The sequence below is a fragment of the Allobosea sp. AK1 genome, assembly GCF_006714945.1.
Lineage (GTDB): Bacteria > Pseudomonadota > Alphaproteobacteria > Rhizobiales > Beijerinckiaceae > Allobosea > Allobosea robiniae.
This window is the reverse complement of record NZ_VFMG01000001.1, coordinates 4,471,291-4,525,346: the sequence shown is the minus strand read 5'-3', so window position 1 is coordinate 4,525,346 and position 54,056 is coordinate 4,471,291. Positions and strand designations below refer to the sequence as shown.

At 66.4% G+C, this 54,056-nt stretch carries 59 protein-coding genes and 2 tRNA genes (1 of these 61 running past the window's edge); 29 read left to right on the top strand and 32 right to left on the bottom strand.

Annotation, left to right across the window (positions count from 1 at the left end):
* From dapA to FHT98_RS21755, 6 genes are all read left to right on the top strand, one after another.
* Window positions 1-909 carry a 4-hydroxy-tetrahydrodipicolinate synthase gene (dapA, locus tag FHT98_RS21780; protein WP_142115268.1) on the top strand — a complete coding sequence of 303 codons (909 nt, stop codon included), beginning with the start codon at window positions 1-3 and terminating at the stop codon, window positions 907-909.
* Between the two features lie 125 nt (window positions 910-1,034).
* The gene (locus FHT98_RS21775; protein WP_142115267.1) at window positions 1,035-1,862 is read left to right on the top strand and encodes a transporter substrate-binding domain-containing protein; all 828 of its coding nucleotides are present in this window, start codon (window positions 1,035-1,037) and stop codon (window positions 1,860-1,862) included.
* 161 nt (window positions 1,863-2,023) lie between these two features.
* Window positions 2,024-2,686: an amino acid ABC transporter permease gene (locus FHT98_RS21770; protein ID WP_113585640.1), complete on the top strand. Its 663-nt coding sequence runs from the start codon at window positions 2,024-2,026 to the stop codon at window positions 2,684-2,686.
* A gap of 14 nt (window positions 2,687-2,700) precedes the next feature.
* Window positions 2,701-3,480 carry an amino acid ABC transporter ATP-binding protein gene (locus FHT98_RS21765; protein WP_113585631.1) on the top strand — a complete coding sequence of 260 codons (780 nt, stop codon included), beginning with the start codon at window positions 2,701-2,703 and terminating at the stop codon, window positions 3,478-3,480.
* Window positions 3,473-4,621, top strand: coding sequence for a saccharopine dehydrogenase family protein (locus FHT98_RS21760; RefSeq protein ID WP_162766273.1), 1,149 nt, complete (start codon window positions 3,473-3,475; stop codon window positions 4,619-4,621). The genes FHT98_RS21765 and FHT98_RS21760 overlap by 8 nt, the downstream gene beginning before the upstream one ends.
* Window positions 4,618-5,343 (top strand): aspartate/glutamate racemase family protein, encoded by a 726-nt coding sequence (locus FHT98_RS21755; protein WP_061963932.1) that lies wholly within the window; start codon window positions 4,618-4,620, stop codon window positions 5,341-5,343. The genes FHT98_RS21760 and FHT98_RS21755 overlap by 4 nt, the downstream gene beginning before the upstream one ends.
* An 82-nt stretch (window positions 5,344-5,425) precedes the next feature.
* On the opposite strand, the gene FHT98_RS21750 is transcribed toward FHT98_RS21755, so the two are convergent.
* The 8 genes from FHT98_RS21750 to FHT98_RS21715 all read right to left on the bottom strand — a co-directional run bounded on the left by FHT98_RS21750 (window position 5,426) and on the right by FHT98_RS21715 (window position 13,367).
* A tRNA-Glu gene (locus tag FHT98_RS21750) sits at window positions 5,426-5,500 on the bottom strand.
* 102 nt (window positions 5,501-5,602) lie between these two features.
* Window positions 5,603-7,405, bottom strand: coding sequence for a single-stranded-DNA-specific exonuclease RecJ (gene recJ, locus FHT98_RS21745; protein ID WP_082617013.1), 1,803 nt, complete (start codon window positions 7,403-7,405; stop codon window positions 5,603-5,605).
* A 229-nt stretch (window positions 7,406-7,634) separates the two neighbouring features.
* Window positions 7,635-8,633 (bottom strand): class II fructose-bisphosphatase, encoded by a 999-nt coding sequence (gene glpX, locus FHT98_RS21740; RefSeq protein ID WP_061963934.1) that lies wholly within the window; start codon window positions 8,631-8,633, stop codon window positions 7,635-7,637.
* A 106-nt stretch (window positions 8,634-8,739) separates the two neighbouring features.
* Entirely contained in the window at window positions 8,740-10,092 is a 1,353-nt protein-coding gene (locus tag FHT98_RS21735; RefSeq protein ID WP_061963936.1) for a homoserine dehydrogenase, read from the bottom strand.
* 69 nt (window positions 10,093-10,161) lie between these two features.
* On the bottom strand, window positions 10,162-10,980 hold the full coding sequence (locus tag FHT98_RS21730; protein WP_142115266.1) for a class I SAM-dependent methyltransferase: 819 nt from the start codon (window positions 10,978-10,980) through the stop codon (window positions 10,162-10,164).
* Between the two features lie 83 nt (window positions 10,981-11,063).
* Window positions 11,064-11,495 carry a hypothetical protein gene (locus FHT98_RS21725; protein WP_061963940.1) on the bottom strand — a complete coding sequence of 144 codons (432 nt, stop codon included), beginning with the start codon at window positions 11,493-11,495 and terminating at the stop codon, window positions 11,064-11,066.
* A gap of 105 nt (window positions 11,496-11,600) precedes the next feature.
* Window positions 11,601-12,821 carry an LL-diaminopimelate aminotransferase gene (locus tag FHT98_RS21720; protein ID WP_113585628.1) on the bottom strand — a complete coding sequence of 407 codons (1,221 nt, stop codon included), beginning with the start codon at window positions 12,819-12,821 and terminating at the stop codon, window positions 11,601-11,603.
* Window positions 12,822-13,004: 183 nt separating this feature from the next.
* Window positions 13,005-13,367, bottom strand: coding sequence for a hypothetical protein (locus tag FHT98_RS21715; RefSeq protein ID WP_061963944.1), 363 nt, complete (start codon window positions 13,365-13,367; stop codon window positions 13,005-13,007).
* A gap of 115 nt (window positions 13,368-13,482) precedes the next feature.
* Between FHT98_RS21715 and phaC the strand changes: the two genes are divergently transcribed.
* The 3 genes from phaC (at window position 13,483) to FHT98_RS21705 (ending at window position 16,225) form a co-directional block, all read left to right on the top strand.
* Window positions 13,483-15,300, top strand: a complete 1,818-nt coding sequence (gene phaC, locus FHT98_RS21710; RefSeq protein ID WP_061963946.1) for a class I poly(R)-hydroxyalkanoic acid synthase — start codon at window positions 13,483-13,485, stop codon at window positions 15,298-15,300.
* A 64-nt stretch (window positions 15,301-15,364) separates the two neighbouring features.
* Window positions 15,365-15,496, top strand: a complete 132-nt coding sequence (locus tag FHT98_RS26670; RefSeq protein WP_282568657.1) for a hypothetical protein — start codon at window positions 15,365-15,367, stop codon at window positions 15,494-15,496.
* A 3-nt stretch (window positions 15,497-15,499) separates the two neighbouring features.
* Window positions 15,500-16,225, top strand: coding sequence for a DUF1028 domain-containing protein (locus FHT98_RS21705; protein ID WP_061963947.1), 726 nt, complete (start codon window positions 15,500-15,502; stop codon window positions 16,223-16,225).
* Window positions 16,226-16,331: 106 nt separating this feature from the next.
* Here FHT98_RS21705 and FHT98_RS21700 read toward each other — a convergent pair whose 3' ends face one another.
* A complete protein-coding gene (locus FHT98_RS21700; RefSeq protein ID WP_162766272.1) occupies window positions 16,332-17,675 on the bottom strand; it encodes an OmpP1/FadL family transporter in 1,344 nt (447 codons plus the stop codon).
* 429 nt (window positions 17,676-18,104) lie between these two features.
* Between FHT98_RS21700 and FHT98_RS21695 the strand changes: the two genes are divergently transcribed.
* A complete protein-coding gene (locus tag FHT98_RS21695) occupies window positions 18,105-18,953 on the top strand; it encodes a fumarylacetoacetate hydrolase family protein (RefSeq protein ID WP_091855506.1) in 849 nt (282 codons plus the stop codon).
* A gap of 303 nt (window positions 18,954-19,256) precedes the next feature.
* Here the strand turns inward: FHT98_RS21695 and FHT98_RS26290 are convergent, their stop codons facing one another.
* The 6 genes from FHT98_RS26290 to rplM all read right to left on the bottom strand — a co-directional run bounded on the left by FHT98_RS26290 (window position 19,257) and on the right by rplM (window position 23,896).
* The gene (locus FHT98_RS26290; RefSeq protein WP_156406949.1) at window positions 19,257-20,357 is read right to left on the bottom strand and encodes a helix-turn-helix transcriptional regulator; all 1,101 of its coding nucleotides are present in this window, start codon (window positions 20,355-20,357) and stop codon (window positions 19,257-19,259) included.
* 105 nt (window positions 20,358-20,462) lie between these two features.
* Window positions 20,463-21,398, bottom strand: coding sequence for an N-acetyl-gamma-glutamyl-phosphate reductase (gene argC, locus FHT98_RS21680; RefSeq protein ID WP_113585624.1), 936 nt, complete (start codon window positions 21,396-21,398; stop codon window positions 20,463-20,465).
* Window positions 21,399-21,773: 375 nt separating this feature from the next.
* Window positions 21,774-22,052 (bottom strand): hypothetical protein, encoded by a 279-nt coding sequence (locus FHT98_RS21675; RefSeq protein WP_091855508.1) that lies wholly within the window; start codon window positions 22,050-22,052, stop codon window positions 21,774-21,776.
* A 50-nt stretch (window positions 22,053-22,102) separates the two neighbouring features.
* On the bottom strand, window positions 22,103-22,855 hold the full coding sequence (locus tag FHT98_RS21670) for an SDR family oxidoreductase (RefSeq protein ID WP_113585622.1): 753 nt from the start codon (window positions 22,853-22,855) through the stop codon (window positions 22,103-22,105).
* 97 nt (window positions 22,856-22,952) lie between these two features.
* The gene (gene rpsI / locus FHT98_RS21665; RefSeq protein WP_061963959.1) at window positions 22,953-23,432 is read right to left on the bottom strand and encodes a 30S ribosomal protein S9; all 480 of its coding nucleotides are present in this window, start codon (window positions 23,430-23,432) and stop codon (window positions 22,953-22,955) included.
* Window positions 23,433-23,434: 2 nt separating this feature from the next.
* The gene (gene rplM, locus FHT98_RS21660; protein ID WP_061963961.1) at window positions 23,435-23,896 is read right to left on the bottom strand and encodes a 50S ribosomal protein L13; all 462 of its coding nucleotides are present in this window, start codon (window positions 23,894-23,896) and stop codon (window positions 23,435-23,437) included.
* Between the two features lie 336 nt (window positions 23,897-24,232).
* Here rplM and FHT98_RS21655 point away from each other — a divergent pair, with 336 nt between their 5' ends.
* Window positions 24,233-24,664: a MerR family transcriptional regulator gene (locus tag FHT98_RS21655; RefSeq protein WP_091855517.1), complete on the top strand. Its 432-nt coding sequence runs from the start codon at window positions 24,233-24,235 to the stop codon at window positions 24,662-24,664.
* Window positions 24,567-25,004 (top strand): carboxymuconolactone decarboxylase family protein, encoded by a 438-nt coding sequence (locus FHT98_RS21650; protein WP_248309271.1) that lies wholly within the window; start codon window positions 24,567-24,569, stop codon window positions 25,002-25,004. The genes FHT98_RS21655 and FHT98_RS21650 overlap by 98 nt, the downstream gene beginning before the upstream one ends.
* Before the next feature lie 23 nt (window positions 25,005-25,027).
* Here the strand turns inward: FHT98_RS21650 and FHT98_RS21645 are convergent, their stop codons facing one another.
* Window positions 25,028-25,456, bottom strand: a complete 429-nt coding sequence (locus FHT98_RS21645) for a PaaI family thioesterase (RefSeq protein ID WP_142115264.1) — start codon at window positions 25,454-25,456, stop codon at window positions 25,028-25,030.
* A 90-nt stretch (window positions 25,457-25,546) separates the two neighbouring features.
* On the opposite strand from FHT98_RS21645, the gene FHT98_RS21640 reads away from it, so the two are divergent.
* The 3 genes from FHT98_RS21640 to FHT98_RS21630 all read left to right on the top strand — a co-directional run bounded on the left by FHT98_RS21640 (window position 25,547) and on the right by FHT98_RS21630 (window position 28,448).
* Window positions 25,547-26,362, top strand: a complete 816-nt coding sequence (locus FHT98_RS21640; RefSeq protein WP_142115263.1) for an enoyl-CoA hydratase — start codon at window positions 25,547-25,549, stop codon at window positions 26,360-26,362.
* A 190-nt stretch (window positions 26,363-26,552) separates the two neighbouring features.
* Complete coding sequence (locus FHT98_RS21635) at window positions 26,553-27,083, top strand: CoA-binding protein (protein ID WP_091855520.1); 531 nt, start codon at window positions 26,553-26,555, stop codon at window positions 27,081-27,083.
* An 87-nt stretch (window positions 27,084-27,170) separates the two neighbouring features.
* A complete protein-coding gene (locus FHT98_RS21630; protein ID WP_061963973.1) occupies window positions 27,171-28,448 on the top strand; it encodes an O-acetylhomoserine aminocarboxypropyltransferase in 1,278 nt (425 codons plus the stop codon).
* A gap of 67 nt (window positions 28,449-28,515) precedes the next feature.
* Here FHT98_RS21630 and FHT98_RS21625 read toward each other — a convergent pair whose 3' ends face one another.
* A complete protein-coding gene (locus FHT98_RS21625; protein ID WP_142115262.1) occupies window positions 28,516-29,601 on the bottom strand; it encodes a COX15/CtaA family protein in 1,086 nt (361 codons plus the stop codon).
* A 116-nt stretch (window positions 29,602-29,717) separates the two neighbouring features.
* Between FHT98_RS21625 and FHT98_RS21620 the strand changes: the two genes are divergently transcribed.
* Window positions 29,718-29,927: a DUF2842 domain-containing protein gene (locus FHT98_RS21620; protein WP_061963975.1), complete on the top strand. Its 210-nt coding sequence runs from the start codon at window positions 29,718-29,720 to the stop codon at window positions 29,925-29,927.
* Window positions 29,928-29,933: 6 nt separating this feature from the next.
* Here FHT98_RS21620 and FHT98_RS21615 read toward each other — a convergent pair whose 3' ends face one another.
* Entirely contained in the window at window positions 29,934-30,995 is a 1,062-nt protein-coding gene (locus FHT98_RS21615; protein ID WP_465246921.1) for a polysaccharide deacetylase family protein, read from the bottom strand.
* Window positions 30,996-31,132: 137 nt separating this feature from the next.
* On the opposite strand from FHT98_RS21615, the gene FHT98_RS21610 reads away from it, so the two are divergent.
* Window positions 31,133-32,359 (top strand): GNAT family N-acetyltransferase, encoded by a 1,227-nt coding sequence (locus FHT98_RS21610; RefSeq protein WP_142115260.1) that lies wholly within the window; start codon window positions 31,133-31,135, stop codon window positions 32,357-32,359.
* A gap of 14 nt (window positions 32,360-32,373) precedes the next feature.
* Here the strand turns inward: FHT98_RS21610 and FHT98_RS21605 are convergent, their stop codons facing one another.
* Window positions 32,374-34,536: a GumC family protein gene (locus FHT98_RS21605; RefSeq protein ID WP_185745241.1), complete on the bottom strand. Its 2,163-nt coding sequence runs from the start codon at window positions 34,534-34,536 to the stop codon at window positions 32,374-32,376.
* A 181-nt stretch (window positions 34,537-34,717) separates the two neighbouring features.
* On the opposite strand from FHT98_RS21605, the gene FHT98_RS21600 reads away from it, so the two are divergent.
* Genes FHT98_RS21600 through FHT98_RS21590 form a run of 3 tightly spaced genes read left to right on the top strand, consistent with a single transcriptional unit; the run spans window position 34,718 to window position 36,652 of the window.
* Window positions 34,718-34,909 carry a hypothetical protein gene (locus FHT98_RS21600; protein WP_142115258.1) on the top strand — a complete coding sequence of 64 codons (192 nt, stop codon included), beginning with the start codon at window positions 34,718-34,720 and terminating at the stop codon, window positions 34,907-34,909.
* Window positions 34,909-35,469 carry a polysaccharide biosynthesis/export family protein gene (locus FHT98_RS21595; protein WP_142115257.1) on the top strand — a complete coding sequence of 187 codons (561 nt, stop codon included), beginning with the start codon at window positions 34,909-34,911 and terminating at the stop codon, window positions 35,467-35,469. Before FHT98_RS21600 ends, FHT98_RS21595 begins: the two co-directional genes overlap by 1 nt.
* 16 nt (window positions 35,470-35,485) lie before the next feature.
* Window positions 35,486-36,652, top strand: a complete 1,167-nt coding sequence (locus FHT98_RS21590) for a glycosyltransferase family 4 protein (protein ID WP_142115256.1) — start codon at window positions 35,486-35,488, stop codon at window positions 36,650-36,652.
* A gap of 9 nt (window positions 36,653-36,661) precedes the next feature.
* On the opposite strand, the gene FHT98_RS21585 is transcribed toward FHT98_RS21590, so the two are convergent.
* Window positions 36,662-36,997 carry an SMR family transporter gene (locus FHT98_RS21585; RefSeq protein WP_142115255.1) on the bottom strand — a complete coding sequence of 112 codons (336 nt, stop codon included), beginning with the start codon at window positions 36,995-36,997 and terminating at the stop codon, window positions 36,662-36,664.
* Entirely contained in the window at window positions 36,994-37,347 is a 354-nt protein-coding gene (locus tag FHT98_RS21580) for a DMT family transporter (RefSeq protein ID WP_082617017.1), read from the bottom strand. The genes FHT98_RS21585 and FHT98_RS21580 overlap by 4 nt, the downstream gene beginning before the upstream one ends.
* Window positions 37,348-37,870: 523 nt before the next feature.
* On the opposite strand from FHT98_RS21580, the gene FHT98_RS21575 reads away from it, so the two are divergent.
* From FHT98_RS21575 to FHT98_RS21565, 3 genes are read left to right on the top strand one after another with little or no spacing between them, the layout of a single operon-like run.
* Window positions 37,871-39,424, top strand: coding sequence for an undecaprenyl-phosphate glucose phosphotransferase (locus FHT98_RS21575; RefSeq protein ID WP_113585612.1), 1,554 nt, complete (start codon window positions 37,871-37,873; stop codon window positions 39,422-39,424).
* Entirely contained in the window at window positions 39,421-40,665 is a 1,245-nt protein-coding gene (locus FHT98_RS21570) for an O-antigen ligase family protein (RefSeq protein WP_113585611.1), read from the top strand. The genes FHT98_RS21575 and FHT98_RS21570 overlap by 4 nt, the downstream gene beginning before the upstream one ends.
* Window positions 40,662-41,822: an acyltransferase family protein gene (locus tag FHT98_RS21565; RefSeq protein ID WP_185745240.1), complete on the top strand. Its 1,161-nt coding sequence runs from the start codon at window positions 40,662-40,664 to the stop codon at window positions 41,820-41,822. Before FHT98_RS21570 ends, FHT98_RS21565 begins: the two co-directional genes overlap by 4 nt.
* A 52-nt stretch (window positions 41,823-41,874) precedes the next feature.
* Here FHT98_RS21565 and FHT98_RS21560 read toward each other — a convergent pair whose 3' ends face one another.
* Together FHT98_RS21560 and FHT98_RS21555 are read right to left on the bottom strand one after the other, a co-directional pair.
* Window positions 41,875-42,693 (bottom strand): class I SAM-dependent methyltransferase, encoded by an 819-nt coding sequence (locus FHT98_RS21560; protein ID WP_142115253.1) that lies wholly within the window; start codon window positions 42,691-42,693, stop codon window positions 41,875-41,877.
* 231 nt (window positions 42,694-42,924) lie between these two features.
* A tRNA-Pro gene (locus FHT98_RS21555) sits at window positions 42,925-43,002 on the bottom strand.
* Window positions 43,003-43,590: 588 nt separating this feature from the next.
* Between FHT98_RS21555 and FHT98_RS21550 the strand changes: the two genes are divergently transcribed.
* The gene (locus FHT98_RS21550) at window positions 43,591-43,833 is read left to right on the top strand and encodes a hypothetical protein (protein ID WP_142115252.1); all 243 of its coding nucleotides are present in this window, start codon (window positions 43,591-43,593) and stop codon (window positions 43,831-43,833) included.
* A gap of 52 nt (window positions 43,834-43,885) precedes the next feature.
* On the opposite strand, the gene FHT98_RS21545 is transcribed toward FHT98_RS21550, so the two are convergent.
* Both FHT98_RS21545 and FHT98_RS21540 read right to left on the bottom strand, forming a co-directional pair.
* On the bottom strand, window positions 43,886-44,509 hold the full coding sequence (locus FHT98_RS21545) for an alpha/beta hydrolase (protein ID WP_142115251.1): 624 nt from the start codon (window positions 44,507-44,509) through the stop codon (window positions 43,886-43,888).
* A 106-nt stretch (window positions 44,510-44,615) separates the two neighbouring features.
* Complete coding sequence (locus tag FHT98_RS21540) at window positions 44,616-45,548, bottom strand: ring-cleaving dioxygenase (RefSeq protein ID WP_142115250.1); 933 nt, start codon at window positions 45,546-45,548, stop codon at window positions 44,616-44,618.
* 202 nt (window positions 45,549-45,750) lie between these two features.
* Here FHT98_RS21540 and FHT98_RS21535 point away from each other — a divergent pair, with 202 nt between their 5' ends.
* The 4 genes from FHT98_RS21535 to FHT98_RS26285 all read left to right on the top strand — a co-directional run bounded on the left by FHT98_RS21535 (window position 45,751) and on the right by FHT98_RS26285 (window position 48,651).
* Window positions 45,751-46,176, top strand: coding sequence for a DoxX family protein (locus FHT98_RS21535; RefSeq protein ID WP_142115249.1), 426 nt, complete (start codon window positions 45,751-45,753; stop codon window positions 46,174-46,176).
* Between the two features lie 47 nt (window positions 46,177-46,223).
* A complete protein-coding gene (locus tag FHT98_RS21530) occupies window positions 46,224-47,189 on the top strand; it encodes a LysR family transcriptional regulator (RefSeq protein WP_061964007.1) in 966 nt (321 codons plus the stop codon).
* Between the two features lie 54 nt (window positions 47,190-47,243).
* Entirely contained in the window at window positions 47,244-48,392 is a 1,149-nt protein-coding gene (locus FHT98_RS21525) for a peptidoglycan-binding domain-containing protein (RefSeq protein WP_142115248.1), read from the top strand.
* An 88-nt stretch (window positions 48,393-48,480) separates the two neighbouring features.
* Window positions 48,481-48,651 carry a hypothetical protein gene (locus tag FHT98_RS26285; protein ID WP_185745239.1) on the top strand — a complete coding sequence of 57 codons (171 nt, stop codon included), beginning with the start codon at window positions 48,481-48,483 and terminating at the stop codon, window positions 48,649-48,651.
* Window positions 48,652-48,661: 10 nt separating this feature from the next.
* On the opposite strand, the gene sugE is transcribed toward FHT98_RS26285, so the two are convergent.
* The 7 genes from sugE to FHT98_RS21490 all read right to left on the bottom strand — a co-directional run bounded on the left by sugE (window position 48,662) and on the right by FHT98_RS21490 (window position 53,430).
* Complete coding sequence (sugE, locus tag FHT98_RS21520) at window positions 48,662-48,979, bottom strand: quaternary ammonium compound efflux SMR transporter SugE (RefSeq protein ID WP_113585605.1); 318 nt, start codon at window positions 48,977-48,979, stop codon at window positions 48,662-48,664.
* A gap of 154 nt (window positions 48,980-49,133) precedes the next feature.
* Window positions 49,134-49,673: a MerR family transcriptional regulator gene (locus FHT98_RS21515; protein ID WP_465246920.1), complete on the bottom strand. Its 540-nt coding sequence runs from the start codon at window positions 49,671-49,673 to the stop codon at window positions 49,134-49,136.
* Entirely contained in the window at window positions 49,670-49,984 is a 315-nt protein-coding gene (locus FHT98_RS21510; RefSeq protein ID WP_047573001.1) for an integration host factor subunit alpha, read from the bottom strand. Before FHT98_RS21510 ends, FHT98_RS21515 begins: the two co-directional genes overlap by 4 nt.
* Window positions 49,985-50,174: 190 nt before the next feature.
* Window positions 50,175-51,152: a beta-ketoacyl-ACP synthase III gene (locus FHT98_RS21505; RefSeq protein WP_091855537.1), complete on the bottom strand. Its 978-nt coding sequence runs from the start codon at window positions 51,150-51,152 to the stop codon at window positions 50,175-50,177.
* Between the two features lie 12 nt (window positions 51,153-51,164).
* A complete protein-coding gene (gene plsX / locus FHT98_RS21500; protein WP_061964015.1) occupies window positions 51,165-52,223 on the bottom strand; it encodes a phosphate acyltransferase PlsX in 1,059 nt (352 codons plus the stop codon).
* 114 nt (window positions 52,224-52,337) lie between these two features.
* A complete protein-coding gene (locus FHT98_RS21495) occupies window positions 52,338-52,895 on the bottom strand; it encodes a YceD family protein (protein WP_082617019.1) in 558 nt (185 codons plus the stop codon).
* Window positions 52,885-53,430: a ubiquinol-cytochrome C chaperone family protein gene (locus FHT98_RS21490; protein WP_142115247.1), complete on the bottom strand. Its 546-nt coding sequence runs from the start codon at window positions 53,428-53,430 to the stop codon at window positions 52,885-52,887. Before FHT98_RS21490 ends, FHT98_RS21495 begins: the two co-directional genes overlap by 11 nt.
* A 137-nt stretch (window positions 53,431-53,567) precedes the next feature.
* On the opposite strand from FHT98_RS21490, the gene FHT98_RS21485 reads away from it, so the two are divergent.
* Window positions 53,568-54,056, top strand: partial view of an outer membrane protein assembly factor BamE gene (locus FHT98_RS21485; RefSeq protein WP_170843276.1) — the 5' portion only. It continues 6 nt past the right edge of the window; the window shows 489 of its 495 coding nt (coding positions 1-489); it begins with the start codon at window positions 53,568-53,570; its stop codon lies off the right edge, out of view.

The following is a 54,056-nucleotide window of genomic DNA, read 5'->3' as shown; positions in this document are numbered from 1 at the left end:
ATGATCGATCCAGAACTGCGCCGCCGCCTCACCGGTGTCTTCACTGCGCTGGTCACGCCGTTCCGCGACGGGGGGCTCGATATTCCCGCGCTCGAGAATCTCATCGAGGCGCAGATCGCCGCCGGTATCGCCGGGCTGGTGCCCGTCGGCACGACCGGCGAGGCCGCGACGCTGAGCGACGAGGAAGCCGACACCGTCATCCGCACCACGGTCAAGGCGGCGCGCGGGCGGGCCTTCGTCATGGCCGGCGCAGGCTCGAACGCGACGCAGCTCGCGATCGGCAAGGCGGTACGCGCCGAGGCGGCGGGCGCGGACGGCCTCCTGCTGGTGACGCCCTACTACAACAAGCCCTCGCAGGACGGGCTGTTTGATCACTTCTCGGCCATCGCCAGCGCGGTCGGCCTGCCGATCATGCTCTACAGCGTGCCGGGACGCACCGGCGTCGAGATCGCTCCCGCGACCGCGGCCCGGCTCGCAGCAGCTCATTCCAACATCGTCGGCATCAAGGAAGCGGGCGGCAAGGCGGAGCGCATCACGGAACTCAGGCTGGCGCTCGGGCAGGATTTCGTGATCCATTCGGGCGATGACGGGCTGACCCTGCCTTTCCTGGCGCTCGGCGCCGACGGCGTGACAAGCGTGGCCTCGAACCTGCGCCCGGCCGAGATCGTGGCTTTGTGCCGGGCCTGGTTCGAGGGCGGCCCGCACGAGGCCCGCCGCATCCACGAGGCGCTGTTCGACCTGATCGGCGACCTCTTCATCGAGAGCAACCCGGTGCCGGTGAAGACTGCGCTGGCGAGAACCGGCCTGATCGGCAACGAACTGCGTGCCCCCCTTGCGCCCCTGCGCCCGGAGAACCTCAAGGTGCTGGAAGCAAGCCTGAAGGCCTTCGCGAGCCACCCGAACATATAAGAAAACCGGTAGGAGGGTGTCCTACTCTCGCATTGTCCGCTCAAGTGTGTCGCATAGGCTTTTGCCGTCCTAGCAACCAGCACAAGACCGAAAAACATCGGCAAAGGGAACGGAGTGGAAATCTCATGAAGTCGATCATTCGCGCCATCTGCGCCGCCGGCCTTGGATTGCTGGCACTTCAATCCTCGGCCCGGGCCGAGGACACCATCGAGGCGATCCGCGCGCGCGGCGTGCTGCGCATTCCCGGGATCATCAACGAGGACCCCTACTTCAACAAGGATCCGCGCACCGGCGAATGGCGCGGTTTCGCCATCGAGATGGCCCGCGACATCGCCAACACCCTCGGCGTCAAGCTGGAGGTCGTCGAGTCGAGCTGGCCGAACTCCATCCTCGATGTTCAGAGCGGCAAGGCCGATCTCGCGCTCGGCGTCACAGCCACGCCGCAGCGCTCGCTTTCGGTCGCCTTCTCGAACCCGACCTATTTCAACAGCTTCATCATCGTCTCGCCCAAGGCGGAGCTCTCGAAGCTGAGCTGGGCCGAGCTCAACGACCCGAAATACACCTTCGCGGTCGATCTGGGTTCGTCGCAGGATCTCATCTCCCAGCAGTACCTGCCCAAGGCGAAGATGCTGCGCTTCAAGTCGCGCGACGAGGCCATCGTGGCCGTGATCAGCGGCAAGGCCGATGGCCTCGTCAACACGATGCTGAACGGCCTCGTCATGAGCAAGAAGGCGAGCGGCATCGGCAAGGTGATGGTGCCGTCGCCGGTTCTCTCGACTCCGTCCGTGGTCGCGATGAACTGGAAGGCCGACGAGAAGTCGCGCGCCTTCGTCTCCGCCTGGGCCGAGTACAATCGGCGCATCGGCAACAACCAGACCTGGATCGTGAAGAGCCTGGCGCCCTTCGGCATCACGCTCGACGACATGCCCGAAGGCTTCGGCTTCGGCGGCTGAACAAGGCCCGGTCAGGCTGCATGATTTCAGGCGGAATCACCGTGATCCGCCTGAAACCCGAACCGGACTCCCGTCGCGAATGAGGGCAGGATAACCGCGAAAACGGCTTGCCGACCTTCGCATCCTGCTTTCGGGCCGTTTCCAACAAAGATTGGCATGACATGTACACGTGGAGCTTCGCCCCAATCTTCCAGGCGAGCGACCTGTTCCTTTGGGGCGCCTGGATCACCATCGTCTACACGGTGAGTTCCATCGCCATCGGGCTGGTCCTCGGGCTGCTCCTCTGCTTCGCGCGGCTCTCGGGCATCCGTCTGCTGAGCTGGCTGGCGCAGGGCTTTCAGGAACTGTTCCGGTGCACGCCGCTGCTCGTGCAACTGCTCTGGATCTATTACGCCCTGCCGCTGCTGCTCGGCTTCGACTTGGCCAACTGGGCGGCAGCGCTGATCACGCTCTCGCTCTATGCGGCGGCGTTCTATGCCGAGGTCTTCCGCGGCGGCATCGTCTCGATCGACAAGGGGCAGTCCGAAGCGGGCGCTGCGATCGGCATGTCCGGCTGGCAGGTCATGCGGCGCATCGTGCTGCCGCAGGCAATCCGCCGGATGATGCCGGCCTTCATCAACCAGTCGGTGACGCAGTTCAAGAACACCTCGCTGATCTCGGTGATCTCGGTGGCCGAGCTCACCTATATGGCCAGCATCGTCAACGGGCAGACCTACCGCCCGCTGGAATCCTACACCGTCCTCGCGGTGCTCTATTTCGTCATCCTGTTCCCGATCACGAAGTTCGCCGACATCGTCGAGAGCCGGACGCGCGGCAGCCATTGAGCGAGAACCATCCCATGAGCACCCTTCCCACATCCGGCGCCCGCGAAACCGTCCTCGAAGCCCGCGCCATCACCAAGAGCTTCGGCGCGTTTCCCGTCCTTCACGGCATCGATCTGTCCCTGACGAGCGGCGAGGTCGTCGCGATCATCGGCCCGTCGGGCTCCGGCAAGTCGACCTTCATTCGCTGCATGAACATGCTCGAGGTGCCGGACAGCGGAGAGATCCTCTATCGCGGCCGCCGCGTCGTCCCGAAGTTCCGCGGCGACGGCCAGCTCCTCGGCCTCGGCGAATTGAGGCGCCATGTCGGCATGGTGTTCCAGCACTTCAACCTGTTTCCGCATATGAGCGTGCTGGAGAACGTGATCGAAGGCCCCGTCACCGTGCAGCGCAAGCCGCGCGGAGAGGCGGTCGACATCGCGATGGACTATATCGCCAAGGTCGGGCTCGCCGAGAAGCGCGATGCACGACCGGACCAGCTTTCGGGCGGGCAGAAGCAACGCGTGGCCATCGCCCGGGCACTTGCCATGCAGCCGGACGCGCTCCTGCTCGACGAGATCACCAGTGCGCTCGATCCCGAGCTCGTCGGCGAGGTGCTGGGCGTCGTGCGCAGCCTCGCCGAACAGGGCATGACGATGGTCCTCGTCACGCACGAGATCTCCTTCGCCGCCGATGTCTCCGACCGCGTCGTCTTCATGGAAGATGGGCGCATCGCCGAACAGGGCAGCCCGGATCACGTTCTGCACGCCCCCGACAACGAACGTCTCAAGTCGTTCCTCGCCCGCTTCCATGCCTGACCGGCAGGAAAACGGCAGGCGGCGCTTCAAGGTCGTCATCATCGGCGCCGGCCGCATCGGCACGGCGCTGGCGCTGCTCCTGCGTGAGAAGCCGGAATTCGACGTCCTCATGGCCGATCCGACGGAACCTGGACGCCGAAGGGTCAAAGAGCTTGGGCTCCCGCTCGCCGACGCCGATCCCAGCCACCCGGCCCGGCTCGATCAGCTCCTGACCGGCGCCGATGCCGTCGTCGCAGCGCTGCCATCCTCGGCGACACCGATGGTGGCTGCGGCGGCCCGGCGCCACGGCACGCATTATCTCGACCTCGGCGACGACGGGACTGCACTGGAGGCTATCCGGCGCGAGGCCGAGGTCGCCTCCAGCTGCTTCGTCGCGCAATGCGGCATCTCTCCGGGCCTGGTTTCGGGGCTGGTGCTCGACCTCGCCTCGCGCTGCGGGAACGAGCCGGACATCGCGGTGCGGATCGGCGGATTGCCGCAGCAGCCGTCCGGCCGCCTGGGCTACGGCTTGATCTGGGATATCGACGCGACGCTGCGCGAGTACACGCGCCCCTCCGTCGCCCTGATCGACGGCCACAAGACCGAGCTCGCGCCAATGTCGCGCTGCAGCCCCCTGCGCCTCGGTTCATGCGATTATGAGGCCTTCGTTTCGAGCGCCATCCCCGACACGCTCTGCGAGCGCCTGGCGGGGAAGGTCGCGAGCCTGGTCTCCTATACGATCCGCTATCCCGGGCATGCCGACTGCATCGCGTTCCTGCTGGACGAGCTGAAGCTGCGCGAGCGCCTCTATCTGCTGCGCAATCTCTTCCTCAACGGCTTGCCCGAGATCCCGGATGATCGCCTGCTGATCTCGATCGTCGCGACCTCCGGCCATGACGGCAGCGAGGTCGCCGAGCATTTTCTGAGAGAGATCGAACCGGTGGAGATCGGCGGCGTCATGGTCGGCGCCATGCGGCGCACCGCTGCGTCCCATGTCGCGGCCGTGCTGGACCTTCTCCGTTGCGGTTCGATCGGGAAGTCCGGGCTCCTCGCGCAGGAGGACATCCCCTTTGCGCTGCTGCGGGAGAACCGCTTCCTCGCCTGGTTCTTCGAAACCTCGGCAACAGCGCTGCAGCAGAGCTTATCGGAGCCCCTCTCATGACCGATGCCACGACACGCCCGCCGACCGCTGCCGTCAACGATCTGAGCATCGGCGTGCTGATGCTCGACACGCATTTCCGCCGGCTGCCGGGCGACATCGGCAATGGCCGGACATGGCGGTTCCCGGTGCAGTTTCGCGTGGTGCGCGGCGCCGATCCGGCGGCGATCGTCCATGGCCGCCCGGAGGAATTCCTCAAGCCCTTCATCGCGGCAGCACAGGATCTCATCGCCTGCGGCGTGCGCGGCATCACGACGAGTTGCGGGTTCCTGGCCCTGCTGCAGAAGGAGCTCTGCGCCGCACTGCCGGTCCCCGTCGCGACGAGCAGCCTGCTGCAGGCGCCGCTGATCGAGGCGATGCTGCCGGCGGGCCAGCAGGTCGGCATCCTCACTTTCGCGGCCGAGGCCCTGAGCGCGCAGCATCTCGCGGCCGTGGGCGTGCGCCCGGACACGCCGATCGCAGGGCTGCCGCCGGACACCCTGTTCCGGTCGGTCTATGGCAACCGTGGCGGTGTTGCCGACTTCGCCGAGCTGGAACGCGAGGCCGTCGCCGCCGCGCAGGCCCTGGTGCATCGTCACCCGAATGTCGGGGCGATCCTGTGCGAATGCACCAATCTGCCGCCCCATTCGGCCGCGATCGCCGCGGTAACCGGCCGCCCGGTCTTCGACATCATCGGCTTCGTCGAGTGGTTCGGCCATGCGATATCGCCGCCGGGCTTCCGCTGAGACGCGCCGCCCAGCGTCGCGTAGGCCATCGCCCCTTCTTCGCGGGGGCCGATATTCGCAGTTCTGCACCGGAATGGGGGAATGGCGCGGTCTACGGGAGTCGAACCCGTCTCCCCAGCGTGAAAGGCTGGTGTCCTAACCGATAGACGAAGACCGCTCTGCCGCGAACCGCTGGGGTTCGTGCCGAAGCGGGGCGAGGTATAGTGGCAGGCCTGCTCCTCCGCAAGCACCCGATCACAAGAAAATAGCCGGCAGCCTCTCAGACCGGCCGGGCGAGATCGAGGATGCGCAGTTCCGCCGTTTCCCGCCCGCCCCAGCGGTTGAGCGAGAGCGTCGCGGCGAGGTGCACGCTCTCGCCGCGCGCGGCGAACAACGCCTGCCCCAGCGGCTCCTGCGCAGCGCGGAAGGCGATGCCGCCGATGCTGGCGCCATCGCCAGAACGCAGCTTGATGCGGACATGGCCGCCGGTGCCGATTTCGACGGCGTCGGTCAGCCGATGCGCCGGGAAGACAAAGACCGGCTCAGGGCTTCCGGAGCCAAAGGGGCCGGCCTTGTCGATCTCGGCGAGCAGCCGCGGACTGGCACCGCCGGCGCTGAGTGCGGCATCGACGAGCAGGGCCTCGGCGTCGCCGACGGCGGTGACCTCGCGCAAAAGATGCTCGTTCAGGAAAGCGTGGAAAGCGCTCGCCTGGCCAGCCGCCAGCGTCACGCCCGCCGCCATGGCATGGCCGCCGCCCTTGACCGCATGTCCAGCCTCTACGGCGGCGCGCACGGCGCGGCCGAGATCGACGCCGGCGACCGAGCGGCCCGAGCCGGTCGCCCCGCCCTCCCCGTTGAGCGCCAGCGCGAAGGCCGGGCGGCGGAATCGCTCCTTCAACCGGGCCGCGACGAGGCCGACGATGCCGGGATGCCAGTCGGCGCTGCCGGCGAGCAGCACCGGCATCTCGGCCATGCCCGCAAGCTCGTGCTCGGCCTGCGAGACCGCCTCCAGCACGGCGAGGCGCTCGATCTCCTGGCGCTCCTGGTTCAGGCGGTTGAGCTCGGTCGCGATGGTCCGTGCCTCGACCTCGTCATCGGTCAGGAGCAGGCGGGCGCCCAACGCGGCATCGCCGATGCGTCCGCCCGCATTGATGCGTGGCCCGAGCAGGAAGCCGAGATGCCAGGGCTGGATCGGGCCGTCGAGGCCGGAAACGTCCATCAGCGCGGCAAGGCCCGGCCGGGCGCGGCTGCGCATCATCGCCAGTCCCTGCCGAACGAAGGCGCGGTTGAGGCCCTGCAGCGGCACGACATCCGCGACGGTCGCCAGGGCGACGAGATCGAGCGCCGCCAGCAGATCGGGCTCGCCGCCGCGTGCCGCCCAATGGTCCAGTCGGCGCAGCGCCCGGCTGGTCGCGACCAGCGCGAGGAAGACCACGCCGGCGGCGCAGAGATGGCCGAGGCCGGAGAGATCGTCCTGCCGGTTCGGATTGACCAGCGCCTCGACGGCAGGCAGCCGCTCCGGCGCCTGGTGATGGTCGAGCACGACGACATCGAGGCCGAGCCGGCGCGCCTCGGCGAGCGGCTCCTCACTGGTGGTGCCGCAATCGACCGTGACGAGCAGGGTTGCGCCCTCGCCCGCCAGCATGCGGATGGCCTCGCTGTTGGGGCCGTAGCCTTCGATCAGGCGGTCGGGGATATGGATGCGCGGGCGCGCGCCGGCCTGGGCCAGGAAGCCTGCGAGCAGGGCTGAAGAGCAGGCGCCGTCGACATCGTAATCGCCGAAGATCGCGACGCGCTCGCCTTTCATGCCCGCCTGCGCCAGTCGGGCGGCAGCGGCCTCCATGTCGATCAGGACAGCGGGATCGGGCAGGACGTCGCGCAGCTTCGGCTCGAGGAAGCGGGCGGCCTCACCGGGCTCGACACCGCGCGCGGCAAGCAGGCGGGCGAGGATATCCGGCAGGCCCTGCAGCTGGCTCAGCGCCTCGGCGCGGCCGAGGCCGGCAATGTCGAGCCGGTCGCGCCAGGGGCGGCCGAGCACCGAACGGGTCACGCCGAGAAAGGCACGGGGCGGCATCAGACTCATGATGCATCCGGCGTCGCGCAAGCGGCCGGCGAGGTCAACCTGTGTCGACCTTGCCGGGCCGTCGGCATCCGCCCTACGCGCCGCAAACAAGTGGAAAAGGCAGCCGGCAGAGGACCGTCATGCTCGGGCTTGTCCCGAGCATCTCTTGACGAGGGAGGCTGCTCACGCCTCTTCCGGCGTGAGATTCTCGGATCAGCCCGAGAATGACGTCTCGTCGACTCGGTTCAGCTCAATCGAGCTGGAACTTCGAGAACTCGCGGTGCTCGCCATAGATGCGGCGGACCGTGCCAGTGATCGAGCGATAGACCAGCGTCTCGGTCTCGATGAAATCCTTGCCGAAGCGCACGCCCGAAAGCATGCCGCCATCGGTGACGCCGGTCGCGCAGACGATGACGTCGCCCGAGGCCATTTCCGACATGTCGTATTTCTTGTTGGGATCGAGCACGCCCATGCCGTGGGCGCGCACACGCTTCTCCTCGGTGTCGAGGATCAAACGGCCCTGCATCTGGCCGCCGACGCAGCGGAGTGCCGCCGCAGCGAGCACGCCTTCCGGCGCGCCGCCGATGCCGAGATACAGGTCAATGCCAGTCTTCTCGGGCTGGGTGCAGAAGATCACGCCGGCGACGTCGCCATCGGTGATCAGGCGGATCGAGCAACCGGTCTTGCGAACCTCCTCGATCAGCTTGGCATGGCGCGGGCGGTCCATGATCAGCGTCGAGATCTCGTTCGGCTTGACGCCCTTGGCCTTGGCCAGCGCGTTGATGTTGTCGGCCGGCGAGGCGTCGAGGTCGATCACGCCCTTGGCGTAGCCCGGGCCGCAAGCGATCTTGTCCATGTAGACGTCGGGAGCGTAGAGCAGGCTGCCGGCGCCGGCCATCGCCATCACCGCGATCGAGCCGGGCATGTCCTTGGCGCAGAGCGTGGTGCCTTCGAGCGGATCGACCGCGATATGCACCTTCGGGCCCTGCTTGTTGCCGACCTTCTCGCCGATGAAGAGCATCGGCGCCTCGTCGCGTTCGCCCTCGCCGATGACGATCTCGCCGTCGATCGGCAGGCGGTTCAATTCACGGCGCATCGCATCGACCGCGGCCTGGTCGGCCGCCTTCTCGTTGCCATGGCCACGCAGGCGGGCCGCTGCGACGGCGGCGCGCTCGGTGACACGCACGAGCTCCATCGAGAGATAGCGCTCGATGATCTGGTCGGGGGAGATGCGGAGATCGACGGACATGAAATAAGTCCCCTTGCAATGAGTTTGGCGGGTACGGCGCTAGAGCAAGATAGTGTCAGAGCAGGATTGGCGCGAAAAACCGGTTCCCACTTTTACGCATCCTGCTCTAGGCCTGTTCCCGCTCTATGCGGATAACTTGCGGCGGTTCCGCGACATGGCCGTCGGCCGTGACCTTTTCCAGCGCGGCGCGGATAGCGGCTTCGCTCGTGGCATAGGTAATGAGCACGACCGGAACCGGCGCGCCGGAGCGGCCGCCGGGATCGCGCGTCACGGCCTCGGGCGAGCGGCGCTGGACGATGCTTTCCAGCGAGATATCGGCCTCGGCCATGCGGGTTGCGATGGCCGCGGCGGCACCGGGACGATCGGCCACGGCGAGGCGGACATAATAGCCGCCCTCATGACGCTGCATCGGGGCACGCTTCGGCTCTTCCAGACGCGCGATCGGCAGGCCGAAGGGCAGGCCGGCGGTGCCGCGCGCGACATCGGCGATGTCGGCGACGACGGCGGAGGCCGTCGGGTCGCCGCCGGCGCCAGGGCCGACCAGCGTGATCTCGCGGACCGCATCGGCGTCGATCGAGACCGCGTTGAGCACGCCCATCACCTGCGCGATCGGGGAGGATTTCGGCACCATGGTCGGGTGCACGCGTTGCTCGATCCCGGTCTTGGTCCGCTCGGCCACGCCGAGCAGCTTGATGCGGTAGCCGAGATCGTCGGCCATCTTCAGGTCGAGCGGCGTGATCGCCGAAATCCCTTCGACATGAATCGCTTCGGCGTCGATCTTCGTACCGAAGGCGAGGCTCGTCAGGATCGCAAGCTTATGGGCGGTGTCGAAACCCTCGACGTCGAAGGTCGGGTCGGCTTCGGCATAGCCGAGGCGCTGCGCGTCCTTCAGGCAGGCCTCGAAGGTCAGCCCCTCCTGCTCCATCCGGGAGAGGATGTAGTTGCAGGTGCCGTTGAGAATGCCGGAGATGCGGCTGACATTGTTGCCGGCCAGCGCCTCGCGCAGGGTCTTCACGACGGGAATGCCACCGGCCGAGGAGGCCTCGAAGGCCAGCGCCACGCCCTTGCTCTCGGCGAGGTCGGCGAGCGCGACGCCATGCGCCGCGAGCAGAGCCTTGTTGGCGGTAACGACATGCTTGCCGGCAGACAAGGCCGCCTCGACCGCTGCCTTGGCCGGGCCGTCGGAGCCACCGATCAATTCGACGAAGCAGTCGATATCATCCGAATTCGCCAGCGCGACCGGATCGTCGAACCAGGCGAGCCCGCCGAGATCGATGCCGCGGTCGCGGTTACGGTCGCGCGCCGAGACGGCGGTGACCCGGATTGCGCGGCCGCAGCGCGCTGCAAGCGCATTTTCCTGCCGGCGCAGGATGCGCAAGGTGGAGGCGCCGACCGTACCGAGGCCGGCAAGTCCGACGCGCAGGGGCTGGGAGGCAGGCGAAAGAGGCACGCTGGTCATGCGCGCGGCGTCGCATGAGGCGGGTTTCGTGTCAACGGAGAGCCACACTCCGACGCTCCCGGAATCGCCTCAAGCCTCGGCTTTCCGGGCCGAAACCACGAAGGCGGAGAGAGCTCCCTCGATCGCGCCTGAACCGAAGCGGCGCTCCAGAGCCTTCGCCACGGCCTCCGTAACAGCTCTGAGCTCCGGCGTGCCGCGCGCCTCGATCTCGCCACGCATCGGCGTGCCCTGGCAGAGGCCGATCGCGACATCAGCGGCGGAATCGGCACGGGAACGCTTCTCGACCCGCTCGATCTCCGGCCGCGGAAAGCCACCGGACATGATGTCGAGTTCGATCGTGCCGACATCATGATAGCCATGCGGCGTGCGCGCGAGAAAGCGCGGCGGATCGCCGGGAAACAGCTCGGCCAGCGCATCCAGCATGACCGCCGTGAAATCGTTGCTCTCCACCGCGTCCCAGACATTGAACAGAAACCGCCCGCCCGGCTTCAGCACGCGGCGCGCCTCGGCATAACCCTTCGCCTTGTCCGGAAAGAACATCACCCCGAACTGGCAGGTGACGGTGTCGAAGCTCTCGCCCGCGAAGGGCAGATCGAGCGCATCCGCCTGGCGGCAGGTGATCCTGCCGTCGTTCGGGAATCGCGCGGCAGCGAGATCGAGCATCGCGGGGTTGAGATCGGTCGCGACGATGCTTCCTCCATCGAGCCGCGCCGCCATTTCCTGTGTCAGTGCGCCCGTCCCCGCCGCGACCTCGAGAATGCGCCGGGGGTCCCCGGCCATCACACGGGCCGCCAGGTCTTCGGCATAGGGTTTAAAAATCAGGGGTACGAGCAGCCGGTCGTAAATCTGCGGAACGGGACCGGCGAAAACCTTGTCCGTCGCTTCCATGGCAGCACCTGTCGTTGCAGCCCTCCGACAGGATAGCGCAGCAACTGACCTAGCGAAACGACCCTGTTCGGATCGACCGCGTCTCAACCAAAATGGCAGACGACCTCGGCGGCGACGCGCTTGACCTTGCCGTCCTCGAAACCGAGATAGATGCGCAGCAGGTTGGTGCCGAAGGCCGTCGCCTTGATGGTATGCAGCGCCTCGATCGTCGTGCCTTCGGACACGGTGCTGTTCTCGACAGCGGGAGTCCAGAACCACGGTTTGGGCGGGTCGATCGTCACTTCGGAGAGAACGCGCTCGGCATCGGCCCGGCCAGTCCCGAGCGGGATGTAGCGGGTGACGATCTCGGTCGCGTCGCGGGCACATTCGCGGCCATTGGTCACCGCCAGCACATCCAAGACCAGGGCCGAGCGCGTCTGCGGGATGCGCCCCCTGGAATAGTCGTAGGTCGCGACGAAGCAGACCAGCGCGAAGACGGCGAAAGCGACGCCGAGCAGACGGCCTTTTCGTGACATGGAAACGAGCCTCGGGCGCGATGCGGAGCGATCCGTCCGCACCGCATCGGTTCCCATGTTTTGCGGGCGCGGTCCAGAGGCATGCGATGCCGCAGCCGAAGTGCCCTACCCCGCCTTCGGCATCTGGATGACGTTGTGCAGGGTCGTATCGGCGCCCTTGAGGAAGCGACCGATATTGCGCGCGGCCTGACGGATGCGCTGCTCGTTCTCGACGATGGCGATGCGGACATAGTCGTCGCCATGCTCGCCGAAGCCGATGCCCGGCGCGACCGCGACCTCGGCCTTCTCGATCAGCAGCTTCGAGAATTCCAACGAGCCGAGATGGCGGAACTTCTCGGGGATAGCGACCCAGGCGAACATCGAGGCTTCCGGCGCCGGGAAGTCCCAGCCGGCCTTGCCGAAGCTCTCGACCAGCGCATCGCGGCGCTTGCGGTAGATCTCGCGCATCTCGCGGATGCAGTCGTCAGGGCCGTTGAGCGCAGCGGCAGCCGCAACCTGGATCGGCGTATAGGCGCCGTAGTCGAGATAGGACTTCACCCGCGCGAGTGCGGCGAGCAAACGCTCGTTGCCGACGGCGAAGCCCATGCGCCAGCCGGCCATCGAGAAGGTCTTCGACATCGAGGTGAACTCGACCGCGACATCGATCGCGCCCGGCACCTGCAGCATCGAGGGCGGCGGGTTGTTCTCGTCGAAATAGACTTCGGCATAGGCAAGGTCGGAGAGCAGGATCAGCTCGTGCTTCTTCGCGAAGGCCACGAGGTCGCGGTAGAAATCAAGCGAGGCGACATAGGCGGTCGGATTGGCCGGATAGCAGGTGACGAGCGCGATCGGCTTCGGCACCGAATGCATCATCGCCCGCTCCAGCGCCGGGAACATCGCCGGGGTCGGCTCGGCCGGGACGGAGCGAATCACGCCGCCCGCCATCAGGAAGCCGAAGGCGTGGATCGGGTAGCTGGGATTCGGCACCAGCACGACGTCGCCCGGCCCGGTAATGGCCTGCGCCATATTGGCGAAGCCTTCCTTAGAGCCCAGCGTCGCGACGACCTGCGTATCGGGATTCAGCTTCACGCCGAAGCGGCGCTCGTAATAGTTCGCCTGTGCACGGCGCAGGCCCCCGATGCCCTTCGAGGCGGAATAGCGATCGGTGCGCGGCTTGCCGGCGGTCTCGACCAGCTTCTCGATGACATGCTTCGGCGCCGGTAGGTCGGGATTCCCCATGCCGAGGTCGATGATGTCGACGCCCTTGGCGCGCTCGGCGGCCTTGATCTTGTTGACCTGTTCGAAAACGTAGGGCGGCAGGCGCTTGATGCGGTGAAAATCGGTCATCTCGAACAGGTCCTCGGCCGCCCGGAGGCGGTGTCATGTTTTCGCGCGGATTACATCCTTGCGCCGAGGGTGCTTAGCATCGCATCTTTCGTCATGACAGGGCCAATGACGCAATATTGTGCGATTCGCAGTGCGGAGAAGTTGGCCAGCAGCCGCATCGCCCTGCTGGAAGCAAGCCTGTCCTCAGTTCTGCGGGATCTTCGCCGGTTCCGGTGGCGGCGTCGCGCCCAGCGCCTTGGCCGTGTTGCCAGCCGCTTCGTTGGCCTTCTGCTTGGCGTCGAGCCCGGCCTCGATCTTCTTGTAGTCCTCGACCGGCTTGCGCGGCGCCGCCCGGGTCACGCTCGACCCGATCGGAACATATTCGAGATCGGTCGGGCGAGCCTCCCGGACAAAGGCCTTCGATTGCTGCGGGGTGGTTGCCAGACCCGCAGCCTCGGCGACCCCCTTGAAGCCCTCGTCGCTGCCGCAGCCGGCGAGCGCCGTGCCGACCACGACCAGCGCCGCCGGCATCAGGAGCAGCTTTTTCGCGGAGATTTCAGTCGGCATCGGATCATCCAGCGGTTGTCGATTTTGCTTGGTAAAGCATAGCGGCTGCGTCCTTAATAGGACCAAAATGGAGCGCCATGCGCTATCCTATAACGACTGGGGGAAAGGGCGAGACATGAGCGGGAAAAGCGACAGGCCGAAGGACACCGCCGGCCCGGCCGAGGCCGCCGCTCCCGATTTCGACCAGTTCGCGCAGAATATGGGGCGGCTCGTCGAGGAATACGGCAAGATCACCGCCGCCTACCTCAAACCGATCGAGCGCGGCGAGGCCAAGACCGGCCAGGCCGACGAGGCCAGCGACATGGTCAAGACACTCGGCCGCGTCGCCGAGCGCTGGGTCAACGATCCCTCCAAGATCATCGAGGCGCAGGCGTCCCTCACCAGCGACTTCATGAACCTGTGGAGCACGGCGCTGAAGCGCGCGAGTGGCGAGGAGGTCGCGCCCGTCGCCGAGCCGGACAAGCGCGACGGCCGCTTCAAGGACCCCGACTGGAACCACCCGACCTTCGACTTCATCAAGCAGGCCTATCTGATCGGCTCGCGCTGGGCCGAGACCATGGTCGACAAGGCCGACGATCTCGACCCGCATACGCGCGAGAAGGCCCGCTTCTACATCAAGCAGATCGCAGGCGCCCTCTCGCCGACCAATTTCGTCGCCACCAATCCCGAATTGCTGCGCGAGACGATGCAGCAGAACGGCGAGAACCTCGTGCGCGGCATGAAGATGTACGCCGAGGACGTCGAGGCCGGCGGCGGCGAACTCAAGATCCGCCAGTCCGACGGCGGCTCCTTCGAGGTCGGCGTCAATATCGCGACGACGCCGGGCAAGGTGATCTTTCGCAACGAGATCATCGAGCTGATCCAGTATGCGCCCTCGACCCCGCAGGTGCTGAAGCGGCCGCTATTGATCGTGCCGCCCTGGATCAACAAGTTCTACATCCTCGACCTCAATCCGGAGAAGAGCTTCATCCGCTGGTGCGTGGCGCAGGGGCTGACCGTCTTCTGCATCTCCTGGGTCAATCCGGATGCGCGACATGCCGCCAAGGATTTCGAGAGCTATATGCGCGAGGGCATCTTCGCCGCGCTCGACACGATCGAGGAAGCGACGGGGGAAAAGAAGGTCTCGGCGATCGGCTACTGCGTCGGCGGCACGCTGCTGGGCGTGACGCTGGCCTATATGGCAGCGGTACGCGACAAGCGCATCGAGAGCGCAACCTTCTTCACGACGCAGGTCGATTTCTCGCAGGCCGGCGAGCTCTCGGTCTTCGTCGACGAGGAGCAGATCCGCGCCATCGAGGAGCAGATGGCCAAGACCGGCTATCTCGACGGCGCGCGCATGTCGGGCGCTTTCAACATGCTGCGGCCGAACGACCTGATCTGGTCCTATGCCGTCAACAACTATCTGAAGGGCAAGGCGCCGACGCCCTTCGACCTGCTCTACTGGAATTCGGATTCGACGCGGATGCCGGCGGCGAACCACTCTTTCTATCTGCGCAACTGCTATCTCGACAACAAGCTGTCCAAGGGCGGGATGCGGATCGGCGGCAAGGCGCTCGACCTCAAGCAGGTGACGATCCCGATCTACAATCTCGCGGCGCGCGAGGACCATATTGCGCCGGCCCAGTCGGTCTTCAACGGCTCGCAATGCTTCGGCGGGCCGGTCGAGCATGTCGTCGCCGGATCGGGCCATATCGCCGGCGTCGTCAACTCACCGGCGAAGGTGAAGTACCAGTACTGGACCGGCGGCCCGGTGGAGGGCCGCTATGCCGACTGGCTGGCCAAGGCGGACGAGCATCCGGGGTCCTGGTGGCCGCATTGGTTCAGCTGGCTTGAAGCCCAGGCGCCGAAGAAGGTCCCGGCCCGCGAACCCGGCGGCGGCAAGCTCAAGGCGCTCGCCGACGCGCCCGGCACCTATGTGAAGGTGAAGGCGTAGGCTTTCGTCGCCGTCATGACCGCCCTGGTGGGGACCATCCCCGCCTTCGCGCCGAGGCGGCTCGATGAGCCCTCTCCGTGAGCATTTCCCGCTCTTCGCCACGCCAGACATGGACGCTCGGCACAAGGTCGATGACGACGGCCGGGTGTCGATGGTGGCGGCGGTTATTCCACGCCTCTTCGAAGTCAGGGAATGACGCATGACATGGTCGATCGTTGCGCGGGACACCCAGACCGGCGCGTTTGGCGTGCTATGCGCGTCGCGGGCGCTGGCGGTTGGGGCCGTCGTTCCCTATGGAGCCGGCCGAACCGGAGTGATTGCGACCCAGGCCTTCGCCAATCCGTTCTTCGGCGTCGATGGCCTGAGGATGCTGCAGGAAGGCTACTCCGCGCAGGAGATCGTCTCGGCCTTGGCGGCGCTCGATGAAGGCCGCGATCACAGGCAGGTGCATCTGATCGATCGCGCCGGCCGCGCGGCTGCCCATACCGGCCCGGCATGCATCGAATGGAGCGGCAGCGTCGGCGGCCCCGATGTCTCCGTCGCAGGAAACATGCTGGCAGGTCCGGAGGTCGTCGAAGAAACCCTCAAGGCGTATCTCGCGGCGGCAACCCTTGATTTCGACGAGCGCCTCATCGTCGCCATGGAAGCCGGCGAACGCGTCGGAGGCGACAAGCGAGGGCGGCAGTCCTGTGCGATCCGCATCTGGACGGAGGCGCCATTTCCGAGCTTCGATCTGCGCATCGACGATCATGCCGAACCGCTGAACGAGCTGCGACGGCTTTGGCGGCTGGCCCATCAGGGCTATGTGCCGTTTCAAACGGCCCTGCCGTCCCGGTCCAACCCGGCAGGCTTCACAAATCGCGATGCCGTCTATCGCATGTGCTCGGACTATGCCGAGGCGTGGAATGCCCGGCATCCCGAGTAGGCCCCGCCTCGCTCCCGTCCAGGCTGCACACGCCGCAGACCGACCCTAGTCGCACTAACAAAAAAACCGGCCCGAAGGCCGGCTCTTGTCGCGGGAACGGTCCCGCTCAGTATTTGCGGACCACCGGCTGCACCGGGATGTTCTGCTTCGGATCGTCCCAGCGGTAGGTGATGCCGACCGAGGCGATATGAACATAGGGCTTGGCTTCGGCGGCGTAGTAGACCGGCACGGCCGGGTTCCACTGCGGATGCCCCGGATTATAGTTCACCGACGCCTTCTTCACGTCGATATAGGTGTAGCCGAGATCCAGCTTGATCCGGTCGGTGATCTGATAGCTCGCACCGGCGCTGAGCCAGAGACGATCATTATCGGAGATATAGATGGTGCGGTTGCGGTCGTTGACCGCGGACATCTCGTATCCGATGCCGGCGCGCAGCGTCAGGTCCTTGCTGTACTTGTACTCGACGCCGCCGCTGAAGAACCAGGCGTCGTCATACTGGAAATTCAGGCTGGTCTGCGGACGACCGTTGAGCTCGTTGACGATCGGGATGTTGCGGAAGCGGCTCCAGTTCGTCCACTCGACCCCGGCATGGACCTGCCATTGCTCGTTGATGACCTGCGAAACGCCGACGACGACCGAGTCGGGCAGGTTCAGGTTGGCCTTGACCGGGAAGCGAGCGAGGATCGGCGTCGGCGTGGCCAGCGACCCTTCGAGCGTCTGGCGGATCGCAGAACGATAGGCCACGCCGATATTGGTTCCCTCGAACGGGGTCAGCGTCACGCCGAGGCGATAGCCGAAATCGATCGTGTCGCCTTCGAGAATGACCGGGGAGGCCGCGGGCCCGAGGCCGCCGGCCTGCTTCAGCTTGGCGCTCAGGTACTGGACCTGCAGAGCGGCGCCGACCGAGAGCCAGTCGTTGACCTTGTAGCCGACGGTCGGCGAGACGTTGATGGTCGTGACCTTGGCCGAACGCCCGTAAACCTGGGCGGCGTGAACCTGGTTTTCAGGCTTGGAACGCAGGCCATAGGGTGCGCCCGTGGTCATGCCGACCCAGAGCCGATCGGTGAGCTGCCAGGCGCTGGCCGAGGCAGGGATCATCGCGCCGTCGCCACCGAGATTGCCGGTGCCGAACTGGATCGGGTTCAGCGGCGCCGGCGCGGCCGGACCGCCGATCCGCGAGGGCCTCGTCGGCTCATAGTCGCCATTGGCGTTGAGATAGGTGTAGTTCCAGTTGCTGGTGCGGCCGGGGAACATGGTGATGGTCGCGGGGTTCCAGGCCATCGCGCTCATGCCGATGCCGCCCGAGGCCGAGCCGGCATAGGCCATGCCGAGACCTTCGGCGCCCTGGCCGCTGCGGATGGCGAAGGAACTCGCCGAGGCGGCTCCGGCCGCGAGGAGAGCAGCGAGCGAAACCGAGGCGGCAGCGGCTGTACGAACAAGGCCCTTCATCGAATCCATCCCGGTTCCAAGGTTTTTCGAGGCCAGACACCTCGCTTGATTCGAAGCATGACCTGAGCCGTTTGCGGCCGCAATCCTGCTTCACGTGCCACGGATTCGCCTTACGAGCTGCCCATTTGGACCCGTGATCTTCCAAAACTCTCCAAAAATGACCTTTTCTGAACAAGCTTCAGCGGGATCGTTCAGAAAGGTATAGTTTATATGAGAACTATTGCCGGTTTTGAGTGTCTTCGGCCGCCCTTCCCCCCGGCTGCTCCCTTCGTCGGAAACTTCGCTTTGAAAAGAGTCGTGGCATTCCGGCAACAACCCACCCGCCTGCGCGCCGCGGATACGCTATGCGCGGTGACGGGCTTGTGTTTCGGGCCGGCATCCGATCAGAATCCCCGACCCATTTAGATCGTTTGAAACGGGGGAAACACCTTGAAACTGCTCCGCTACGGCGCACCCGGCCAGGAGAAACCGGCCCTTCTCGATGCCAAGGGCGGGTTGCGCGACCTGTCCGGCGTCATTCCAGACCTCGCCGGCAAGGCGCTGACCGCGGCCTCGCTCGCCAAGATCAAGGCGCTCTCGCCGGAATCGCTGCCGCTGGTCTCAGGCTCGCCGCGCATCGGCGCCTGCGTCGCGGATGTCCGCAACTTCATCGCCGTCGGCCTGAACTTCGCCGACCATGCGGCGGAGACCGGCGCCGAGATCCCGAAGGAACCGATCCTGTTCAACAAGGCCCCGAACTGCATCGTCGGGCCCAATGACGACGTGATCATCCCGAAGGGCTCGCAGAAGACCGACTGGGAAGTCGAACTCGCCATCGTGATCGGCGATGGCGGCTCCTATATCGAGGAGAAGGACGCGATGGCCGCGATCGCCGGCTTCTGCGTCTGCAACGACGTCTCGGAGCGCGCCTTCCAGCAGGAGCGCGGCGGCCAGTGGGCCAAGGGCAAGGGCTGCCCGACCTTCGGGCCGCTGGGCCCGTGGCTCGTCACCACCGACGAGGTCAAGGACATCCAGAATCTCGGCATGTGGCTCGAGGTCGATGGCGAGCGCGTGCAGAACGGCTCGACCAAGACGATGATCTTCGGCGCGGCCTATCTGGTCCATTATATCAGCCAGTTCATGCGCCTCGATCCGGGTGACGTCATCACCACCGGCACGCCTCCCGGCGTCGGCCTCGGCTTCAAGCCGCCGCGCTTCCTCAAGGGCGGCGAGGTCGTCACCCTCGGCATCGAGGGGCTCGGCGAGCAGAAGCAGAACTTCGTGCCCTACAAGGGCTGATCCAGAAGGGGCGCTACGGCGCCCCTTTTCATGTCAGCGGGAAGCGTCGGCATGCGGGCAGCGCGAAAAGGCACTGCCGAAGCTGCTTGACCCGGCTTCGGCAGTGCAAGCTGTGCCCGCCTCCAGGCCCTGCGGCCTTGTCGAGCCCCACCACCATGGCTGCACAGAGCCGATTTTCCACCCCCAAATGGGGGCTTTTTGCTTTCTAGACGGAATAACCGGCGGAAAAATCGGCTTATTCCGGCCGCGCCATCGACTTTCCCGATGGCAGCGAACGGATTTCCCGATCTGCTCGCAACGACTTCAGCGCGGCCCGGCCGCGCTCTTCAACAGGCCGACCAGATCGGCCTGCCGGCGCGTGCCTGTCTTGGCGAGGATGCGTTTCAGCGTCGTGCGCGCCGTGGCCTCGGTCACGCCGAGACGCACTGCCGCGGCCCGCGGCGGGTGTCCGGCGGCGATGGCCGCTGCCAGCCGCGCCTCGGCCGGAGTCAGATCGAACAAGCCGGCGATCAGGCCGGCATCAGGCCCCGCCCCCGCTGCAACCGGCGTGGCGACGATGATGGCCCCCGCAAAGGAGAAGATGTCGCGCGCGCGGCCCCGCACGGGCGCGACATGCACGACCATCGGATTCGTACCGCGCCAGGCCGGAATCGGCAGGGAACGGACGGGCTGGGGCAGGTCCGCGCGCGAGAAGCCCGCGATCACCGTCGCGAGCATGTCGTCGGCCGGGCCGTAGGCGAGGGAAAGGCGCGCCGCGCGATCGAGAAACACCCCTGGAATCAGGTCCTGGAACAGGGCGTTGGCATCGAGCACATGGCCACGCAGACCGAGAACCGCCGCCGGAAGCCCCATAAGCTCGAGAGCCTGCGAAGCGGCGCGCGCACGCTCCATCGCCAGCCGGCGCCCAAGCAGCCCGGCCCGGGCGAAATGCGGGCGCAAGCGATCCAGCGCGGCGATGGCCTGCCCATCGACGGTGCCTTCGGCAAAGGTCCGCTCGCAATGGACGATCGTGGTGTCGCCGGTCGGAGCCGCAATCACCGTCGCGACCCCGGAGCCGTATCCGGCCGGGATCAGGAAGTCCTGATAGACCGGCTCGCGCGCGAGCTCGTCGCGGCTGAAAACATCCTCGTCGGTGATAAAGCCGTGGCGTCCATGCGCGAGCAGGCGCTGCGCCCGCTCGTTGACCCCAAACGGGATGCGGCGCAGGACTTCCTCGTAGTCGTCACCGAATTCGGGTGACGAGGCGAGCAGACGCACGTCGTCATGCAGAACCGTTCCGAGCAGCGCCTCGCGGCAGCTGGCGATCCGGGCCGTGTCGCGAAGCACGGCGGGCCAACTCTCAGGCACGATCGCGGCTTCGTAGATGCCGTCGATCAACGCATTCTCGAACTCGCTGCCTGCCACGTCCATCCCTCTCGCGGGACCAACAATCTAACGCTCCGCGCGCAAATGTCTCCTTCAAATGATGGAGATCAGATGCATTTTTAGGTGAAAGCCACAGGCTGCGGCTCAGCCCTCCGGCAGGCCGAGCATCAGGCGGATGTTCTGCACCGCCGCACCCGACGCGCCCTTGCCGAGATTGTCGAGCCGCGCGACCAGCACCGCCTGGCCGAGATCGTCCTGCCCGAACACCGTAAGTTCCAGCTTGTTGGTGTCGTTCAGCGCTTCCGGCTCGATCTTGCCACCCTTCCCGTCCTGCGGGACGACGCTGACATAGGTCGAGCCGGCATAGCGCTCGGCCAGGGCGTGGTGGAGATCGGCGACGCCAGGCCGTCCAGGAAGCGCGTCGAGATGCAGCGGCACCGAGACCAACATGCCCTGCCGGAAATTGCCGACGGAAGGCACGAAGATCGGCCGCCGGGTCAGGCGGGCATAGGCCTGCAATTCAGGCAGGTGCTTGTGGCGGAGCCCGAGACCGTAAAGCTCGAAGGCCGGAGCGACGCCGGTCTCGAAATCCTCAATCATCGACTTGCCGCCGCCGGAATAGCCGGAGACGGCATTGACCGTGACCGGATGGTCCTGCGCCATCAGCCCAGCATCGACGAGCGGGCGCAAGAGCGCGATGGCGCCGGTCGGATAGCAGCCGGGATTGGCGACGCGGTCGGCTTTGGCGATCTTCCCGGCATGGCCGGGCTCGAGCTCGGCGAAGCCGTAGACCCAGCCCGGAGCGACGCGATGCGCGGTCGCGGCATCGACGATCTTGGGCGCATCGGAGCCAAGCTGATCAGCCAGCGCGACCGATTCCTTCGCAGCCTCGTCGGGCAGGCAGAGCACGACGAGATCGACGCTCGCCATCATGTCCTTGCGCGCGGCGGGGTCCTTGCGCTTGTCGGGGTCGATGCTCTTGACCGCGACCTCCGGCACCACGGCCAGACGTTCGCGGATGCCGAGCCCGGTGGTGCCGGCTTCGCCGTCGATGAAGATGGTTTTCAGGTTCTGGCTCATCGGGATCCCCGGTGGCTGGGCAGACACAGCAATGGATGGGCTTCGGGCATAAAAAAACCGCGCCTCGGGCGCGGTCGCGGGCATTCGGGCTTCAGCCGAACGTCATCGCGGGCGCGCCGGGGCGGCCTGACAGGGGCGACGTCGGGTGAAGCTCGTCATCATGGCCTCGTATATGTTCGCGCTTGAGCGAGCTGTCAATCGGAGCTTGCGCTCCGTCCCGTCGCTGCGAGCGCAGCGAAGCAATGACGATGGACTTGTCGGGCACGAAAGTTGAAGCGCGGGAATCGCTTCGCGGTCTTTCCTCGCAAAGCGATTCAATGCTTTCGCGGATAGTTTCGACATGCCGGTGGCTTCGTCCGTGGACGTCTCGAACGGTCAGCGACGCGCGGTGAGCCAGACATAGAGGCACCAGGGCAGGATCAGGGCGAGCGCGGTCAGGACGAGCCGCAGCATCGTCCAGGCATTGGGGTTGTTGAGCGCCCGGCCATCGAGGTCCGGCACGCCGTGGATCAGCCCGAGCGCCACCGCCGGAGCCAGGAAGACGAGCAGCGCCCGGCCGATGCGCTGCGCGCGCGGGAGTTCCTCACGCGCCAGCATCAGCAGGGCCGGCACCGCAATCATGCCGAAGGCGATCAGGACAAGAAGGACGCGCATGGGCATTTGCTACATCAGAGGCGGAGATTGCGCGAGACCCGCCGCTGAAGCTAGCGCCCGCCGGCGACCTTGAGAATGATGCCGGTCGTGTAACTCGATGCCTCCGAGAGCAGGAACAGCACCGCCTCGGCGATCTCTTCGGCGGTCGCAGCGCGCTTCAGCGGAATCAGCGGCGCGATCCGGGCGACGCGACCAGCCTCGCCGGTGGACAGCGCGTGAATCTCGGTCTCGGTGATGCCGGGTGCCACCGCGTTCACGCGGACACCGTGCGGCGCGAGCTCCTTGGCGAGGCCGATGGTCAGGGAATCCACGGCTCCCTTCGAGGCAGCGTACCAGACATATTCGCCGGGCGAGCCCAGCTCGGCCGCAACGGAGGAGATGTTGACGATCGCCCTGCCCTGCACGCCTTTGTTCGCCATCAGCGCACGGGCCGCCTCCCGCGCGACAAGGATCGCCCCGGTGACGTTGACGTCGATGCATTCGCGGATGAGGGCAGTATCGGCGTCGACGAGCGGCCCCGACTTGCCGGTGATGCCTGCATTGTTGACGACATGGGTCAGCGGGCCCAGCGCCGCCTTCGCCTCGGCAAAGATGCGGATGATGTCGGTGACATCAGCCATGTCGCCCTGCAGCGCCACAGCCTTCGCGCCTGCCGCCTCGCAGGCCGCGACGACTTCGGCCGCGGCCTTGGCGTTGCTCTGGTAGTTCACCGCGACGTCGTAGCCGCGCCCGGCGGCCATGATGCAGATCGCGGCACCGATGCCGCGGCTGCCGCCGGTGACGAGAAGAACGGGGCGGCTCATGGCAGGCTCCTGCTGATCGGGCGCGACAGGGACAGCCAATACGAAAAGGGCGGCTCTTGCGAGCCGCCCTTCCGCATACCGGATGATCCGGAAACGATCAGCGCTTCGAGAACTGGAAGCTGCGGCGGGCCTTGGCCTTGCCGAACTTCTTACGCTCGACGACACGCGAGTCGCGGGTCAGGAAGCCTTCCTTCTTGAGCGGGCCGCGAAGCTCCGGCTCGTAGAAGGTCAGCGCCTTGGAGATGCCGTGGCGCACCGCGCCGGCTTGGCCGGAGAGGCCACCGCCCTTGACCGAGACGACGACGTCGTACTGGGTCACGCGGTCGACGAGCTGCAGCGGCTGCTTGAGCACGAGGCGCAGCACCGGGCGGGCGAAGTAGACCTCCTGGTCGCGGCCGTTGACGGTGACCTTGCCCGAGCCGGGCTTGATCCAGACGCGAGCGATGGCGTTCTTGCGCTTGCCGGTGGCATAGGCGCGGCCCTGCGCATCGACCTTCTTGACGTGGACGGGAGCAGCGGGCTGCTCGGGCTTGGCGACTTCGCCGAGCTGGGAGAGAGACTGAAGAACCTCGGCCATCGTCAGACCCTCTTGTTCTTGCTGTTGAGCGCGGCGACGTCGAGCGCCTCCGGCGACTGAGCAGCATGCGGATGCTCCGCGCCCTTGTAGACGCGCAGGTTGCCAAGGATCTGGCGGAAGAGCGGCCCGCGCGGCAGCATGCGCTCGACGGCCTTCTCGAGGATACGCTCAGGGAAGCGGCCTTCCAGGATGAACTTGGCCGAACGCTCCTTGATGCCACCCGGGAAGCCCGTGTGGTGATAGTAGTTCTTCTGCTCGCGCTTGCGGCCGGTCAGGGAGACCTTCTCGGCGTTGATCACGATGACATTGTCGCCACAGTCGACATGGGGGGTGTAGGCGGCCTTGTGCTTGCCGCGCAGACGCATCGCCACAACGGAGGCGAGGCGGCCGACGACGAGCCCGGAGGCGTCGATCACAACCCACTTCTTTTCGACATCGGCGGGCTTGAGCGAGACGGTCTTCATCGCGGCACCCTTCGGTTGCGTTAAAAAAGGACAAGCCGCCGGAGAGCCCGGCGGCGGTGTGGCGTCGGGATAGGGGCAAGGAAGCCGGCTGTCAAGCATTCATGAAAACGCAAAACCCGAAAAATGCAATTTTCTCATAGCGATGAACGAAATGGTATCAGGATACCGCTTTCATCTCCAACGCCGCACCATTCCCTGCCCCATCACGCGCTCGCCCGGCAAATTGGAACACAGGATGTGCTTGAGGCATCGCCAAACCAATGCCGTGGCCCGCCCTTGACTTAGAGTGCACTCAAAGATGTAGCTAGGTCAGCGTCACGACGAACAAGGCGAACCATGAAGATCGGGGACCTCGCGAGGCGCACCGGGCTGTCGGCGCATACGATCCGCTATTACGAGCGAATCAAGCTGCTGCCTTATGCCTCTCGCGCCTCGTCCCAACACCGCGAATACGACGCCTCCATTCTGTCCTGGATCGACTTCATCGGCCGTCTGAAGACGACCGGAATGCCGATCCGCGACATGCTGCGATATGCGCGCCTGCGCGAACGCGGCCCTGCAACGGAGGAAGACCGCCGCCTTCTGCTGATGGAGCATCGGGCCAAGGTCCGGGCTCATGTCGCCGAGCTTCAGGCCTGCCTTGCCGTCCTCGACACCAAGATCGCCGGCTATGCCGGCTTGGACACGGTGGAGACGAACCATGACGCAACAACAGAACGGCACGAACGAGCGGTTCGAGAGAGGCTGGCAGGCCCTGGCGGCCATTGACGGCGAAGCCGGAACCAGGGTGATCGACCAGCTTGCCGATATCGCGCCCGACTTTGCACGCTACATCGTCGAATTTCCCTTCGGCGACATCTACACGCGCTCGGGCCTCGATCTCAGACAGCGGGAAATCGCGACAATTGCGGCCCTGGCCGCGCTCGGCAATGCGACATCGCAACTGAAGGTGCATATCGAGGCTGGGTTGAATGTCGGGCTCAGCCGCGACGAGATCGTGGAAGTGCTGATCCAGATGGCCGTCTATGCCGGTTTTCCCGCCGCCCTCAACGGGCTCTTCGCCGCAAAGGAGGTCTTTGCGGCGCGGGCTCTCCAGCAAGCGGCCTGAGGCGGCACAAGAGCGGCAAGCAGTTACCGCGCGACTGGGATCGAATAGGTCCCTGTCGCGTGGCAGACCATCTCCGCCTCCCCTTGCGAATAGAGACCGACCTCGCCGACCGCGAGCCGCTTGCCGAGCTTGAGCAGCCTCGCCTCGCCGATCAGCGCGGCCTGGCCGGGCTTGCGCAGGAAATTGAAATTGAGGCTCGTCGTCACCGCGAGGCCGACCGGCCCGATCTGGGCGAGGATCGCCGCATAGAGCGCGAGATCGGCCAGCGCCATCATGGTCGGGCCCGAGATCGTGCCGCCCGGGCGCAGATGCTTCTCATGATAGTCGCAGCGCATCCGGGCCGTCATCGGCCCGACCGCCTCGATGAAATAGGTGCGCCCGCCATAATGGAGCTGCGGGAAGACCTCGTCGAGATAGGCATCGATCTCGGAGGCGCTCATGCGGGTCGTCATGCGGAAAACCGAAGGCTGAGGCGGGACTTCTCCCCTTGCAGCATGGCGGGCCGGCTCCGACAATAGGCGGAAATGCGGAAAGGAAGCGCCATGAACGCCCATCATCAGCCGGAGGCCGCGCCCGTCCTGCTGCGCCAGGACGCCGGCGGCGTCGCGACGCTGACGCTGAACCGCCCGCAAGCGCGCAACCCGCTGAGCGAAGCGATGTTGGCGGCGCTGAGCGAGACCTTTGCCGCCATCGCCACCGATCGATCGGTCAAGGTCGTGATCCTCACGGCGGCCGGACCAGTATTCAGCGCCGGGCACGATCTCAAGGAGATGACCGCCCATCGCGCCGACCCCGATCGGGGCCGAGCCTATTTCACGGATGTCCTCGGGCGCTGCTCGGCCATGATGCAGCAGATCACCGCCCTGCCCCAGCCGGTGATCGCAGCCGTCGAGGGCACGGCGACGGCCGCAGGTTGCCAGCTCGTCGCGAGCTGCGACCTCGCGGTTGCGGGCGAAAGCGCCCGCTTCTGCACGCCGGGTGTCCATATCGGGCTGTTCTGCTCGACGCCGATGGTCGCGCTCTCGCGCAACCTCTCGGCCAAGCATGCGCTGGAGATGTTGCTTCTCGGCGAGATGGTGCCGGCGGACGAAGCGGCCCGGATGGGGCTGGTCAATCGCGTCGTGCCGGCCGGCGACGCACTGGCGGAGGCGCGGCGGCTTGCTGCGATCATCGCCTCGAAGTCACCGGCGATCGTCAAAATCGGCAAGCGCGCCTTCTATGAGCAGCGCGAGATGGGGTTGAAGGTGGCCTATGACCACGCCTCGGCGGTGATGGTCGAGAACATGCTCGCGCGCGATGCCGAGGAAGGCATCGGAGCCTTCATGAAAAAGCGCGCGCCAATATGGGAGGGAGAATAACAACCTCCATGTCATCCCGGGCGACCGGAGGGAGACCCGGGATCCATGCCGGAACCTCCATTGGAAACGCTCCGGAATGGATCCCGGATCTCCGCTTCGCTGCGTCCGGGATGACGGTGCGTTTGCTCCGTCCTATATCGATCCTGCCTATATCGATCCTGCGCCTTCCCTGCCGCTGAGCTCCAGATTCATGACCCACGACGCCTATCCCGACAGCCTGATCCGCGACATCCTGAAATCCGTGAAGCGGATCGCGCTGGTCGGCGCCTCCGCCAACGAGGCGCGGCCGAGCTGGATCGTGACGAAATACCTCATCGACCGCGGCTATGACGTGATCCCGGTCAATCCCGGCCTCGCTGGCCAGACGATCCTCGGCAAGACGGTCTATGCCGCGCTGAAGGACATCCCCGGCCCGATCGACATGGTCGAGATCTTCCGCAACTCGCAAGCCGCCGGACCGATCACCGACGAGGCGCTGGCGCTCGATCCGCTGCCCAAGGTGATCTGGATGCAGCTTTCGGTGCGCAACGACGAGGCCGCGGCCCGGGCCGAGGCGAAGGGCGTCACCGTGATCATGAACCGTTGTCCCAAGATCGAATATGGGCGGCTGTCCGGCGAGATCGGCTGGCAGGGCATCAATTCGCGCATCCTATCGTCGAAGAAGCCGGTGCTCGCCGGCAAGGGCTTCCAGAAGCTGACGATCCACCGGCCGGGCACCTGACCCCGCCGCCTGCTCCGAATTGACGCCTCGCGAGCCGTTCGTTAAATCGAACGATCCGTTTTCGACGTCAGACCATAGGGAGCAGCCATGACCGACCGCGCACCGGGGTTCCACACACTCGCCATCCATGCCGGAGCGGCTCCCGACGCAGCGACCGGCGCACGCGCCACGCCGATCTATCAGACGACCTCCTTCGTCTTCGACGATGTCGACCATGCCGCCTCGCTGTTCGGCCTGCAGGCCTTCGGCAATATCTACACCCGCCTCGGCAACCCGACGAACGCGGTGCTGGAAGAGCGCGTCGCGGCGCTGGAGGGCGGCACGGCCGCGCTCGCCGTCGCCTCCGGCCATGCGGCCGAGTTCCTGTGCTTCCACGCGCTGCTGCAGCCGGGCGACGAATTCGTGGCGTCGCGCAAGCTCTATGGCGGCTCGATCAACCAGTTCAACCATTCCTACAAGAACTTCGGCTGGAACGTGATCTGGGCCGATCCTGACGATCTCGAAGGCTTCGCCGCCGCCGTGACGCCGAAGACCAAGGCGATCTTCATCGAATCCATCGCCAATCCCGGCGGTGTCATCGTCGATATCGCAGCAATCAGCGCGATCGCGAAGAAGCACAACATCCCGCTCATCGTCGACAACACGATGGCCTCGCCCTATCTGCTGCGCCCGTTCGAGCACGGCGCCGACATCGTCGTGCATTCGGCGACCAAGTTCCTCGGCGGCCATGGCAACTCGATCGGCGGTCTGATCGTCGATGGCGGTTCGTTCAACTGGGTCGGCGACGACCGCTACCCGATGCTCTCCAAGCCGCGGCCGGAATATAACGGCATGGTGCTGGGCGAGACCTTCGGCAATTTCGCCTTCGCCATCGCGACCCGCGTGCTCGGCTTGCGCGATCTCGGGCCGGCGCTCTCGCCCTTCAACGCCTTCATGCTGCTGACCGGCATCGAGACCTTGCCGCTGCGCATGCAGAGGCACTGCGAGAGCACACAGAAGGTCGCCGAGCACCTCCAGAAGCATCCGGCGGTCGAGTGGGTCAGCTATCCCGGCCTGGCCGGCGATAAATACGAGGCATTGGCCAAGCGCTATACGCCGAAGGGCGCCGGCGCGGTCTTCACCTTCGGGCTCAAGGGCGGCTACGACGCCGGCGTCAAGCTGGTCTCGAACCTGAAGCTGTTCTCGCATCTCGCCAATATCGGCGACACGCGCTCGCTGGTGATCCACCCGGCCTCGACGACGCATCGCCAGCTCACCGACGAGCAGAAGACCGCGTCCGGCGCGGGGCCGCAGGTGGTGCGCCTCTCGATCGGGCTCGAGGATGTCGAGGATCTGATCGCGGATCTGGATCAGGCGCTGGCCTGATCGGAACCATCATTCCTGACATGAGAAAGGCGCCGGAAACGGCGCCTTTTTTGTCGGATAGGGCTTTTTATCCCCGCGCCGCCTGCTCAGTGCGGGTGAGGTGGACCACGCCCATCGCCAGCACGGCGAAGCCGAGCGCCTGATGGGCGAGCCCGGCCCAGAGCGGCACCACCAGCAACAGCGTGACGATGCCGAGCGCCGATTGCGCCAGCACGAGCCCGGCGATGGCGGTCGAACGCTTGGCGCTGCCCGATCCCGGCGCCGCCCGGCGCAATCTCAGCACATTCCACAACGCGACGGCGAAAAGGATGTAGGCGCCGATGCGGTGGTTGAACTGCACCAGCGCGACATTGTCGACGAAGTTCTCCCAGAACGGCGTCCGGGCGAAGAGCTGCGAGCCGGGCGGCACCAGCGCGCCATCCATCAGCGGCCAGGTGTTGAAGGTGAAGCCCGCCTTGGAGCCGGCGACGAGCCCGCCGAGCGCGATCTGCACGAAGAGCAGGAGCAGCAGCAGCCATGCAGCTCCCCTGCCTCGCACCGGTTCGATCCGGCGCAGCGGCGTCAGCGTCGTCGCGAAGGCGACGACCGAGGCGAAGAACAGGCCGGCAAAAGTCAGATGCAGCGTCAGCTTGACCGGCGCCACGGCAACCATCCCGGGCTGGAGACCCGACGCGACCATGATCCAGCCGATCGTGCCCTGCAGGCCGAGCAGCAGGCCCATGCCGAACAGCGTCGCGATCTGCCGGGCCGGCAGAGCGCGGCGCAAGGCGACGACGAGGAAGCCGGCGAGATAGATCAGTCCGATGAAGCGGCCGAGCTGGCGGTGGCCCCATTCCCACCAGTAGATGAACTGGAACTGGCCGAGGCTCATGCCTTCGTTGAGGAGCTGGTATTGCGGGCTCGCGCGGTATTTGCCGAATTCCTCGGCCCAGGCATCGGCGGAAAGCGGCGGCATCGCCCCGGTGATCGGCTTCCACTCGGTGATCGAGAGGCCGGAGCCGGTGAGCCGCGTCGCGCCGCCGACCACGACCATCAGGAAGACGAGGCCGGCCACGATCCAGAGCCAGCGGCGGGTGCCGGCATGGTCGGCCCTGGCGTCGGCGCGGGTCTGGTCGAGGGCGAGTGTCACGGGCGGGCTTTCGGTCGCAGGCAGGGATATTCAGGCGCGCATCGCTTCACAAGCGCGGCTGCCGGTGACATAGACCCGTCGCTCCGGCGCGACAACGCCCGCATTGCCGCAGCAGCCAGGTCTGCCCCGTGGAGAGCCCGATGAAACAACGCAACCGCAAGCTGCTCGGGACCGTGCTGATCCTCGTCTTCGTCTGCGTCTATGCGCTCGTCGCGATGGCGCTGGCGCAGGGGCGGATCACCGAGGCGTCGAAGCCGGTGCAGACCATCGCCTATATCGTGCTCGGCCTCGCCTGGGTGCTGCCGCTGCTGCCGCTGATCAAGTGGATGGAGCGCAAGGACGAGGCTTGATCGTTATCAGGCGACGTCCAGTTTCCGCCCCCTGCTCCGTAACCAGAACGGCAGCCCCGACAGCAGCGCCCGCAGCGCTGCTTCGTTCTGGTGAAGGCCGTTGAGCGAGACGCGCGGCAGGGCGTGGAGATGGGCGGCATGCTCGGGGAGGAGATGACCCGGCCGCGTCGTGACGGCGCTCTCGAAGCCCGCCTCCGCGACAAGCGCGAAATCGCGCGGCCCGGCCGAGCCGGGATCGCCGACCGGATAGGCGAAATGGCGGATCGGGATGCCCAGTTCCGCCTCTAACCGCGCCTTGCTCCCCACGATCTCGCGGCGCGCGACATCCGCGTCGTGCTTCGCCAGCATCGGATGCGTCAGGGTATGGGCGCCGATGGTCACGCCCGGTGCGCCGGACAAGGCCCGCAGCGTATCCCAGGGCAGGCATTCGCGCTCGACGAGAGCGACCAAATCGATGCCGGCTTCGGCCGCAAGATCCGAAATCACTGAGAGCAGAATCGCTTCCGGGCCGCGGCGCAGACGCCAGTAGAGCTTCGCAAAGGCGCGGTTCTTCTCGGCATCGGTCTCGGTCCGGGCGGTGAAACGGCCATCCGGCAAGGCCAGATCGAGCCGCGGCAAGGCCCGGATCGCCTCCTCCAGCTCCAGCCACCAGAGCCGCGCCGTGCGGTCGGCAAAACCCGGCGTCACGAACAGCGTCCAGGGCGCCTCGTGCCTGGCCAGGACTGGCCAAGCCTCCTCGACATTGTCGCGATAGCCGTCATCGAAGGTCAGCGCGACGAAGAAGCGGCCGGGCTTCGGATTGCGCAGGCGCGCCAGCGCCTCCTGCAGCGAGACGATGTCGTAGCCCTCGGCCCGGATCAGGCGAAGCGCTCGGTCGAGGAAGCCGGGGGTGATGTCGAGCAGGGCGTTCGGCGCGAAGCCACCCGTCTGCGCCGCCCGGACATGATGCAGGGTCAGGATCACGCCCTGCCCTTGCGCGAAGCCGCGGCTCCAGCGGTCGGCGCCCGTCGCCGCCATCACCCGGAATGCGGCCGCGATGGCCTTGTGACGCCCGTTCATCGCCGCCAACTTTTGCCGCCCCTTTGCAACCCCCCGCTAACGCTATCGCGCGATCACGCGGCCGGGCCGGGCGAGTGTGGCCGATCCGTTCACAATGACGGGTTAAGGACGCTTACATCTGTTCTGCTCGCACGGGCGAAGGACGCATGCCCACCATCGCCGCACCAACGCCGGCCCCGCCGGACGCGATCACCGCCAGCCGCCCCGTAACGCGCCCCTGGGCCTCGATCGCGATCGAGACAGATGTCGCCGCGCTGGCGGACACATGGCGCGCCTTCGAGGCGAAGGCGCTGGTGACGCCCTATCAGAGCTATGACTGGGTCAGGCATTTCGCCGAGACGATCGGGGCGGCGCATGACATGACCTTCCGCTACGCCCTGGTGCATGACGCCGCCGGGGCGCTCTGCGCGCTGGTGCCGCTTACCGTCACCGGGCGCAGTGGCTTCCGCTTCGCCGAGTTCATCGGTGGCAAGCACGCGAACTACCATATGGGGCTCTACGCTCCGGGTTTCGCCGCACAACTCGATGCAGCGCTGGCCGCGCAGATGCTGACGGAGATCGGCACCGCGATCGGCGGGCTCGATGCGCTGGCCTTCGTCAACCAGCCCGTCACCTGGCAGGGCGTCACCAATCCCGCGGCGCAACTCGCCGCCGGTCCGAGCCCGAGCCGCGCCTACAAGCTCGCCCTGATCGCCGGGGACGGGGACGCGACGCTCAGGCGCTCGATGAGCAGCCATGCCCGCAAGAAGCTCAAGAACAAGCACAGCCGCTTCAAGGATTTCGGGCCATCGACGCTGGTACGAGCGGCAACGCCCGAAGAGATCACGCGCATCATCGACGCCTTCCTGTCACAGAAGGCCGAGCGCTTCCGCAGCATGGGCGTGCCCGACCCCTTCGCCGAGCCGGCGATGCGCGCCTTCCTGGAGCGCGCGGCGATAGCATGCGGCAGCGCTCGCCCGTCGATCGAACTCTATTCCCTCGACCTGGCCGGCCGCTCGGTGGCGACCTATGTCGGCACGATCCAGGGCGAACGCTTCTCCGGCATGGCGACCTCGTTCGACATGGCCAGCGAAACCGTCAAGACCAGCCCGGGGGAGTTGCTGCTGGCCGAACTGATCCGCCTGAAAGCCCGCGAGGGTGTCGCGGTCTTCGATCTCGGCGTCGGGGAGGCCCGCTACAAGACCACCTTCTGCGACGACCATGACGATCTCGTCGACAGCTTCCTGCCCCTGACCTTCAAGGGCCGCGTCTTCGCCCGGATCGCCCGAACGAAGCGCGACTTGAAACGGCGGATCAAGCGCTCGCCGATGGCGCTGAAGCTCGCCCAGCGCGCATCGGGCTGGCTCAGGAGCAGGCGCTCCGAGGAGGAGTAGGGCCGCCCTGTTTCTCAGGCGCCGACGGGCATTTCCGTGCGCGAAACCGGGGGCATGGGCACGCCGCCCTCGGCGTCGAGGATCAGCGTGACCGGCGCTTCGGTCAATTCGCTCAGGCGGTAGGCCGTCTCGAGGGCATGGCCGTTGCCGACCTGCCCGCTCATGACGAGCCCGGCCTGCGCCCGGCGGGCGACCGGCGCCAGCACCGTGCCGTCGTCGTTGGAGGCGGCGGCGACCAGCACCCAGTCATAGGTCTCGCAGAGCGCATCGAGCGCGACGTCGACCAGATCGGGTGCGGCCAGAACCGCAGCGCGGCCGGCGCGGCCGGCGCCGATGCGATGCAGCCGCGAACCCGACGCCCGGGTGATGATGTCGGAGAACAGCGCTTCACCGGCAAGCAGCTCCGAGAAGCCGGCCTCCCCGCCCCCGTGATCCGAGGACAGGTCGACGAGCACGCAGCGGCAGCGCTGGGCGAGCAGTTCGGCGAGATCGCGCGGCCTGGCGGCCCCGTCGCCGGCACCATCCAGGACCAGCGCCAGCGGCGCCATGCCGCGCGCCGGCTCGTGGGTCCGCTCCGCAATCTCCGCCAAGGTCAGCTCGGGCCGGTCGAGGTCGAGCCGGGCCTGACCGAGCTTTCCGGCATGTGTGAGCAGACCGGCGACACGCGCATGGCGCGGCGCACCCGGCACCGGGTCAGGCGTCTCCATCTCATCTTCCGAGGAGCCGGCGGACACCCAGCGCGGTCCGCGCGGAGCGTCCGGCAGAGACCTGCCCTGGCCGTTGAGCAATTCGCGGGTCACGATCGTCGCAAGCGCGATCAGGAAGGTCGCGAGCGTCGCGACCAGCACCACCGGCACCTTCTTCGGGAAGGAAGGTTCGGTCGGCTCCACCGCGCGCGAGATGATGCGCGCATCGGCCGGCGTCGCATTCATCGTGTCGCGCGCGACGGCCTCGCGGTAGCGCTGCATGTACTGCTCGAGCTGTTCGCGCAGCGTGCGGGCCTCGCGCTCCAGCGCGCGCAGCTGCACCTCGCTGTCATTGGCGCTGGAGACGTTCTTCTTCTGCCCGTCGAGCGCGGCCTGGAAGCTCTCGACGCGCTGGCCGGCGATCTTGGCCTCGTTCTCCAGCGTGCGCACCGTGCGCTCGGCAGCGGCGCGGAGCTGGCCTTCGAGATCGAGAAGCTGGGCGTTGAGCTCCTTGATCCGCGGATGCTCCGGCAGGAGGCTGCGTGATTCCGCCGCGATCTGGGCGCGCAGGTTGACGCGCTGCTCGATCAGCCGGCGGACGAGGTCGTTATTGGCGACATCGGGGATCTCGAACGTACGCCCCTGCTTGATGGCGTCGCGGATCAACCCCGCCTTGGCCTGCGACTCCGCCTGCTGGCTGCGGGCGCTGGAGAGCTGCGCCGACAGGTCGGTAAGCTGCTGGGAGGAGATGGTCGTGTTGTTGGGCCCGGAGAACAGGCCGTTCTTCGAGCGGTAATCCTCGACCTTGGCCTCGGCTTCGGCGACGCGCTTGCGCAGGGGTTCGATCGTGGTTGAGAGCCAGTTCGAGGCGTTGCGGGCGTTCTCCTGCTTCGCCGCTTCCTGGAACTCGAGATAGGTCTCGGCGATGGTGTTGGCGCCCTTGGCGGCGAGCGCCGCATCGCGCGAGGTGAACTCGACGGAGACAATGCGCGAACGGCCGACGGGGTAGACCAGCAAACGGTCATAATATTTCTCGAGGACGCGCTCTTCGGGAGAGCGGTCGGCCGGATGGCCGCCGAGCCCGATCATCACGGCGAGCTTGCGTAGGGCGCTCAACGCACCGACGCCCGAATCGAATTCGCCGTTGCCGACCAGCCCGATCCGCTTGATCGCCTCGCGCGCCAAGTCGCGGGACATGATGACCTGGACCTGGCTCTGCACGGCCTCGGAATCGAACTGGCTGCTATCGGCCGGCGCCTGGCCCGATAGCGTAAAGAAGCCGCCGCGGCTCTCCAGCAGCAGCTTCGCTTCGCCGGTATAACGCGGTGTCACCACGTTCACCGCGACGAAAGACAGGCCGAGCGCGGCGAGCGTCGGCGCAATGATCCAGAACTTGCGGCGCTTGATCGCCGCCCAGAGGGCGGAGAGATCGAGCATGTCGCCCCGGCCTTCTCCGGCGCCGCGCGCATCAATCCCAGCTTGAGCGGTCATGGGCCCACCTATCGACGCAAAACTCTCGCCCCCTGGAAGGGACGCGGGCGACATTGAACGCTCAGTAAGCCTAATGAACTGCTAACAATCTCAATTTGTTAATCATGATCACTGGCGGCATCGGGTATCTATCTGGAGGCTTTTACCTCAAGACTTGCCGTTGTCGGTGCAGGCGTTCGACTTGGCCATCGAGCTTATTGACGGCCGTCGCCAGTCCGCCGAGCGCGACATTCTGGGCCTTGATCTCGACGGCCGGACGGCGGCGCTTGAACCATCCTTCCGCCGCCCCGGCACCCAAAACGGCCCACGGGAAGCCTTTGTTAACCATACCGGGCCTAAAGATCGGGCGAGTTCTGCACGGGTAAGCCAGTGATGAGTCGACGTCTCGCCTCTCTCGCCTTGGCCGCCGCCATGATGGCGGGCGCTTGCGCGCCCCGCTATCCGGCGTCGGACTATGCGCTCGCCGAACCGGCGGGGCCTTATCGGCTCGCCAGTGGCGACCGGCTGCGCATCATCGTCTTCGGGCAGGACAATCTCTCCAATATCTATGCGGTCGACGGCGCCGGGCGCATCGCCATGCCGCTGATCGGCTCGGTCGAGGCGCAGGGACGCACGACGGTGCAGCTCGCCCAGGCGATCGAGGCCAAGCTGCGCGGCGGCTATCTGCGCGAACCCAAGGTTTCGGTCGAGGTCGATACCTACCGGCCGTTCTTCGTGCTCGGCGAGGTCACCACGTCCGGCCAGTTCCCCTATGTGAACGGCATGACCGTGCAGACGGCCGTTGCCATTGCCGGTGGCTTCACGCCGCGCGGCCTGCGCTCCTCTGCCGAGGTGACGCGCCAGATCGAGGGACAGACCGTGACCGCGACCGTGCCGATCACCTATCCGGTCCAGCCCGGCGACACCATCGTCATCAAGGAACGCTGGTTCTGAGATCGCGCCGCGCCCCATGACGGACAGCCCGGCTTCCCGCCCCTTGAAAATCCTGCATGTCTTTCGGGCACCGCTTGGCGGGCTGTTCCGACACGTCCTCGACGTCGCCCGCGGCCAGGTCGAGCGCGGGCACGATGTCGGCATCTTCTGCGATTCCAGCACCGGCGGGGCACGAGCCGACGAAGTTTTTCGCGAGCTTGCCGGGCAGTTGACGCTGGGCGTGACGCGGGTGCCGATGTCGCGCTATCCGAGCGCCACCGACCTCAAGGCGCAGCTGTCGGAGATGTCGCTGCGGCGGCGCCTCGCGCCGGATGTCGTGCATTGCCACGGCTCGAAAGGCGGGGTCTATGGCCGGATCCCTGCCCTGTTCTCGCCTGGCCGGCGCTATGTCACCGCCTACACGCCCCATGGCGGCAGCTTCAACTACAAGCCCGGCAGCGTGGAGCATAAGGTCTATATGAGCGTCGAGCGCCTGCTCGAAGGCGCGACCGACATGTTCCTGTTCGAGAGCCGCTTCATCGCCGGGCGCTTCGAGGCCCATGTCGGCCATGCACCGCGCACGGACCATCGGGTGGTGCTCAACGGCGTCTCCGACGCGGAATTCGAGCCGATCGACCATGGCGCGGCGGAATTCGACCTGCTCTATCTGGGTGAACTGCGCTCGGCCAAGGGCGTCGACACGCTGATCGACGCGCTGGCGCTGCTGCGCCGCCGCGACGGGCTGATGCCGCGGATCCTCATCATCGGCTCGGGGCCGGACGAAGACGAATTGCGGCAGATGACGCGCGAACGCGGCGTCGCCGACCAGTGCGTCTTCGAGCCACCGGCACCCATCCGCAAGGCCCTGGCCCGCGCCCGCGCCATGGTGATCCCGTCGCGGGCCGAATCCCTGCCCTATGTCATCCTGGAAGCAGCCGCGGCTGCCCAGCCGCTGATCTCGACCGATGTCGGCGGTATCGGCGAGATCTACGGCCCCAATCATCGCCAGCGATTGATCCAGGCCAACGACCCGACGATCCTTGCCGGGGCGATCCGGGCGATGCTCGATACGCCGGAAGCCGAGCGCCTCGCCCAGGCGGCCGACCTCGCCGGCCATGTCCACCAGAACTTCCGTCTGGACGACATGATCGACGGCGTCATCGCCGCCTATCGCGATGCGTTGAAGACGCGCGGCATCGCCTGAAGCCCCGCCTCAGACCAGCTTGAGCGCGACGACGCCGCAGACCACCAGCAGGATGCCGAGCCAGCCCACCGGCCTGATGCGCTGGCCGAAGACCAGCGCGCCGATGATCGCGGTGATCACCAGACCCGCCCCGCCCCAGACCGCATAGGCGACCGACAGGTCCATGCCCCTGATCGCCTGGGCGAGCGCCGCGAAGGCGCCCATGACGAGCACGATACCGCCGGCGCCCATCGTGCGACGGGCCATGCCGTCCGAGAGCTTGAGCAGATAGGTGCCGCCGATTTCCAGCGTGACGGCCAGCAGCAGCCAGAGGAAAGGCGCAGCCTGCGTGAAGGAGGCGGTCACACGAGCCTCCCGTCACCCTCACTGCGTTCGTGCCCCACTCCGTTCTCGATGAGGAGAATGCCGGCCAGGATCGCGGCCAGGCCGGCCGCGCGGGCAGCCGTCAGATGCTCTCCGAAGAGCACATGGCCGATCAGCGCGATGCCGACGATGCCGAGCCCTTCCCAGACGGCATAGGCGACCGCCATCGGAATGACCCGCAACGCGATGCTGAGCAGGATGAAGGAGAAGCCGATCAGGATCAGCGGCAGCGTGCCGACGAGCCATGAGGTGGAGACAGCCGACTTCAGCGCGGCCGTCGCGACGATCTCGACGGCGATCGCCGCGAGCAGAACCAACCAATGAAAAGACATGTTGCACACGGGCGAAGCCGGCGCTGAACGTCACGGGTGCGACGCAGGGACAGCCAAGCAATCGTTAGAGTTTTAAATCGACAGATCCGAAAAGAAGACTGAGCCGGAGCTTAACTCCAGCAACCGACGCCATAGGCAAAAAACACCTGTCGGGGCGCGGCGCTCTTCTTGAGCGTTATATGCTTCTCAGACACTCATCGACAGCCAATATGCCTACGCCGTTCTATTCTGTCAACACGCGATCACTTGCAATAACAATCACTTGCGGGAAATCGCAACTTTTTCAGGCGTTTTAAACCTGTGCCAAATCACTGGCCGACCAAGACAAAATCCACTTTTTCGCCATCGCGTTTTGGCACCCTCCATAGAACATGCGGCATGCGCCTTCGCGGCGCTCCGGAGCCTTACGAATCCGCCGAAACAGCAAGCGGTCGGGTTAAACGTTCCGAGAGCAATTTCGGATACAGCCGAACCGGGATCGCCGCACTCCGGCGCGACGCTCCGAGTTGAGGGTGTATGGGTCATGGGGACTTTCGACGTCCGCGATATGATGAAGGCGGATGCGGCCGCCTCGGCCTCGCCGGCGATGTTCGGTGGGTCCGACAAGGGCCAGACGCGGCGCTTCCACCCGCTGGCCGAGCGCATCGCGGCCATTCCCGTCAAGCCGACGCTGTCGCCCGTGATGATCGAAGGCGCGGCCCGGCTGCTCGACCTGATCGCCGTGCTCGGGACTGGCGGGCTGATCTACTGGCTCTATGCGGCCGGCAAGGTCGAGTACACGCTGCCCTATCAGGTGACGGTCGCAGCGCTGGCTCTTGGCTCGCTTGCGGTCTTCCAGGCGCTGCAACTCTACCCGATCGGAGCTTTGCGCCATTTCGTCGGCAGCGGCGTGCGCCTGGTCGCCGGCTGGACGATGCTGTTCCTGGTCGCGCTCGCGGCCTTCTTCTTCCTGAAGATCGGCGATCAGGTTTCGCGCGGCTGGCTGATCGGTTTCTATTTCGCCGGTGCCGGCGCCCTGCTCGCCGGGCGCGTGGTCACCACGGCGGGCGTGCGCTATCTCACCCGCACCGGCCGGCTGGAGCGGCGCACGGCCATCGTCGGCGGCGGCGAGGCCGGCGAAGCGCTGATCCGCGCCCTGGAAAGCCAGAAGGATACGGGCCTGCGCATCTGCGGCGTCTTCGACGACCGCAACGACGAGCGCTCGCCCGATCTCGTCGCCGGCTATCCCAAGCTCGGCACGATCGACGACCTCGTCGAATTCGCACGCCGCACCAAGCTGGACCTCGTCATCTTCACCCTGCCGATCTCGGCGGAGGCGCGGCTCCTGACCATGCTGCGCAAGCTCTGGGTACTGCCGATCGACATCCGCCTCTCGGCTCATCTGTCGAAGCTGCGGTTGCGGCCGCGCTCCTATTCCTATTTCGGCGCGGTGCCCGTGCTCGACGTGTTCGACCGGCCGATCGCCGACTGGGACATCGTCGTCAAATGGGCGTTCGACAAGGTCGTCGGCACGCTCGCCCTGATCGCGCTCTCGCCGGTGATGCTGGTGACGGCGATCGCGATCAAGCTCGATACCACGGGGCCGGTGTTCTTCCGCCAGAAGCGCTACGGCTTCAACAACGAGACCGTCGACGTCCTGAAATTCCGCTCGCTGCGCAACGACATGGCCGACCATAACGCTGCCAAGCAGGTCACCAGGGACGATCCGCGCGTGACGCGCGTCGGCCGCTTCATCCGCAAGACCTCGATCGACGAATTGCCGCAGCTCCTGAACGTCGTGTTCAAGGGCGACCTATCGCTGGTCGGCCCCCGGCCGCATGCCATCCATGCCAAGGCCTCCAACCGCGCCTATGAGCAGGTGGTGGACGGCTATTTCGCACGTCACAAGGTCAAGCCTGGCATCACCGGCTGGGCCCAGATCAACGGCTGGCGCGGCGAGACCGACACCGAGGAAAAGATCCAGCGGCGCGTCGAGCACGACCTCTACTATATCGAGAACTGGTCGGTGCTGCTCGACCTCTACATCCTGGTGAAGACGCCGTTCTCGCTCCTGACCAAGAACGAGAACGCCTATTGAGCGCGCTGGCGCAAAACCCGCCGCAGGCAGGCCGGGCCTCGCGCCTGGCGATTTCCTACGCCGCCATCAAGCGCGGCACCCTCTGGCTGCTCGGCGCCGCCAGCGGCCTCGCCCTGGTCGAGCCCTCGCCCTACGAGGTCGTCTTCCTGCTGGCGCTGTTCGTCTTCGCGCTCACCGGCATCCGGTTCTCGCAGAAGCTTCTGCCGCTCGCGGTCCTGCTGCTCGGCTACAATATCGGCGGCATCCTCTCGCTCATTCCCTGGATGGGCGACGGCGACTCGGTGCGCTTCACCGCGGTGTCGGTCTATCTGATGATCACCTGCGTCTTCGTCGCCGGGATCATGTCCCAGGATGCGGCCGGCCGGCTGGAGACCCTGCGCCGCGGCTGGCTGTTCGCCGCCTGGGTCGCAGGGTTTGCGGGGCTGCTCGGCTATTTCGACATTGCCGGGCTCGGCTCGATCTTCACGCTCTATGGCCGCGCCGCCGGAACGTTCAAGGACCCCAACGTGCTGGGCCCTTATCTGGCCCTGCCGATCGTCTATGTGCTGCAGCGCATCCTGACCGGCCAGGTCGGCATGGCGCGCGGCCTGGTCACGTTGAGCATCCCGCTCGCCGCGCTGTTCTTCACCTTCTCGCGCGGCGCCTGGGGCGTGCTCGTCGTCTCGACGGCGCTCATGATCGCCCTCACCTTCCTGACCGCTCCGAGCGCCGCCAGCCGGCGCCGGATCGTCACCATGTCGCTGGCAGCGCTCGTCGCCATGGTGGCCGCGCTCCTGGTCGCGCTGTCCTTCGAGGATATCCGCAACGTCTTCGACGCGCGCGCCAGCCTCGACCAGGAATATGACCAGGGCGTCACGGGGCGCTTCGGCAACCAGTTGCGCGCCATCCCGATGCTGCTGGACGCACCGAACGGCTTCGGACCGCTGCAGTTCCGCTGGCTCTTCAACCAGGCCGACCCGCACAACGTCTATATCAACGCCTTCGCCTCCTATGGCTGGCTCGGCGGGCTGTCATGGATCAGCCTGATGGTGGCGACCTGCTATGTCGGCTGGCGGGTGGTGTTCCGGCCCGGCCCGACCCAGCTCCACGCCATCGCGATCTGGTCGGTGCTCTTCGTCACCATCCTGCAGGGCTTCCAGATCGACAGCGACCACTGGCGGCATCTCTACCTGATGCTCGGCCTGATCTGGGGCCTGGCGGCACTCGGGCCGGGAGACGGCGGCGCGGAGGGGCGCTCATGACGGCGGCTGCGCCATTGGCCAGCGGAACGGCGCCATCCGGCCAGATCGAGAGCATCCAGGCCTTGCGCGCGATCGCGGCGCTGCTGGTCGTCCTCGGCCATGCCGCCCATGAGACGGAAGCCATCGGCGCGCGCGTGGGCCTGCCCGCCATCGACCTGTCCTTCATGCGCTGGGGCATCGGCGTCGACATCTTCTTCGTGATTTCCGGCTTCATCATGGTCCACACCTCGGCCGATCTGTTCGGCCGGCCGGGGGCATGGCGGGTATTCCTCACCCGGCGGATCGCCCGGATCGTGCCGCTCTACTGGCTCCTGACCAGCATCCTGCTGCTCGGCGGCCTCGCCGCTCCCCAGCTCCTGAACGTTCCGCTCGGCGACTGGCAGCACATCCTCGCCTCCTATCTCTTCATCCCGAGCCTGCGCGGCGGCGACGAGACCAGGCCCGTGATGGCGCTGGGCTGGACGCTCAACCTCGAAATGTTCTTCTACATGCTGTTTGCCGGCGCGATGCTGCTGCCCCTGCGGCGCGGAATGGCCGCGCTCACGCTCGTCATCGGCGGCCTCGCCCTGGCGGGGATGCTGCTGCAGCCGGCGCAGGTCCAGCTCGCCTTCTGGACGCAGCAGATCATCCTCGAATTCCTGTTCGGCTGCCTCCTGGCACTGCTCCACAGGCAAGGCGTGAGCCTTCCGGGGCCGGGCGCTGCGCTGCTCGTGGTCCTCGGCTTCGCCGCCATCTTCAGGATTCACGGCCTCGACGCCGGGGAAACGACCCTGCCGGCGCTGCGCTGGGGCATCCCGGCCGTGATGATCGTCGCAGGAGCGGCGCTCTATCGCGGCGCCACGCCGCGCCTGGCGCTGCTCCTCACCGGGCTCGGCAACGCCTCCTACAGCCTCTATCTGTTTCACCCCTTCGCGCTGCGCCCGCTCCGGGAGGTCTGGATCAGGCTGGTCGGCGGGGCGCTGCCACTGGAGATCTACATCGCGGTCGCCATCGCGGTTGCAGCCGTCGCATCCAGCCTGCTCTACCGCTGGGTCGAACGTCCGATCGGGCGCAGGCTGCGTTTCCCCTCCACCACGGGTGCGGCGCGCGAACAGCGTCCGGCCATGGACAGATCACGCTGGGCAAAAGACGGCGAAGCCGGCCATACCGCAGGCTGAGGCAGGTCTTCTCCAGCCGGGTTGATGCCGTCTCGAAGCAGGCGAAGCGTGCTCAGCCCCGGCCCTTGCGGACGACGACATAGGCATAGGTCGTCACGAAGCTCCAGCCGACACGCGCCGCCAGCGCGTTGAAGACGTGATCGACCTGCTTCAGACCCGGCATCCGGTCGAAATAGCCGTGCCCCCAGAAGCGCTGGACATGGGTTTCGGCGAAGCCCGCCCGCCTCAGCATCGGCTCGAGCAAGGCGGGGTTGCCGCGGCACCAATCATAGAGCGCGGGGAATTTCGGATCGCCGCCGCCGTCGCGACGCGCCGGGAACAGGGCGTGGACGATGGCGTGCGAGACCTTCTCCGGCAGGACATGGTTGAGGGCAAAGACCGGCGCCCAGAGCGTCGGGAAGAAGGCCAGCGCCACGCCGCCGGGAGCCAGCAGCTCATGGATATTGGCCCAGGCCCGCTCGACCCCGTCGACATGTTCGAAGACCATGCGCGACACCATCATGTCATAGCCGCCACGGGTGACATCCGGCTCGCTCAGGTCCCCGGCGATGTCGAAGCGTGCGGTCTTGAGTCCGCGCGCCGTCAGCGCCAGCTCGCCGGCATCGATATCGTTGACGATGAGATCGATGCCGTTGCGGGCGGCCTGCTCCTGGGTGAACAGGGGATCGCGGCCGCCGCCGATCTCGCAGACGCGGCGCAGGCCGAACTGATGCGCCAGTCCGAGGATGGTCGCCTCATAGTGATCCCAGGCCCATTGCGAGTGCCAATCGGGCTTGATCCCGGTGAAGAAATTCGCAAGCGAACCGGCGGCTTCCGTCATCTCCCGACGGCCCGGCTCGGCGGCCGTGATCGCAAGACTCGCCATGGACATGATCGCTTCCGCCTCTTCGTGCCCTGCCCGCCCCGATCACGACATTGGCTGCGCGACGGCGCGAGAGCAACGACAAGCCTAAGGAAGGGTTAATCACGGGAGCCGCAACGGCGCGAGCGAAAGGCGAATCCATCGCCTCGAATCAGGCTCGGCTCATAGCGCCGCAAAGGCGCCTCGCGACGCCCGAAAGCATACGGGAGACGGCTGGCCGTTGATTTTCAGGGATTTGAATGGTCGGAGCGAGAGGATTCGAACCTCCGACCCCTTGTCCCCCAGACAAGTGCGCTAACCGGGCTGCGCTACGCTCCGACGGGTCGGCTTATAGTGGCGAGGCGCGGCAGATGCAATGCGCTTCGAGACGATCATGAACAATCCCGTCGCATGACGGCAACGGCTCGTATCGCCCAGGCGATTGCCGTCAGGCCGACGGCGCCGAACCCGCCTTCTAGAGCGCCGGATCGGCGATCGACGGGCGCGGCCCTGATCCTCATTCTCAGAACCTGATCCGGACATCGCATCGGCCTTTCGAAAGCGGACACCCCAAATGGGGGCTGCGCGAACACTTGCGTTGGAGCGATGATGAAAGTGCGGCTCCGGGTCATTCGATCATGAAACACAAGCAACAGATGTCGCTTATCGCGCGGCGTGCCCAAATCCGGCGTGCGGCCGCCGGGCGGAAAGATCTCGCTTCGGCGCAGCCAGCGGTCCGCCCGGTTCTGCGCCTGGTCTCTTCGCGCTCCGAAGCCGAGCGAAACCAGCATAACCAACATCGCGAACTGACCTCCGCCGTCGAATAGCCGCCGGCTTCCGATCACGAAGCACGTTCAGGCAATGGTCATCTGCGATGGCCTTTGATGCCGATGCGGCACGCGGATTGCCGCTGCGTCGACGATCAGCATGGACGGTATCGCGTTGAGACAAAATGGATTCCATTGCGGGGATTGCGGCTCGCCGGGCGTCTCTGTTCCGCACGCGCTCAGCGATGCGAGCGTGGTCTCCTGCGCCAATTGCGGATTGAACCTGGGGTCCTGGGCGGAGTATCGCCAACGGATCGACATGGCCCTGATGGCCGAGCAGGCCGGGAAGGCGCGCCGCCTCATCGTGGCGGACCCGGTCGGAAACGTGCTCGCCCGGGCCTAGAGCACCGGACTGAATGCCGTAATCAGTCCGATGCTCCCGATGCTGCCTTTGATCAGTTGCGCGCCAGCCAGTCGCCGAGAAGGCCGATATCGGCCTGCCCGAGACCATGCCCCGCGGGCAATGCGCGATGCTCGACGGCGGCGCCGCTCTCACCGAGCTGGCGCGCCAGCGCTTCGGCATTGGCTTTCGGCACGATCGGATCGAGCGCGCCCGACAGGATCAACACCGGCTTGCCCGTGAGATCGGCGCGCGGCGGCTCGGCGAAGGGAACCATCGCGCGCAGGAGCGCGGCACCGGCCAGGATCTCGGGCCGCTGCAGCAACAGCGCCGCCGCAATATTCGCACCGTTGGAGAAGCCGAGCGCGATCGGCGCCGGCAGGCCGTAGCGCTCCCGCGCCAAGAGCACGAAATCGGCCAGCTCGTCGGTGCGCTGCCTGAGATCAGCCTCGTCGAAGACACCCTCGGCCAGGCGGCGGAAGAAGCGCGGCGCCGCTCCTTCGAGAACCTTGCCGCGCGGCGAGAGCAGGCTTGCTCCCGGCGCGACGGTGCGACCGAGCGAGAGCAGGTCGCGCTCGTCGCCGCCGGTGCCATGCAGGAGCAGGAGCGGCCTGCGGGCCGGATCGCTGCCCGGCTCGAAGACATGGATGAAATCGGTATCGACGGTCGTGGCGGTCATGGTCGTCTCCCTTCATCGAGCGGAACCGCCCTGCCCCTTGCGATAAGCAGGCAAGGCGTCGTGGTGTCGCTCCGCCGCCCGCCTGAACGGCGGGCGGCGGGTCTCGTCAGCCGAGGTCGGGCAGGACCGCCTCGATCTCCTTGCGATGCGCCTCGTACTGAGGCGGCAGCTTCAGCGAACGGCCGAGCTCGGCCGCGGGCTCGTCGATCGCGAAGCCGGGGATATCGGTCGCGATCTCGAACAGGACATGGCCCGGCTCACGGAAATAGACCGAGCGGAAATAATTCCGGTCGCGCTGTTCCGTGGGGCTGATGCCGTGGTTCTGAACGAGACGGCGCACCATCTCCCCCTGCGCGGCGTCATCGGCCGCCCGGAAGGCGATATGGTGGACCGAGCCCGCGCCCTGCCGGGCCGGCAGGAAGCCGCCGGCGACGCGCAGGTCGATCACCCCGCCGATCGCCGTGCCCTTCGCGGCATAGCGGATCAGCGTGTCCTCGCGCCCGATCTCGGTGAAACCGAAAACGTCGCTGAGGATGGCCCCCGTCGGTGCGGCATCGGCCAGCAGCAGGCTGACGCTGTGGAAGCCGCGCAGCCCATGCTCGGCGGGAATGCCGCCGTCAGCCCAAGCCGGCTCCTTCTCGACACCGGGCAGGCCAACAAGGGCGAGCCTCATGCCGTCCGGATCGCGGAAGCTCAGCACGGTCTCGCCGAAGCGCTTGACCGGCACCTCATGCGGCACGCCCTGCTCGACGAAGCGATGCGCCCAGAAGCCGATCGAACCTTCCGGAACCCGGAAGACCGTCTCCTGCGTCTCGCCGACGCCGAGGCGGCCCGGAGCGGCATGCTCCCACGGGAAGAAGGTCAGGATCGAGCCGGGCGCGGCATCCACATCGCCGAAATAGAGGTGATAGGTGCCGGGATCGTCGAAATTGACGGTCTTCTTGACGAGGCGCAGGCCGAGCACCCGAGCATAGAAGTCGAGATTGCGGCGCGCCGGGCCAGAGATGGCGGTGACGTGATGAAGGCCGTTGATCTGCATGGCAAGCTCCTCCGTGTTCTCGATCCCGATGGGCAGATATCCGCCCCGTTGGCTGGAAGATCGGCATGGAAGCGGCCGAGCGCCAGAGGCAATTCATTGCATTGATGCAATGTGACTATCGCCAATCTACAATTTGATTTGCGCATGAGTCCGATCGATCTTCTGCCTCGAGACCAACCGGTCCTGTTTCAGGAGACGTCCCATGATCGACAATCGCCTCGCTCCTTATGGCGCCCTTGGCCTGCGCGTCGCGCTCGGCCTGATGTTCATCGCCCACGCCTATCTCAAGCTCGTCATCTTCACGCCCGCCGGCTTCACCGGTTTTCTTGGGCAGGTCGGACTGCCCGGCTTCCTCGCCTGGCCGATCATGCTGGCCGAGCTCATCGGCGGCATCGCCATCCTCATCGGCTTCCATGGCCGTCTCGTCTCAGCCGCGCTGCTGCCGGTCCTGCTGGGCGCTCTCGCCATCCACGCCCCGAACGGCTGGGTCTTCAATGCGCCGAATGGCGGCTGGGAATATCCGGCCTTCCTTGCGCTCACCGCCTTCGCGCATGTGCTGATCGGCGATGGCGCGCTTGCCGTCGCCGGCACGCGCTCGGCCCTCAGCGCCAAGCCGGCCTTGGCGTGACGCGAGCCCGCCTTGAAGGGGAGCGTCCCTTGGCCGAGAGTGAGCGGATGAATCAAGCCGCGAAGCCTCTGGCCTGGGACGATTTCCGCCTGATCAAGGCGATCGCCGACAAACGGGCGCTGCCGGCGGCCGCGGCAGCGCTCGGCGTCAACCACTCGACGGTGTTCCGTCGCCTCGGCCAGATCGAGGAGGCGCTCGGCACCAAGCTGTTCGAGCGTCACCGCAGCGGCTATGTCGCGACGCCAGCCGGCGAGGAAATGATCCAGCTCGCCGGCCGCGTCGACGACGACATCACCGCTTTCTCGCGCAAGCTCGCGGGGCAGGAGATCAAGCCGGCCGGCGAGTTGCGCGTCGCCACCAACGACTCCCTGCTGGTCGACCTGCTGACGCCGCTCTTTGCCCGTTTCCTCGCGCAATGCCCGGACATCCGGCTCGACATCCTGATCGGCAACCAGGCCGCCAATCTCTCCAAGCGCGACGCCGATGTCGCGATCCGCGCCACCGACAATCCGCCGGAGACGCTGGTCGGCCGCAAGCCCGCCCGGATCGCCTGGGCGCTCTATGGCCGTGCCGCCGATTTCCCCGATGCGGAGCTTCCCTCTCGCGAAAGCCTGTGGGAGCGCAGCTGGGTTTCGCTCGGCGACCAGTTCACCATGCTGAGCGCGGTGCGCTATCTCGCCCGCCACGTCACGCCGGAGCGTGTCGTCTACAAGCTCAATACCGTGCTCGGCCTTGCCGAGGCGGTCGAGGCCGGGATCGGCATCGGCTTCCTGCCCTGCTTCATCGGCGACACGCGCCCCGGCCTCAGGCGTTTCGGCGAGCCCGATCCCGATCTCGCAGCCGACCTCTGGCTGCTGACCCATCCGGACATGCGGCATACGCCCCGCGTCCGGCTCTTCCTCGATTTCCTGGCGGTCGAGCTCGGGCGGTTGAAGCCGCTGGTCGAGGGGGAGCGCCCGATCGGCCGGACCGCGGCGCCGGCCGGTGCGCCTGCGGAATCCCAGCTTCCATAGCAGGGTCCCACGCCGCTCATCCCTCATGTGAATGACGAGGCCGGAGCTTCCGCAATGTTAGCTCTGGAGGAAGGCGGCAGCCTGTTTCGGGCGCTGCCGGAATCGCGGCGCTGGCGGCCGCCCGCGATTGTCAGGGCCAGCCGCGACGGGGGGCCGAACATGCCGGAGCCTGCCAAGAAATCGATCGCCAAAGGGGCGCGCTGCAACAATACAGCCTCCGTCCAGCACACGATCAACATGGTCTATGGCGGCAAGAACAACCTCAAGGTCGACGGCATCTTCGGTGACAACACCGAAAGCGCGGTCAAGACTTTCCAGCGCGCCTGTGGGCTTGGGGACGATGGCAAGGTCGGCAACGACACCGCGACCCGCCTGTTCGACGAACATTCGCTGACGCAGACCATGACCTTGATGATTCCCGAGAAGGCCTTCGAGCTTACCGGGAAGAGCCTGCCGCCGCCGCCGCTGCTCGACGCGGCGGGCGCCCTGCTATCGCGCGACAAGCTGGTCAAACTCTGGACCGATGCGCCACGGCTCGAAAAGACAGGGCTCGAGCTGCCCCAACTGGAGCTACGGCAGCCGGGACTGCGCACCGCGACGATGATCGCCCACGGCGTCAAGCAACTGGGGCCGTTCCATGTCCTGGACAAGCTGCCGACATTCGACCCCCGGCTGCCCCATACCCTGTATCTTTACGGCGAGTTCAAGGATTTCAAAGGCTTTTCCGTCAGCTATTCGGTCGACAAGGTCCTGCAACCGCAGCTGCCCGGTTTCATACGGCCTTATTTCAAGAGCGAGTTCTTGCCTAAAGCCAGCATCGAAGATCGCAATCTCTCGGTCGAGTTTCGTTCGTCCGCCGGCATCTCGACACCTGTGATCAATGTCGCCAACCGCCTGCAGTTGGGAGCCCAGGCCAATTTCTGGACGACGATCAAAGGAGCCATCGGCCTGGGCGGGGCTATCGGCCAGGCCTCCGCGGGGGCCAAGATCGAGACGAAGGCAATCGCCAACATCACGAAATCGGAAGTGCGGCTTGGCCCAGTCCGGCAGATTCAGATCGATGCCGTCGTAGGCTTCGATGCGGGCGTCTCGATCCAGGCCTCGGTCTGGTCGGACCGGGCCAGGATCAACATCCTTCCACCGGGCTTCGATTTCTCCTCCACCGTGGGCCTGCGCGTCGGAATCGAGTTCCAAAAGAAATAGCGCCGGCAGCCTTTGGCAGAATCCCGGCCGCCGAGCGAGGGCGACGGAAAATTTCCCATCGACCGGCTCCGTGCTGTAGGCTCGCCCGATGGAGATCGTCATTCCCCTGATCATCGGCCTCAGCCTGATCTGGCTGATCGGCCGCGGCGTGCCCTGGAACGCTAAGCTCATGACCATTCTGGTCACGCTGGCGGTCATCGTCCTGATCGTCATGATCGAGCGCGGCGGCTACTGGCCGGAATCCTGGCGCCGGAGCTGAGCCTCGGCGCTTACGCCGAGACCAGCTTGAGTCCGACGATCCCGGCCACGATCAGGCCGATGCAGGCGAGCCGCAGAGCGCCCGCCGGTTCGCCCAGCAGAGCGATGCCGAGGATCGCCGTGCCGATCGTGCCGATGCCGGTCCAGACCGCGTAAGCCGTGCCGACGGGCAGCGATTTCAGGGCAAGGCCGAGCAGGCCCAAGCTGACGACCATGCTGGCGCCGGTGAACAAAGTCGGGACGAGCCGGGTGAAGCCTTGCGTGTATTTCAGGCCGATGGCCCAGCCGACCTCGAACAGGCCCGCGATGAACAGATAAAGCCAGGCCATGCCGGCGCTCCCCAGTGATGAGGCGCGACGATCCGCGCCGGTACGGGACGTGCCAGGTCGTCCTCGGCCTTGAAGCTATGGTCAAGAGCGGAGCGATCAACCCGCGTCGCGCCTGCATCGACGCAAACGCCCCGGGCGCGACCGCAAGTCTGGATCAGGCGGAGTCCGGCGCCGGCTGCAGGGCCTGCTCGAGGATGCGTCGGCACTCGCCGAGCTCCTTCAGCACCGCCGTGAGGACCGAGATGTCGTCAAGCCCTTCGGGAACGGGCTGCCGATAAGGCGCCAGCCGTTCGGGTCCCGCCTCGGCAGCGGCGCCAGGCATGGCGCCCGGACCGCCCGGCGTGACCGCCGGCGCTGCGCTGCTCATCGCCCCGATCGGTGCACCCCGGCCGATCGCCTGGACATGGCGCGGCCCCTGCTCCTTCAGGATGCGCTGCAGGCCCTTGATCGTATAGCCTTCGCCATAGAGCAGGCGCCGGATGCCCTTGAGCAGGGCGACGTCGTCAGGCCGGTAATAGCGGCGTCCGCCGCCGCGCTTCAGCGGCTTGATCTGGCTGAAGCGGGTCTCCCAGAAACGCAGGACGTGCTGGGGTATGTCGAGGTCTTCGGCGACCTCGCTGATGGTCCGGAAGGCATCTGGGCTCTTGGTGTCCAATTCGGCCTCTGTATCGCCGGCGTGGAACTCCAGGCTCACTCAGTCTCACCCTCACCCGTCTGCCCGTTGATGCGGGCCTTCATCACGTTCGAGGGCTTGAACACCATCACGCGACGCGGCTCGATCGGGACCTCAACGCCAGTTTTGGGATTACGCCCGATTCGTTCGCCTTTGTCTCGCACGACGAACGATCCGAACGAGGACAACTTCACATTCTCGCCGCGCGCGACCGCGTCGCAGATCTCGTCGAGCACCGCCTCGACAAGCTTCGACGACTCCGTCCGCGACAAGCCGATCTTCTGGTAGACAGCCTCGCACAGGTCCGCACGAGTGACCGTTTGCCCCGCCATTCATATCCTCCAAGGCGTATTGCGGGCGGCGGCCTGAAACCGCCAACCCTTCGCCATTATGGACGGCGGACGCTAGGCGCCCCCGTCGCGCGGGTCAATCCTCAAGCGCGGCGATTGTGCCGGCTTAGGCCAGAACCGACCCGAAATGACGATGATTCATGACAATTTTCGTGAATTATCTACCGCTGGGTCACCAGCGGATCAGGGCCGAGCCCCAGGTGAAGCCGCCGCCCATCGCCTCGATCAGGACGAGCTGTCCGCGCTTGATGCGGCCGTCGGCATGGGCCTCGGCCAGAGCAAGCGGTATCGAGGCCGCAGAGGTGTTGCCGTGGCGGTCGACGGTGACGACGACATGGTCGTGGCTGATGCCGAGCTTGTCGGCCGTGGCGTCGATGATGCGCCGGTTGGCCTGGTGCGGCACGAACCAGTCGATATCGGCGCCGGACAAGCCCGTCTGCTCGAAGGTGTGGCGTACCGTCTCGGCCAGGTTGGTGACGGCGTGGCGGAAGACCTCCTTGCCTTCCATGCGCAGGAAGCCGACCGTCTTGGTCGAGCCCGCGCCGCCGTCGACATAGAGCTTGTCCTTGTGGCGGCCGTCCGAGCGGATATGGGTGGTGAGGATGCCGCGATCGGCAAGCGTCCCCTCGCCCGGCGCGGCTTTCAGCACGACGGCGCCAGCGCCGTCGCCGAACAGCACGCAGGTGGCGCGGTCCTCCCAGTCGAGGATGCGCGAGAAGGTCTCGGCGCCGATCACCAGGGCGGCGCGGGCACCGCCCGTGGTCAGGAACTTGTCGGCGGTCGCGAGCGCAAAGACGAAGCCCGAGCAGACCGCCTGCAGGTCGAAGGCCGCGCCGCCGGTAATGCCGAGTGCCGCCTGGATCTGCGTCGCCGTGGCGGGAAAAGTGTGATCCGGCGTCGCGGTCGCGACGATGATCAGGTCGATCTCGGACGGGTCGATGCCGGCGTCGGCGATCGCCGCCTGCGCCGCCTTGAGGCCGACCACCGAGGTCGGCTCGTCATCGGCCGCGACATGGCGCTGGCGGATGCCGGTGCGCTGGACGATCCACTCGTCGCTGGTGTCGACGCGGGCGGCCAGCTCGGCATTCGTGACGATGCGCGCGGGCAGGTAGGAGCCGCAGCCGACGACTTGAGAGCGCAGGATGGACAAGAAGGTTGTTCCCTATTCCGCCTCGGCGGGCTGCGCGGCCATCAGCTCCGGACGCGTGCTCGCGGCGACCATTTCGCGGACCTTCGCCATCAGGTCCTCGCGTGCCATTTCATAGCCCAATTCGGCGGCGCTGGCGAAGCCGATCGCATCCGTACCGCCATGGCTCTTGATGACGATGCCTTCCAGCCCGAGAAAGACGCCGCCGTTCGACTTGCGCGGGTCGAGCTTGTCCTTCAGCGCCGCGAAGGCGCCACGGGCGAAGACATAGCCGATCTTCGCCATCAGCGAGCGGCTCATCGCGGCGCGCAGGTAATCGGCGATCTGACGGGCGGTGCCTTCGGCCGTCTTCAGAGCGATGTTGCCGGTAAAGCCCTCGGTGACCACGACATCGACCGTGCCCTTGCCGAGATCATCGCCCTCGACGAAGCCGTGATAGGCGAGATGCGGCAGGTTGCTTTCGCGCAGGATGCGGCCGGCTTCCTTGACCGCCTCGACGCCTTTGATCTCCTCGACGCCGACATTGAGCAGGCCGACGGTCGGCCGGTCGAGATCGAGCACGACGCGGGCCATGGCCGCGCCCATCACGGCGAGGTCGACGAGATGGCGCGCATCCGCACCGATGGTGGCGCCGACATCGAGCACGATGCTCTCGCCTCGGGCCGTCGGCCACAGGCAGGCGATCGCCGGCCGGTCGACCTGCGCCATCGACTTCAGGCAGAATTTCGACATCGCCATCAGCGCGCCGGTATTGCCGGCCGAAACCGTGACATCCGCCTCGCCCGTCTTGGTCGCGTCGATCGCGCGCCACATCGAGGATTTGTAGCGGCCATAGCGCAACGCCTGGCTCGGCTTGTCGTCCATCTTCACCGAGACCTCGGTGTGGTGGAATGTCGTTACCGCCTTGAGCTTCGGGTGCTGATCGATCAGCGGAAGCACCTGCTTCTCGTCGCCGAAGATGACGAATCGGGCATCCGGACGGCGCTCGAGCATCAACGCGGCGCCGGGTATGACGATGGTCGGGCCGTGGTCCCCGCCCATCGCATCGAGCGCGATTGTAACCGGTCTTGTCATGGAATTCTGGCGTGTCCCGGAGATGGCCGACCTTCAATCCGGGGCGGCTCAGTGCCGGCCGGACAATAGCGGTTTGGGCCAGCGCCGCAAGCCGCGCAAGGGCCGCGAAGCGCTTCAGTCACCGCGTTTCAACTTTGCCAGCGCCGCGAAAGGCGATTCCACGGCGGCGTCGCCCGCGGACGAGTCGAAGCTGGCACCGGGCTTGCGCGGATAGGGATCAAGCGCCAGCGCGAGGAACTCCAGTGTGACCCCGCCGAGATCGATCACGCCGTCGATGATCGGCTCGGGCGGATCGTCCTCGTTCAGCAGCACTTCGATATCGATCTCGGTATCGTCCCGCTCGTTGCGCCGGGCGAAGGCCGCGCTCTCCTCCTCCGATGTGAAATCGAGCTTGACGGGTATGTCGAGCTGAACCGGGAACGGCTCGAGCGTCACGACGCAGGCCTGGTGGAGCCGGGCCGCGATGCGCCCTTCGAGCTTCACGCGCTCGCCATTGCGCGACAGGACATGGCGCGCCTCCAGGAATTCGATGGACACGAGGCCGAGCTGCGCCGCGATGGCCGGCAGCTGCGCGGCCTCCGCCCGCACCACGACCTCGGTGCCGCGGGTGCGGATCGCCTCGATCCGGATCGGATGGCTGAGCGGCAAGGCTGGGGCACGATCAGGCGTCATGAGCGACCTCCCGGGCCGAGAAGGCGGGAAAGAGATTGTCCCGGTTCATGATGCCGTCCAGATCGGCGGTGGCGAGCGCCTCCTGTGCGGCACGAGCATAGGCGGCCAGCGCAGGCGCCGCTTCCGGTACGCAGGCGTTGCGCCCCAGCGCTTCGGCCAGTGCCTCCAGACCGGGAGCGGCCAGCGCGGCCTCATAGGCCTGCACCCGGCCGTAGAACATCTGGCCGATCTTCTTCATTCGCTTGGGCACGGCGACATCGCTGATGCCGCCATTGCGGAAACCGAGCTCGAGATAGGCGAAGCAGGCATCGATGAATTCCTGCGCCAGATCGGCGGCCGGAGGCGGCAATTCGCGCAGCCGGCGCAGCACCAGCAGGACATGCAGGGTCAGCGATTCGAAACGGCCTTCGAAGCTGTCGGGAATCCCCCCATCGATATAAAGCGCAGGCAGGCGCGAGGCCTCGGCGACCCGCCCGAACAGCGTGTCCACAGGAGAGCGCCGATTGGCACGCTTGCCGAACAACCCGAAAATCACCTGTTTACTCCCGCCCGCTGCTGCCGGGGCGCACTCGCCTTGCCAAAGCCATTCTCGGGCGTTACGCCAACCCTTACCCTTTTGACAAGCGGCTTGGGATCGTCCCGGGCCGTGCTCGCCTTTCGGATCGTGCCCGCATGACCCAGATCACCCGCCGCACGGCTCTGCTCGGAGCCCTCGCGACCACCTCCCTCATGCTTGCAGGCTGCGGCCCCGATGCAGGCGGCTTCGTGCTGCCGACCTCGGCGGGCATCAACGAGGAGTTCAAGCGCGGCTTCGTGATGGACGATGCGCTGATCGCGCAGGTCAAGCCGGGCATGGACGTGCAGGCCGTGCTGACGACGCTCGGCACCCCGTCGACGACCTCGACGATCGGCAACCGGACCTTCTACTATATCAGCCAGACGATGCGCCGCCGGTTCCAGTTCCAGGATCCGCAGACCATCGACCAGCAGGTGCTGGTGATCTATTTCAACAAGAGCTTCAAGGTCGAGCGCATCGCGCATTACGGCCTGCAGGACGGCATCATCTTCGACTTCATCAGCCGCACCACCCCGACGGGCGGCGAGGAGCAGAGCTTCCTGCGCAACCTGTTCAAGGGCGTCACCAAGTTCAACCCGCTCGGC

Bases quoted from the DNA above. Each gene is read 5' to 3' on its own strand.
- dapA (WP_142115268.1), top strand. From the start codon at position 1: ATGATCGATCCAGAACTGCGCCGCCGCCTCACCGGTGTCTTCACTGCG.
- FHT98_RS21775 (WP_142115267.1), top strand. From the start codon at position 1,035: ATGAAGTCGATCATTCGCGCCATCTGCGCCGCCGGCCTTGGATTGCTG.
- FHT98_RS21770 (WP_113585640.1), top strand. From the start codon at position 2,024: ATGTACACGTGGAGCTTCGCCCCAATCTTCCAGGCGAGCGACCTGTTC.
- FHT98_RS21765 (WP_113585631.1), top strand. From the start codon at position 2,701: ATGAGCACCCTTCCCACATCCGGCGCCCGCGAAACCGTCCTCGAAGCC.
- FHT98_RS21760 (WP_162766273.1), top strand. From the start codon at position 3,473: ATGCCTGACCGGCAGGAAAACGGCAGGCGGCGCTTCAAGGTCGTCATC.
- FHT98_RS21755 (WP_061963932.1), top strand. From the start codon at position 4,618: ATGACCGATGCCACGACACGCCCGCCGACCGCTGCCGTCAACGATCTG.
- recJ (WP_082617013.1), bottom strand. From the start codon at position 7,405: ATGAGTCTGATGCCGCCCCGTGCCTTTCTCGGCGTGACCCGTTCGGTG.
- glpX (WP_061963934.1), bottom strand. From the start codon at position 8,633: ATGTCCGTCGATCTCCGCATCTCCCCCGACCAGATCATCGAGCGCTAT.
- FHT98_RS21735 (WP_061963936.1), bottom strand. From the start codon at position 10,092: ATGACCAGCGTGCCTCTTTCGCCTGCCTCCCAGCCCCTGCGCGTCGGA.
- FHT98_RS21730 (WP_142115266.1), bottom strand. From the start codon at position 10,980: ATGGAAGCGACGGACAAGGTTTTCGCCGGTCCCGTTCCGCAGATTTAC.
- FHT98_RS21725 (WP_061963940.1), bottom strand. From the start codon at position 11,495: ATGTCACGAAAAGGCCGTCTGCTCGGCGTCGCTTTCGCCGTCTTCGCG.
- FHT98_RS21720 (WP_113585628.1), bottom strand. From the start codon at position 12,821: ATGACCGATTTTCACCGCATCAAGCGCCTGCCGCCCTACGTTTTCGAA.
- FHT98_RS21715 (WP_061963944.1), bottom strand. From the start codon at position 13,367: ATGCCGACTGAAATCTCCGCGAAAAAGCTGCTCCTGATGCCGGCGGCG.
- phaC (WP_061963946.1), top strand. From the start codon at position 13,483: ATGAGCGGGAAAAGCGACAGGCCGAAGGACACCGCCGGCCCGGCCGAG.
- FHT98_RS26670 (WP_282568657.1), top strand. From the start codon at position 15,365: ATGAGCCCTCTCCGTGAGCATTTCCCGCTCTTCGCCACGCCAGACATG.
- FHT98_RS21705 (WP_061963947.1), top strand. From the start codon at position 15,500: ATGACATGGTCGATCGTTGCGCGGGACACCCAGACCGGCGCGTTTGGC.
- FHT98_RS21700 (WP_162766272.1), bottom strand. From the start codon at position 17,675: ATGAAGGGCCTTGTTCGTACAGCCGCTGCCGCCTCGGTTTCGCTCGCT.
- argC (WP_113585624.1), bottom strand. From the start codon at position 21,398: ATGAGCCAGAACCTGAAAACCATCTTCATCGACGGCGAAGCCGGCACC.
- FHT98_RS21675 (WP_091855508.1), bottom strand. From the start codon at position 22,052: ATGCGCGTCCTTCTTGTCCTGATCGCCTTCGGCATGATTGCGGTGCCG.
- FHT98_RS21670 (WP_113585622.1), bottom strand. From the start codon at position 22,855: ATGAGCCGCCCCGTTCTTCTCGTCACCGGCGGCAGCCGCGGCATCGGT.
- rpsI (WP_061963959.1), bottom strand. From the start codon at position 23,432: ATGGCCGAGGTTCTTCAGTCTCTCTCCCAGCTCGGCGAAGTCGCCAAG.
- rplM (WP_061963961.1), bottom strand. From the start codon at position 23,896: ATGAAGACCGTCTCGCTCAAGCCCGCCGATGTCGAAAAGAAGTGGGTT.
- FHT98_RS21655 (WP_091855517.1), top strand. From the start codon at position 24,233: ATGAAGATCGGGGACCTCGCGAGGCGCACCGGGCTGTCGGCGCATACG.
- FHT98_RS21650 (WP_248309271.1), top strand. From the start codon at position 24,567: ATGCCGGCTTGGACACGGTGGAGACGAACCATGACGCAACAACAGAAC.
- FHT98_RS21645 (WP_142115264.1), bottom strand. From the start codon at position 25,456: ATGACGACCCGCATGAGCGCCTCCGAGATCGATGCCTATCTCGACGAG.
- FHT98_RS21640 (WP_142115263.1), top strand. From the start codon at position 25,547: ATGAACGCCCATCATCAGCCGGAGGCCGCGCCCGTCCTGCTGCGCCAG.
- FHT98_RS21635 (WP_091855520.1), top strand. From the start codon at position 26,553: ATGACCCACGACGCCTATCCCGACAGCCTGATCCGCGACATCCTGAAA.
- FHT98_RS21630 (WP_061963973.1), top strand. From the start codon at position 27,171: ATGACCGACCGCGCACCGGGGTTCCACACACTCGCCATCCATGCCGGA.
- FHT98_RS21620 (WP_061963975.1), top strand. From the start codon at position 29,718: ATGAAACAACGCAACCGCAAGCTGCTCGGGACCGTGCTGATCCTCGTC.
- FHT98_RS21610 (WP_142115260.1), top strand. From the start codon at position 31,133: ATGCCCACCATCGCCGCACCAACGCCGGCCCCGCCGGACGCGATCACC.
- FHT98_RS21605 (WP_185745241.1), bottom strand. From the start codon at position 34,536: ATGACCGCTCAAGCTGGGATTGATGCGCGCGGCGCCGGAGAAGGCCGG.
- FHT98_RS21595 (WP_142115257.1), top strand. From the start codon at position 34,909: ATGAGTCGACGTCTCGCCTCTCTCGCCTTGGCCGCCGCCATGATGGCG.
- FHT98_RS21590 (WP_142115256.1), top strand. From the start codon at position 35,486: ATGACGGACAGCCCGGCTTCCCGCCCCTTGAAAATCCTGCATGTCTTT.
- FHT98_RS21580 (WP_082617017.1), bottom strand. From the start codon at position 37,347: ATGTCTTTTCATTGGTTGGTTCTGCTCGCGGCGATCGCCGTCGAGATC.
- FHT98_RS21575 (WP_113585612.1), top strand. From the start codon at position 37,871: ATGGGGACTTTCGACGTCCGCGATATGATGAAGGCGGATGCGGCCGCC.
- FHT98_RS21565 (WP_185745240.1), top strand. From the start codon at position 40,662: ATGACGGCGGCTGCGCCATTGGCCAGCGGAACGGCGCCATCCGGCCAG.
- FHT98_RS21560 (WP_142115253.1), bottom strand. From the start codon at position 42,693: ATGTCCATGGCGAGTCTTGCGATCACGGCCGCCGAGCCGGGCCGTCGG.
- FHT98_RS21550 (WP_142115252.1), top strand. From the start codon at position 43,591: ATGGACGGTATCGCGTTGAGACAAAATGGATTCCATTGCGGGGATTGC.
- FHT98_RS21545 (WP_142115251.1), bottom strand. From the start codon at position 44,509: ATGACCGCCACGACCGTCGATACCGATTTCATCCATGTCTTCGAGCCG.
- FHT98_RS21540 (WP_142115250.1), bottom strand. From the start codon at position 45,548: ATGCAGATCAACGGCCTTCATCACGTCACCGCCATCTCTGGCCCGGCG.
- FHT98_RS21535 (WP_142115249.1), top strand. From the start codon at position 45,751: ATGATCGACAATCGCCTCGCTCCTTATGGCGCCCTTGGCCTGCGCGTC.
- FHT98_RS21530 (WP_061964007.1), top strand. From the start codon at position 46,224: ATGAATCAAGCCGCGAAGCCTCTGGCCTGGGACGATTTCCGCCTGATC.
- FHT98_RS21525 (WP_142115248.1), top strand. From the start codon at position 47,244: ATGTTAGCTCTGGAGGAAGGCGGCAGCCTGTTTCGGGCGCTGCCGGAA.
- FHT98_RS26285 (WP_185745239.1), top strand. From the start codon at position 48,481: ATGGAGATCGTCATTCCCCTGATCATCGGCCTCAGCCTGATCTGGCTG.
- sugE (WP_113585605.1), bottom strand. From the start codon at position 48,979: ATGGCCTGGCTTTATCTGTTCATCGCGGGCCTGTTCGAGGTCGGCTGG.
- FHT98_RS21510 (WP_047573001.1), bottom strand. From the start codon at position 49,984: ATGGCGGGGCAAACGGTCACTCGTGCGGACCTGTGCGAGGCTGTCTAC.
- plsX (WP_061964015.1), bottom strand. From the start codon at position 52,223: ATGACAAGACCGGTTACAATCGCGCTCGATGCGATGGGCGGGGACCAC.
- FHT98_RS21495 (WP_082617019.1), bottom strand. From the start codon at position 52,895: ATGACGCCTGATCGTGCCCCAGCCTTGCCGCTCAGCCATCCGATCCGG.